Genomic DNA, 57,671 nt, shown 5'->3' with positions numbered 1-57,671 from the left:
CCTGCTCATTGGTTGTCTTCCGCCAGGTCCGGTATTCACGTCCATTGGGTGTAACCATCCGCATTTTCAGCGGGATTTTACTTGCGGTCTGCCAATTCTGGCTGCGAAGTACCGTGTTGAAGTACATCGTTTCGCCTGGCCGGTAGATATCCCGCTGACCGTATGTAAAAGCCTGGAAACCTGATGCATTATCCCGCATACCCTCCACTTCAAACCGGGAAGTTTCTACCTGGGTATCACTCAGCATAAGGTAATTGAAATCGTCTTCCGCACTGGCAGTCAGCAATGCAACCTTTAATCCAGGTGCCTTTTCATTCAGTTTATCTACGTGTGCAACTCCTTTACTGTCAGTTTTAAGAGTGTGTATAGTCTGGTTATTCGAACTGATTAATGTGACTTCAAGGTTGGCGATCGGTTCATTGGATTGGATGGAATTGGCAAACACCCAGATTTCATCCTTTCCCTGCTTGGCGATCAAACCGATGTCAGAAATGGAGACCAGCTTGGTAACGCTCAGGTAAGCTTCGTTCGTGGAACGTACTGTTACGAGATAAACTCCGTGCCGTTTATTTTCGTCTGGCAATGCAATGTTGAGCGCAGTTACTCCCTTGCTTTTGGGTAAATTTTCGGTATCCACATTCTTCATTACCAATACATCGCTCATATTGCCTTCCCCATCATCGGTATACTGGAAAGCACCCGTCTCCTGCCAAGTATCGCCCACTTCATCGTATTCTTTCCAGCGGTTCTGGCGTATGTAGTTGAGGATATTATTGGTATATAGCTTTGAAATGCGCACCTGAACCTGAGGTATGTTTACGATCTGAACACCAATATTTTTCGAGCCTTTGCCTGGCAGGTATAACGCCTTTTTATTAGTAAATGAGACAGCTGCCGGAAGTTTTCCAAAAAACACGTCTCGGGAAGTCTCTTCCTCCAAACTACGTCCAAGTACACCTTTTAAGTTTTTGTTAACCAGCAAAGTGTAAGTCTCAGTTTCACTAAAATCACCTCTTACGATAAACCCATTTGCAGTAGGTTCAAACTGCTTAACCGTGTCAGGATTGATAGAAAACCTTTGGAGATACTCTCTTTATCCAGCTCGTGAGATGTAATGACGCGCGCGTAGCCTGCATTGTTTTCAAAGCCTGTCTGGATATCGATTACCTGAAGGTGCAGCGGGGAAGGCAGGTTGGCATTGGTTACCATCGGCTCTTTACTTACGTGTGTTCCATTCAGGATCTTTACCCCTGAATTGACGGTCAGTTTCACCGGAATCGCATTATTATAAGTCTTCCCTGTGTGGGCGAGCGCTACTGTTACTTCCTGTTCGCTGGAAGAGGGCAGTATCCTGAAATCTGTATTGGTATTGTCAACCGTGACCTGCAACTTCTGTGCTACTTCCTGGCTATTGACAGGATAGTTGAAAACCAGCTTCATGCGGGCTTCCTGCCTGCCGCTTTCCTGCGAAATAGCCCACCAGCTTTCGGTGGCCGACAAGCTCAGCGAAGGTGTGTGAAAATCAAGCGGCTCTTTTGCGACTTCATACTTCTTGTCCTCCTCCACTTTACGCGTAAGCAGGTTTGTCAGCTTTGCTTTGTAAGAAGTGGCTGCGCTAAATCCTGCAACGGGCGAAAACACCAGTTCATTTTCCGCAGTCCATTTGAATTTACCTTTTACAGCAGGTTCAAACTGAATGTATTGCGTTGAATCCCAGTCATTCAGGTCAGCTAGCGGCACCAGATCCTTGTTGAATGTAAAAACAAGGTTTTGAGAAAGGTTGATCTCGTCTCCAAAGTTGGTACCGGCAACCCTCACTTCGTTCAGAGAGGAGCAACTATCAAAAAGTAAGGCAAAGAGAGAAAGAAAAATGAATGAGGACAGGAAGTTTTTTTTCATAAGAGCATATAAAAAAACGGATGATCTTTTATGTAAGAATCACCCGTCTAATTTAACGTATATCGGTTAATCGGCTTGAACTTTCTGGCTCAAATGATTTAAAGGATTGAAATCTTTGGCAACCGGTTTTAAAAGGCTTCCATTACCTCTTCAATGGGCTTTGCACCTTCAAAAAAGGAGAGTAACCGCAGCAAAATTGCCTCAACGACTGCATCCGGACAGGACGCGCCACAGGTGAGCATTATGCGTGCAGGCTGGTGCGCGGTAAGGTAATTTTCAGTAACAATCTCCTCTTTCAAATGCAGGTCGAAATGCCGGATCAGCTGCTTGTCCAGCAGCTTGTTTACCGATTCTATAAAGTAGGTTGGCAGCTTTTGTTCACACAGCTCAACCAGATGTGAAGTATTGGAACTGTTATAGCCTCCGGCTACAATCACCAGGTCTGCGTTCTGCGTCAGCAATGCATAGGTGGCATCCTGGTTATCATTGGTAGCATAGCAAAGTGTATCGCGGGTATTTGCAAAATGCGCTTCCACCTGCTGAGGAAGCAGGTTGTAATGCCGGATCATCACATTTTTTAAGAAATCGGAAATACCCTGCGTGTCGGAAGCGAGCATGGTGGTTTGATTAACCACACCAATGCGCTGCAAATCTTTTTCAGGATTAAAACCTTCCGAGTACTGCCCGTGAAAGTCGGTAAAGAACCCGGCTGCCATTCTTTTGCCCGTCATATATTCAGCCAGGAGCTCGGCCTGGGCCATATTCTCGACGATAACCGTGGGCGCATTTTCTTTACTGTGTGAAAATGTGGCGCGGGTCTCTTCGTGCTTGGGCTTCCCGTGTACCACAATCGTGTAATCCTTCTCACCGATCTGCGCCGCCCGATTCCAGACTTTTTCAACAAACGGGCAAGTCGTATCGTAAACGTAGGAGTTGATGCCCAGCTGTGCCAGCTTTTGCTGATTTTCAACCGTAGTACCAAACGCGGGAACAATCACGATATCCTCGGTAGTAAGCTCTTCCCATGGAATCAGCTGATTTCCTTTGGTATCCATAATGAACTTCACGCCGCGGTCTGTCAGGTCCCGGTTTACATCCGGATTATGGATCATTTCGCTCAGCAGAAAAATCCGCTTGCCAGGATTTTCGGCGATTGCTTTATAGGCAATGTCAATTGCATTCTCTACTCCGTAACAAAACCCGAAGTGACGCGCAATCAGGAATTGTACCGGCCCGAAATCAAGCAGCGTGGGCGAATAGTCTCGTTTCAGCTTGTCATTTTTACGGCGGAATTCCTTGATCGGAGTGATAATCCGGCTCCGGTAAAAATCCGGGATATTGAACGTTTTCATTTACGAATTCGGTAGATTGCAGCTAACAGCCAAAGATACTATACTAAACTTCCTGAAGAACAATCTGCTGTTTATCATTGTTCAAATCTGTTTTTTTTGAAAAAATTATAATGTACGGTGCAACATGCCAGGTGCATTGCTGTCTTTGTTACAGAACGTTCAAAAATTAAACCTTCTGCTTGAAAACACAAATATACCCAGACCGGCATGTCGAACTGGTGGAGCGGTGTAAACTCGGTGAGCGAAAAGCGCAGTACGAGTTATACAAATCGTATTCAAAAGCCATGTTCAACATCTGTATGCGGATACTGAACCATATGGGGGAAGCAGAAGATGCTTTGCAGGAAGCTTTTGTGGACGCATTTACAAATCTGCACCAGTTCCGGCAGCAGTCTACATTCGGTGCCTGGCTCAAACAGATCGTTGTCAACAAGGCGATCAACCACATGCGTAGCAGAAAGGTGAAGTGGGTGGAGATTGAGGAGTACCAGGAGACAATGGAAAGCAGTGAAGATGCGCTGGGCTTTGATGAGCATGAAACGCTGCTGGAAGTGGAGCGGGTGAGAAGTATGGTTCAAAAATTGCCTGACGGTTACCGTGTCGTGCTCAGCCTTTATCTGTTCGAGGGTTATGATCACGAGGAAATCGGCGAGGTACTGGGTATCAGCGAAACAACGTCGCGAACACAATATATGCGTGCAAAAAGGAAGCTGACCGAAATGCTGGTCAGATAGCATTAACAATATTTAACAAGGTATTTACTTAAAAAATACGGATTTGAAAAAATTATTTACCCATGACACGTTAATGAATCTATGAAAAATTCTTCAGATAAAAAGGATCGATTGGAGCGGTTTGTGAGAGATAACAGGGATGGATTTGATACTTTCTTACCGCAGGATTCTTTGTGGAGCCAAATTGAGAGCCAACTTCATCACGAGATTCCGATAGTTCCGGAAAAATCCAAAAAAAAACTTAGGCGATTAAGCAGTCCCTACTTCGACTGGCGCATTGCGGCCGGCGTTTTCCTTGCACTCGGGATAGGGTTCCTTGTTTACCTCAATAACGAATACGGCCTCGCCCGCGACCCGCGTGTGGCATTGAAAGTACCTACTTACGCCCGGGAGCTCAATCAGTACAATGTTGCAATAGATCAGAAAAGGGAGGAGATTATCAAGCTGGCCAAGGACAATCCTGAATTGTACAAGGATTTTGCTTCTGATCTGGAAAGCCTGGAAGTAAGTTACAAAAACTTGCGTTCCAACCTGGCAAATGCCCCTAACCAGGAGGCGCTGCTGGAAGCAATGGTCCAGAATCTCCAATGGCAGGTAGATCTGCTCAACCAACAATTAGATATTTTGCAACGCATTAATCAGGTCAAAAATGACAACGAAAAAGAGAATAACAGCGCTCCTGTTATTTAATATAGCACTGATTTTACCCAACCTGCTCATGGCAGGGCCAGGTATTCCCGAGCAGAACGGGCTCATCGAAAAGCGAAGGAATATCACCAAAGTATTCGATGTAAAAAGTAGTGATATGCTGCTTGTTGAAAACAAATTCGGTCAGGTTAAAGTCAACCTCTGGGCGAAGGACGAGATCAAGGTGGAAATCATTGTAACAGCGAATGCATCTTCCGATGGCCGGGCTTCCGAATATTTAAGCGCAGTCAACATTGACGAAAGAAGACTGAAAAACCAGATCAGCCTCGTTACCCGCATTGATAGGAGCCAGTTTGGAAATAATGGGTGGAACAATCGTAAAGGTGAAAAAAACTACATCCGTATCGACTACACCGTTTACATGCCAAAACAGAATGCACTGATCGTGAAAAATGAATTTGGCGACACAGATATCCCCTCATTTTACGCGCCGCTGACGATAGATTCCAGATACGGAAACTTCGTCGCCAATCATCTGGAAAATACTGATAACATCATTGACGTGCGCTACGGCAGTGCCACAATCGGGAAAATGGATGGTGGCAAACTAGAATTCGAGTACTCCAAGCTGAGCCTCGATCAGGCTAAAAAGATATTGCTGATCAATAAATCGGGCGAGTTGAATATCCGTGATGTGATCAACCTGGACGCAGATATCGACTACTCAGGTGCTAAGATCGGTACGATCCGCGGTACCGGGAAAATCAAGCTGAATTACTCGGGCAACTTCAAAATCGACGAGCTGACCAACTCGGCCCAGAATGTAGATATCCAGGCAGCCTACTCTTCCATTGTACTGCCAGCAGAGGCTAACCAGTTCAATGTGACTGTTTCTTACGGGAATTTCACCTATCCTACGAACAATGTAAACTTTTCAGTCCAGCCTGCTAAAGACCATAAATCCTATACATTGAAGCAGTATCAGGGGAAAATCGGCACCGGGTCTGGTACCAAGATCACAGTTAATTCACGCTACGGCGATGTGAGGCTGAAAGAGTAAACCCTGTTATTCTTCCAGAATTACATTGTAGCTGAAATCCAGCGGATCGAAAGCATTGTAAAGCTTATGGATAAACTCCGGATCATTAATGTAGAAACTCAGCAGATTATCATACCGTTCCTGGGCGATTCCGTTCGGGAACAGTTTGTTTTTGAGCGTCAGCAATTGCTCAATTTCCGACTCGTGGTTACGCTCTTCCGCTCTAACAATGCGTTTTTCGAGTTGCTTTAGCGAATTCAGTAATCGCGTTTGCTCTGCTTTCACAGCGCCCAGCATCGTTTGGTCCACGGCAACCGCTTTTGAAAGAATAGCATCAAAAACCTTATTGAATTCTTCCTTTTCCGCATTCAGATCGAGGACGCGCTCACTGTTCCTTTCGATGAATGTCTTCCGCAGCGCCACTTCGTCAAGAAAAAGATCTTTGTAGCTGATTTTCAGCTTGCGAGCCTTCTTGCTTTGGTAACCGTTGATATATAATGCAAAATTCCTCGGCATCAGCGCCGGAAAAGGTACATTGAAATGATCGAATACACCTTTCAGCTGCATCCAGTAAGGCACCTCTGACGGTCCGCCTATATACGCAAGATTCGGGAGAATGATTTCTTCGTAAACCGGTCTTAATATGACATTCGGACTGAAAAGTTCAGGCCTGTTTGCGGCCAGTTCAAGTATCTCTTCTTCGGAAAAAGACAAGTCGGTGTTCAGCACCTTGAAAGTTTCACCTTCCTTTACAATGCGTTCCCGAAGATGATTGTCCAGATAGAATAAGTTGATTTCCCGCGCATTCAGCGGCGTATGATAGCCCAGTGCATTGAGCTCTGAAGTGGTTTGCGAAACAAGTTTTTCGCAAATGGAAGTAGTTAATTCCTCTTTTACGACCGGCAGAAAACTGCGTTTCAGATCTGCGTGGTCGGCGTCGATACTGATCAGGCCATACTGCCCGAATAACTCGTGCATATAACATCGGACCGCATCGGCCAGCGTGTTATTTTCAAGGTATGCTTTGGCGAAAAGCAGCGGCTTGTCCGGAAGTTGCTTCAATATCACTTCCAGCTCTTTCGGGTTCAGCCGGCCCACTGCGCCTTTGTGTTCGCCCGTCCATTTATGCGTTTGTCCAAACAAATGAAACGAAGCAATTTCCTCAAAATCATGATCCTCCGTCGCCATCCAGTAAACCGGAACGAAGTTATATTCCGGATAAGCCTCCTTGAGCGCACGCGCAAGCTTGATCGCCGTGATGATCTTGTAAATAATGTATAGCGGGCCCGTGAAGATGTTCAGCTGGTGGCCTGTTGTTACGGTAAACGTCTTCTCGTCAAGCAGCAGCGAGAAATCAGGATAGTGAGGTAAGCCTCTGTACTGCATTTCAAGCACGTCTACCAACGTTTTACGCTTGGCAGCATCGAAGCTGCTCTTCTTTGCTATTACCTCCTGAAAATTTTCGAGCGTAGGAAAAGAGCTGTAAAATGCCTCCAAAGAAGGTTTTTGGTCCAGATAATCCAGTAAAAGCGCAGGAAATTGCCCTGTTGTACGCAGATCCACAGTGTGCAGAGTCATGAAAGGTGGCTTTTCAGTAGCTTGAAGAGAATCCAACGTGTTTTACTTTTTGTTCGTCTGTAACCAATCTTTTAACGACAAAATCGCGGAAATTGGTTTCCCAAAGTTGCGCAATTTGAGGAAGAATAAAAAACCTGAGCCTGGGTTATAAAAAGGCCGGACCTTGTGCAGATCCGGCTTCATTTCAAGCGCATTTTTTGAATGGATTGCACCCAAGCTTAATGAGCTATCCGCTTAAAAAACATAGGCATTTTTTGAGATCAGCTCGTCTGCAATCCGCCTGCGCGCATTCTTAAGATTAGATGGTTCTATTTTCGTAAACCGTTTCAATCCCATTAACATGACGCTCAGCTCATCACTCTCAGCAAAGCTCGTAATGGCAGACCTCCCGGCGCTGTTCACTTTTTCAACCGCCCGGTTTAGGTAGATCGCAGCGATATCCCTCTGCAATGCATTCGCTTCTTCACCCAGCAGCTCAATGCTCTTTTCAACACGGAGCAATACCGACTCGGCTACATATATCTCGATCACCATATCAGCCAGGTTCATGATAATCTCCTGCTCTTCCGACAATTTCATCATAAACTTCTGTACGGCCGCTCCCGAAACCATCAGCACTGCCTTTTTAAGGTTTTTCAAAACCTTTTTCTCTTTGGCAAAAAGTGCTTCTTCCTCCTCTGCGCCAAAGTCAGGAATGGACATTATTTCCTTTCCAACCGCCGCTGCCGGACCCATTAAATCGAGCTGGCCTTTCATTGCGCGTTTCAGTAACATATCCACAACCAGCAGCCGGTTGATCTCATTTGTGCCTTCAAAGATCCGGTTGATCCGGCTATCGCGGTAAGCGCGGTCCATCGGCGCATCTGCCGAAAAGCCCATTCCGCCGTAAATCTGCACACCCTCATCTACCACAAAATCAAGTACTTCGGAACCATGTACCTTCATGATTGCACATTCGATCGCAAACTCTTCCAGCGCTTTCAGCTTTGCTTCCGAATCAGCCATTCCTTTCGCTTGAAATGCCTCGATCAGATCATCAATATGCTGACCAACCCGGTACGAAGCTGACTCGGTCGCATACATACTGACCGCCATTTCTGCCAGCTTATGCTTGATCGCGCCGAATTGGGCGATTGAAGTCCCAAATTGCTTCCTTTCGTTGGCATAATTAATAGCCTGCTCAGCTACTCTTTTCGCCCCGCCCAAGGCAGCGGCTGCAAGTTTAATGCGACCAATATTCAGGATGTTAACAGCGATCTTGAAGCCGTTTCCACGCTCGGAAAGCATGTTTTCGACTGGTACCAGACAATCGTTGAAAAATATCTGCCGGGTATCAGATCCTTTTATCCCCATTTTATGCTCGGGCTCATTCATCGTAATACCTTCAGTCGAGCTTTCGATGATAAATGCTGTCAGGTTTTTATCCGTCTGCCCGCTTTCTTCTATTTTGGTAAAAACAATAAAAACGTCCGCAAAACCGCCATTTGTTATCCACATTTTCTGACCGTTGATTGCATAATGCGCCCCGTCAGTTGTCAGTTTCGCTTTTGTTTTGGCAGAATTTGCATCTGAGCCAGAGTCCGGTTCTGTCAGGCAGTAGGCAGCTTTCCATTCACCAGTCGCCAGCTTTGGTAAATACTTCAGCTTCTGCTCTTCATTTCCATAGTACAGGATCGGCAGGGTACCTATTCCAGTATGTGCCGAAAGCGCGACTGAAAAGGAGTTTCCGGCACCAGTCGCTTCGGCCACTAGCATGGAAGTATTGAAGTTCATTCCAAAACCGCCATATTCTTCGGGAACGACCGTACCCAACAGGCCCAGCTCGCCTGCTTTGTCCATCAGCCCCGATATCAGGTCCGGGCTTTTCGCGTGATCTATTTCGTCAAGTATCGGCCACACTTCCTTCGCAAGAAAGTCGCGACAGGTATCAGCGATCATGCGCTGTTCTTCCGTAAATTCCTCAGGAATAAATATTTGGGAGGCCTGTGTTTCCTTTATTAAAAATTCGCCTCCCCTAATAGATGTTTTATTCGCTTCTGCAACGGCCATATCCGGTAGTAATTATAGAACGATGTGAAACAAAGGTATGCTTGCATACTATTGACTATTTCAAATATAAACCATAATCAAGTTACGCGCGCATACTATCCTGAAATTTTAAGTAAAGGCTATATGAATTGGGGTTGCCAGCTATTTCTTGAAGATCCTGAACTGCTTTAAAAGCTCGCCATTGTCAAAAATCCGCACAAAATAGATACCCGATGGTAGACCTACATCAGAAAGATCAATGTAAGCAAGGTTGTCGGCTATGGTCACGAGGTCGGGCGGCAGCGGAATGCGTTTTCCTCCCACCGTAACAATCTCGTACTGTATTCCCTCGGTTACCTGATTTTCGGGCAATTTGATGTTAATGATGTTTTCCGTCGGGTTTGGGTAAAAAGCCCACTCGGCTATGTTCTTGGTGATATTCACCGAATCGCCAGCCGATATACTGAACTGAATGGACTGGGTCACGATCGCAGAATCTTCCTTTGCAGCAGTGACGGTGAGCGTGTACCTGCCAACGTAAGGTGCAAAACCCTGCTCATTTTCATACAATGCATATGGAAAAACGGCGGTGGTTGAAGTCCGTTTGTAAGGTCCGTCCAGCTGGAATTTAACCTGGTCATATTCAAAATTTCCGTAAGCATAAATGTTCAGCAGCGGCGGCAGCGATTCGTATGCAAGCACATCGTCGCCAGCCAGCTTGCGGATAATGCTCTGCTCCACTTTGCTTCCTCCTTTTACAAGCTCAAAACGCAGCTCAGGTGTCTGAACTTTCAGGATCAGCGGTATTTCCACATACGCTCCTCCATTGTCATACGCTCTCACGATCAACCTGTATTCCCCCTCTTCGGTAGGTGTTCCCGAAAATACATTCAATGCAAAATTCAGCCACGAAGGTCTGTTCTGGATCGATATGGAAGATATATAACCATCAGGATCACCGAAAATGTTGGTAGGCAGAATGTAGTTAAAAGGCATATTAACCTGTGCGTACTTTACAGGCAACGTGCTGCTGGCAAATGGCGGCGCATTCAGGAACTGCGGCTCCACGACTTTGATCGTAAAGTAAGTCTCGACAAATGCATTCAGATCATCATAAGCTTTGAAGATGATCCGGTACTCACCCAAAACAGTCGGCGTTCCGCTCAAAACGCCATTGGAAAATTTCAGCCAGGAAGGCAGCTCACTCGCCTCAATCCTTGTGATTTCTCCATCTCTGTCTTCAAATGTATTCTGAGGAATGGTGAAGGTAAATGCCTTATTAACAGCAACCATTTGGTTTGAGAAATTAGCATCTACGGTAGGTGGCTTGTTGGCATTTTCCCTGGTATCCACGCGGATTGTAAAAAACGCTACTGTGGAACCGCCTTCGTCATCGGTACCCGTTACCGTAATCCGGTAATCGCCCAGCTCCGTCGGTCTGCCCGAAAGCTGTCCGTTCTGGAACCGCAGCCAGGGCGGCAAATTACTTACTTCAACCTTCACGATAGTACCGTCCACATCTGAAAATGTATCGATCGGCAGCTTATATGTAAAATCCCTGTTCACGGGAATGATCTGCATCGGGACCGGCCTGAAAACGTAGGGCATATAGTTGGATGCATCCTTCCAGTATTCCGGCGAGAGCAGATCTTCTTCCAGCTTCACAGCCACAGGCTTGGGGTTACCTGCATTGGCATAGGCGCGTTTGGCCCATTCATCAAAAATGACGGCTATCGCACCTTTTTTCTCTACCGCAGCTGATAAACGGTAACTTACACTTTCAGAGTAGTTGATTGCGGCCATCGGCTGGCTCAGCCATTTGGATGCAGCCGGACGTAAAAACGGCTCGGATCGGCTCATCTGCTCCGTCGTCGAAACGACAACTGCTACTACATTCGCGCCGTGTGCATAGTTTTCGTCGATCTGCTTTAAATGGGCACTATTATCAAGATAAGAGCTTACAAACAGCTCATTAGCTATGATGTAATGCGCTGGCATATTGCTTTTTACAACATCCACTGACCATCTGTGGTCAAAAATGGGGCTATCGTTGATTTTAATTCCATCCGCTTTCTCATTCAGGTCCTTAAAGCCCAGTGTGCCGCGTAAAACAGAAGCCGCATCGAAAACAGACCCGTAATCAGAGATGAACTTGATCGTCGGGTCAACTGATTTAATAGCTGCAATCATTTGATCGAAGTACTTCTTCATTACCTCGTGCCGGTAAATGTACCAGTCTTTCCCTGCCCGCTGCCGGAAAGATTCCTCCGGCGCCCAGGCAGTCACCGGCGGATACGGATCTTCAAAAGTTTTGTAGCTCATTCCCCAAAGGAAGTTCAGCCGCTCGATTTTTGTATAATGTGCTTTCAGCCACGCGCGGAAGCCGCTCACCATTGTTTTGGAATAATCATAAACGGCCGTATTCTCTTTTCCGTTAACAATCAGTCCCCCGGGATATTCGCCTTCCTGCGTCGGTGTATTGGTGACGGAAACATACAGAAGTTTATTCTCGGTTTGCAGGTACTTGTATCGGGCTACTGTTTCCTTCACAAAAGCAAGTCCCTTGTTGACAATGGCTTGGTTATCAAAACCGTAAAAAGTATCGAGATAGCCGCCCAGCAGAGGCTGCTCGGAATGACTGAACTGGCTGTCGGAGGGTTCCCAAAAACCCTTGATGCGGGTACTGTGGCGGCCAAGGTGGATACGGAGCGCTACTTTCATGCCCAGGTCTGTTGCTATTTTGATCTGCTCGTCGTATTTCGCCCATTTCGGGGTTTCTGTTGGAGAGCTGTAATAAACCTTGTCCCAGGGAATGGTAATATAAACGGCATTCAGGCCAAATTGCTGTGCAGAACGGATCAGATCGGGCTCAGGGCCACGGTTTTCTGCGTCTGTAAGATTCAGCAACATCAATGCAAGATAACGTTGCGGATCCACCTCTGCCGTTTTTTGGGCAGGCTGCGCTGAGAGTGGTTGCAGGAAAAAAGTCAGGCAGAGCGCCAGGGAAAAAAGCTTATTGAAGAATTGAATTGCGTGCGCAGAATTGAACATGCTAAAAGTTTTTGTCAATTAATTTGATCCACTCATTGTATCCGTTTTCCACATTGAATTGACCTGCCCTTTCAATGCTCCTGGAACTGTCGGTTACAACCTCTCCATTCATTATTTTTCGCATTGCTTCAACCATCTGGCTTACACTCAGATCATTGGTTACCACACCCATACCATCCTGGACGAATTCGGACACACCTCCCGAAGGGAAAGAAACGATAGGTTTACCAAGCAACGCGGCTTCAATCATCACCAGCGGAAAAGGGTCCTGACGAGATGTCAGAAGAAAGCCATTTCCCGTGTTAAGGTAATTATAATAATCTTCTTTTTGTTTACCGACCAGGTGAATTCTGGTCGCTGATCTTGAATTCCTGCACCTTTGTTCGGTATAATATACCATTCCGTCGTCAATTTTGGCTCCAACCCAGATCAGGTGGACACGGGCGTCATTGAGTTGTTCGGCAATGTCGGGCAATAAATCAAAACCTTTGCGCTCCGAAGTCATTCCTGATAATACCCACACAAAGTCTGTCTCCGGAATTCCAAGCTTTTTCCTTAGCTCAGCAGCGCGTTCTGCGCTGCTCTTGACCAGATTACTGTCTATAAATGAATAAAGCAGCCCGATATTCTTACCCCCCGAATCGACCAACGCGTTGCTCGTAGCTTGTGAGCAGCCGATCAGCAGGTCTGAATAGTCGATAATACTTTTAAAATCTGGTCCGCTCAGGTAAGAATAGGTCAGCGGCATTTCATGAAAATGCGTCACCAGCTTGATTGAAAACTCTTTGGCGATCAGTACGGTTTCGGGAATCATCGTCGTATTCACATACCAGAAATCAGCCTTGAAATCGGTAGCCAGCTTGCGTAAATGCCGGTGAATGGGATTGGAGCCCAGGTGAAACGAGATTTTCTGAAGTACATTAAACTTCCGGGGAGCAATAAATCTTGGAATGTCCTCTGGAAAATCGTTCAGCAGCTCGCCTTCTGCGAAACTGACTATGCCGATATCAAACCGGGAACGATCGATTTTTTTCAGGATGTATAACAGCATCATTTCTGATCCTGTTCGTGTTGCATAGGGTGTGAAAAAGAGGATTCGTTTCTTTGTGCTGTTCATGAAGAGGCGGTTAAGAGGTCGATATTCTCGTAAGGCTTTATCTTATACGACCCTTTTTTCAAGAATAAGGTTGCCCAGAAATACTTTAAAAGCACACCTGTTTTTCTGACATAAATGCGCTGGGTCCGCAGTTCGCTAAAAGGATTTCGTCTGCTTTTGATGTTAAATGCAATTTTCCATCCAAATACCACCGGTACCATCAACAAGTAATGCAAGATCAGCAGCACGTATTGAAAAGCGCCGTATTGCTTTCGTACCCAAAGAAAATTAGACACCTGCATTTGCGTGCTGAACCGGTTTATCCACGAAATATTAGTCCTACGGAAAGGGTTATTATTTTCGAGGTGGATGAAAATGCAATCTTTGAAATAGCACAGCTTGCCCAGCTTACTTAGCCGCCCCGACCATTCCACATCTTCGCCGTACATGAAAAAATCGTCGCTAAACCCGCCTGTTTTCTCAAAACCTTCCCTCCGCAAAAAAATGAATGCGCCCACAAGCCAGTCGTATTGGTCCGGGTCCTGGTATTCTGGTTCCGGATAAAGTTTGTTGATCGCCCGCTCGATGGTACCGGCTGGCGGCACAATGAAAAAGGTTTTACGAAACTCGTTGAAGCTCTTGTAAAAAGGCATCGGAGTACCGTCGGGATAGTATTGCAAAGCGCCGCAGGCGATGATATCCTGGCGCTCGTTCATTCTTTGAAAACACCGGCCGATCACATTGTCGGTCACCAGTGTATCCGCATTCAGCAGGAGAAAATATTTGCCGTTTGCAATGGACATTCCTTTATTATTGGCGATCCCAAAGCCGGGATTCGAAGGCAAGTCGATCCAGCGAACCTCAGGAAATGTATCACGAACCAACACCCCGCCTCCGTTTTCCGGGTCATTATCAACAATGATGATCTCAAATGTAACCCCGGAAGTAAATTGATAAATCGACTTTAAACAATTGATTATGAGTTGAGGTGTGCGGTAATTAATAATGATGATGGATACATCCATGAAACGATCTGCAAGTTGGATTGGGCAAAAATAAAGAATCTCCTTCGAACATACCCAAGCTGTTCACGGAGATCCCTAAATAAGTAGCATTAGTTATTTGCCGGATTAATTGAGCCTTTCGAAGATCCCGGCCACTCCCTGGCCCCCACCTACACAGGCTGTTACCATTCCGTATTTCTGGTTGCGACGCTCCATTTCATTAAAAAGCTGCACCGATAGCCGCGCTCCTGTTGAACCCAAAGCGTGCCCCAGCGCGATCGCTCCTCCGTTTGGATTCACGATTTCAGGGTTAATATCCAGCTCCTGGATTACCGCCAGTGACTGGGCTGCAAACGCTTCGTTCAGCTCGATCTGTTCGATATCCTGCAATTTCAAACCTGCTTGTTTCAATGCATTCGGTATAGCTGCTACCGGTCCGATTCCCATAATCCGGGGATCCACGCCAGCAGTCGCGTAGGATAACATTCTCGCAATTGGTTTGAGGTTCAATCTTTTGACCATATTCTCGGACATGACCATCACGAATGCCGCCCCGTCGGAGGTTTGGGAAGAGTTACCCGCAGTCACGGAGCCGCCTGCCGCGAAGACGGGTTTCAATTTATTCAAAGCTTCCAACGTGGTATCCGGCCGCGGACCTTCGTCCTGACTGATTACCGTTTCCCGCGTTTTCTTCTTGCCGGAAGCCGCATCAAAGTATGTTTCCTTCACCGTAACAGGCACGATCCCGTTTGTAAACCAGCCTTCTTTCTGTGCCCGTAAAGCTTTCTGATGCGACTGAAACGAAAATTCATCCTGCCTTTCCCGACTGATTTTGAAGTCGCTCGCTACCTGCTCGGCTGTTAACCCCATGCTCAGGTAGTAGCTGGGATTGGTATGTGCGATTTCGTAGTTCAATGCCGTTTTCCAGCCCATTGTCGGTACCATCGACATCGACTCTGTCCCTCCCGCAATAATGCATTCGGCCATTCCGGCGTGTATCTTGGCAGAAGCAATAGCGATTGCTTCTACCCCGGAGCCGCAATACCGGTTGATGGTGATACCTGAAACATTTTCCGGCAATGCAAGCAGCGCCACATAGCGGCCCATTTGCATTCCCTGTTCCGCCTCCGGCACTGCATTTCCCACAATTACATCGTCGACCTGCGTCGGATCGAGCTGCGGCACTTTTTCGAGCAGATGCCTGATTACTGCCGCACCCAGGTCGTCGGGACGGGTAAATCGGAATCCGCCTTTTGAAGCTTTACCAACTGCACTGCGGTATCCTGCAACAATATATGCGTCCATATTGAAATTCTTAGTTCGATGAAAATGAATAATAGTATGCTGGCATACCATTGTAAAAATAGGAATTATACCTAAAACAACAAACCGCCGGAGTTTGTTTTCCGGCGGTTTGCAAATACCTAGTCTGTACTGATGGATCGTTAAAATTGAGGCGGGAAATCAGTTCCCGTTAATGGTTTTGGCTGCCTGGCTATATCCGGCATGATAATCCATAAAATGATGTAGAACAAAACAACCGGGAAAGTAAATGGAATGAAGACCGCCAGTACAAAAATGAAACGGACAATCGTTACATCAATCTGAAAGTAGTCGGCGAGACCGGATGCAACACCACCAAGCATTTTATTGGTTGTGTTACGATATAATCTGTTATGGTTCATGGCTATGTCGTTTTATTTTCTTTTGATGTTTCAAAGGTACTGTGCATTACCCAGTAGCTGATTTCATTCTTGATAAACGGTGCTTTACAGGTAGAACGGGCTGGAATCAGGGATATAGGATTAGATCTCTATTAGGAAAACGAAAGATGTTGTACAACAGAATTGTCAATGAATTACCTTTGAGCTGGAAATGTTTGCGTGCTGACAATCTGACATTCGTTTTACGGCAGGCTTAATTTTTTCGTTTTGAATGAACGTTATAAAAATATATAATCATGTTTAAAATATTCTCCAAGCTATTTGGCACGAAATCCGAACGGGATCTTAAGGAACTGACCCCGTATGTGGAGAAGGTAAATGCCGAATACGCCCTGTTGGCTTCTTTAACAAATGATGAGCTCAGGTTACAATCCGAAAACCTGAAACAACATATATCCGATCAGCTCAAATCGATCGACGAGCAGATCGCCGGATTGAGACAGCAGGCAAGCGACGAGCCCAATGTAGATAGTAAAGAAGCGATCTTTAAGAGAATAGATGCGCTTGAACTTGACAGGAATAAAGAACTCGAAAAAGTACTCCTGGATATCCTTCCAAAAGCATTTGCGATTGTGAAGGAAACTGCGCGCCGGTTTAAGGAAAACGACAGGCTGGAAGTTACAGCCAACTTTTTCGATCGCGACGTAGCCGCCCGAAAATCGCACGTGTCCATTGAGGGCGACAAAGCATATTGGAATACAACATGGGACGTGATCGGCCAGCCTATCAAATGGAACATGCTGCATTATGATGTTCAGCTGATAGGTGGTGTGGTTTTGCACCAGGGTAAAATCGCTGAGATGGCGACGGGTGAAGGTAAAACTTTGGTTGCAACCCTCCCGGCGTTCCTGAATGCACTTGCCGGACAGGGCGTACATATCGTAACTGTGAACGACTACCTGGCAAAGCGTGATGCAGAGTGGAATGCGCCGCTCTTCGAATTCCACGGAATGCGCGTGGATTGCATCGACCGCCACCAACCCAATACCGAAGCAAGAAGAAATGCTTACAAAGCTGACCTAACTTACGGTACCAACAACGAATTCGGCTTTGACTACCTACGTGACAATATGTCACGCACACCGGAAGAGCTGGTTCAGCGCAAGCACCATTTCGCAATGGTCGATGAGGTTGACTCCGTTTTGATTGACGATGCGCGTACCCCTTTGATTATCAGCGGACCCGTTCCGCGCGGTGACGAGCAGGAATATCTGGAACTGAAACCCCGCGTTTCGAGGATCGTTGAAGCCCAGAAAAGGCTGGCAATGGAATTCCTGAATGATGCTAAAAAGAAGATCGCCGCAGGCGACAAGAAAGAAGGCGGGCTGGCACTTTTCCGTGCACACCGCGGTATGCCGAAATATAAACCGCTTATCAAATACCTGAGTGAGTCGGGGATCAAGGCGTTAATGCAGGAATCAGAATCCATATATCTTGCCGAAAACCAAAAGCTAATGCCGGTAGCCGACGCGCCGCTTTACTTTACGATCGACGAGCGCCACAACAGCATTGAACTGACAGAAAAAGGGATCGACTTCCTGACAGGAGAATCAGAAGAAACCAATTTCTTCATCCTGCCTGATATCGCTGTTGATCTGGACAGAATTGAAAAAGATGCTTCACTCAATGAGCAGGAGCGCATTATCCAGAAAGAAGCATTAATCCGCGATTATTCTGTAAAAACTGCCCGTATCCATACAGTAAACCAACTTTTGAAAGCATTCACACTTTTTGAAAAGGACGTTGAATATGTGATCATCGACGGGAAAGTGAAAATTGTGGATGAGCAAACCGGTCGTATCATGGAAGGCCGTCGCTATTCTGACGGTTTGCACCAGGCGATTGAAGCAAAAGAAAGTGTACGCGTTGAAGATGCCACACAGACTTACGCGACCGTTACATTGCAGAACTACTTCCGGATGTACCACAAACTGGCTGGTATGACGGGTACTGCAGAAACGGAAGCTGGTGAATTCTGGGAAATCTACAAGCTGGATGTGGTATCAATACCAACCAACGTAACAGCTGTACGGAAAGACCAGGAAGATAAAGTTTACCGCTCAGTTCGTGAAAAATACAATGCGGTAACCGACGAGATCGTCGAGCTTGTGGAAGCGGGCCGGCCTGTGCTGGTAGGTACCACCTCAGTAGAAAATTCAGAGATTATCAGCCGGATGCTGACTTTACGTAAAATCCCTCACCAGGTTTTGAACGCAAAGCAACACCAGCGCGAGGCAGAAGTAGTAGCAGAGGCCGGAAAGCCGGGTACTGTTACCATTGCAACAAACATGGCCGGTCGCGGTACGGATATCAAGCTGACCCCGGAAGCTAAAAAGGCTGGTGGTTTGGCAATTATCGGTACGGAAAGACACGAAAGCCGCCGCGTCGACAGACAGCTGCGTGGTCGCTCCGGCCGCCAGGGTGACCCTGGTTCTTCTCAATTCTTTGTTTCCCTGGAAGATAACCTGATGCGCTTGTTCGGTTCAGACCGGATGGCGAAGGTAATGGACCGAATGGGCTTGGAAGAAGGCGAAGTGATCCAAAGTGGAATGATCACCAAATCGATCGAGCGTGCGCAGAAGAAAGTGGAAGAAAACAACTTCGGAATGCGTAAGAGATTGCTGGAGTACGATGATGTAATGAACTATCAGCGTGACGCAATCTATACCCGCCGCCGCAATGCATTGTTCGGGGATCGTCTGGCAGTGGATATCGCAAATACATTATTTGATGTATGCGACGAGCTGATCAGCACTGCCGGCACTTATGCAGAGCTCGAACTGGCTTCTATTACTACCCTGGGAATGGAGCTACCATTCAGCGAAGCCGAATTCAACAGTTTCAAACAGGCTGATCGTGCGCAGAAACTATACGAGGCAGCTGAAAAGCAATACCAGGACAAAAACAATGCAATTGCACAGAAAGCATTGCCGGTATTGCAGTCGATCTATGCAGAAAGAGGCGCTACGGTTTCAGAAATAATGATTCCTTTCAGCGACGGACTTCGTCAGACGGGCGTTGTGGTTGGTTTGAAGAAATCTGTCGAGAACGAGGGCAAAGAAATTACCCGCGAAATGGAGAAAGCAATAGTGCTTTCATTGATCGACCAGGAATGGAAAGAGCATTTGCGGGAAATGGATGATTTGAAACAATCGGTACAAAATGCGGTTTTTGAACAGAAAGATCCTTTGCTGATTTACAAGTTTGAATCCGTTGAGCTTTTCAAACGCTTTCTGAGCAAGGTTAACTTTGATATGATCTCCTTCCTGATGAAGGCAGATATCCCGCAGGAAGAAGCGGTACCGGCAAGTGCAGTGCAGCAAACTGTACGCCGCCCGACGCCACCGCCTGCATTACATACCAATAAGGAAGAAGAATTTGATGTGGACGTGGAAGATCCGAACAAATACGCCCATACCGAATCCACTACCAAGGCGCAGCCTGTACGTGTGGAGCGTGTTGCGGACAGGAACCAGAAGGTATCTGTTCAATACCGGGACGGACGCATTCTTCGTGATGTGAAGTTTAAAAAAGTAGAACAGGAAGTGAAAAACGGCGATTGCGTTGTAATCGAATAACCTGTTTTCATTCCTAACAAAAATACCGGCCCTGCCTCTCGTTTCCGAAAGGCAGGGCTTTTTGCTGCCGTTAAATCAGGATTTATACGATATTTGCAGTTGCTGAAAGCATAAACGAAAACATTCCATTAGCATGAAACTCCATCGGGAAGGCTATACCATTATTCTAATTACAATTATTGTTCTGGTACTGATCAACTTAGGAATTAATTATCTTCTTCCTGATGGATACTGGATTCCAAGGCTGGTATTGATCGGCAGTATATTCGTTTTTCTGCTGGTTGTTCAATTTTTTCGCGTTCCCAAAAGAAACGCCCACAAAAGCGATCGCCAGATCGTAGCGCCTTGCGATGGAAAAGTGGTGGTGATTGAAGAAGTAGTTGAAACTGAATACTTCAACGGACCAAGAAGACAGATCAGCATTTTCATGTCGCCTCTTAACGTGCATATCAACTGGAACCCGGTAAGCGGCATTATCCAGTATTTCAGGTACCACGCCGGACTTTACCTCGTTGCCTGGCACCCAAAATCAAGTACCGACAATGAGCGTACCACTGTGGTAATCAGGACGGTTGAGGGAATCGACGTTTTATTCCGCCAGATAGCAGGCGCAGCAGCCCGCCGCATTCGCTGGTACATCAAGGAAGGCGATAAGGTAGAGCAAAGCACAGAAATGGGCTTTATCAAGTTCGGCTCCCGCGTGGACATATTTGTCCCTCTTGATGCGGAGATCAAAGTGAAGCTGCAGGATAAAACAGTAGGAAGCGTAACTGTGCTCGCTGAATTAAAATAAGCGCCAGCTTAGTATTTGTTCAAAAAACTGAGGAACTGCTCCCGGGTAAACTACTGCCATAAACAGCATTCCGAAAATTGCCCCGTATAAGTGCGCGCTATGGTTTACATAGCTCATTCCCCTTTTTGACTCGTAAACAGAGTACCCGAGATATAACAATCCGAATATAAAGCCTGGCATACAAATGAAGAAGTACAGGCAAATGCTCATCAAAGGAGCGTAAAGAATGGCAGCGAAAAGCACAGCCGATACCCCTCCGGAAGCGCCGAGCGAGTTATATTTAGAGTTGTTGCGGTGTTTCAGGAACGTTGGTATATCTGCTACAATAATGCCAACAATGTACAGGAACAGGTAGTACATCGTTCCGCTCGGCCCGAAAAGCATTGCGAAAAGTCTCTCAATTCCTTCTCCTACAAACCACAAGCTGAGCATGTTGAAGATCAGGTGACCAAAATCTGCATGTACAAAACCGGAGGTGATAAAGCGATAATATTCATTCCGCTGCCGAACGCGGTAAGGATTGAATATCATCTTGTCCATTAAGCTATAATTGTTCAGCGCGTAGTAGCTGATGCCCGAGGTAATGATTACAAGTATGAGGGTTATTGACATAATTCACTGATTTAATAAGCTGTTATTTTTCACGTTCAACCAGCTGCTGGACAAATTGCAGCAGCGATGCTTTCCGGGATTCCTCCACATTCAGGCTCCGAAGGTTGGCCAGGCCTTTTTCAAAATAGGTATTAATCTTCTCTTCGGTAAACTTCCGGATATTGAGCGATTCATAAATTGCTTTTACCGCGCCCACCTTCTCTTCCGGGTCAAACTCGGCGGCAGAAATCCATTGATCAAGCGCTGCTTTGTGTGATCCGGTTGCTTTTGATAAAGCTTCAATCAGTAAGAACGTTTTCTTGTTCGAGATAATATCACCGCCTACCTGTTTACCAAACTTAGAAGGATCTCCATACACATCTAGCAAATCGTCTTTCAGCTGAAAGCCAATTCCCATATTTTCCCCAGCTGAATACAGCAGCTTTACCGACTCTTCATCAGCCCCGCCGATTATCCCGCCTAATTCCAATGCAAAACCGAGCAGCACCGAAGTTTTAAGACGTATCATTTCAAGATATTCCTCCTCCGTTACATTCCAGCGCGTTTCGAAATTCATATCCAGCTGCTGTCCTTCACATACTTCGGCAGCGGTTTGGTTAAATCGCGCCAGTACAAGCCTCAGCTGGTCTTTTGGAATATCAAGCAGCAGATCATACGCCCGGATCAACATCACGTCGCCCGACAAGATCGCCGTATTTGCATTCCATTTTTCATGCACGGTAGGTTTACCGCGACGCAATGGTGCGCGGTCCATGATATCGTCGTGCATTAATGTAAAATTGTGAAATACTTCCACCGCCATCGCTGGCCGGATCGAACGCTCCACATCTTCGGAGTAGATAGATGATGCCAGCAGCGTCAGCAGCGGCCGGAAACGCTTTCCGTGCAGCGACATAATGTAGCTGATCGGCTCGTAAAGCTCAGCTGGGCCGACGCCATAAGTATGCTTTTCAAATTCGGACTGGAGCTTCTGGAGTAGTTGATCGGGGTTAAGCATCGAATGCGGAAATCGCCTGAAAAAGACAGGGCGCAATGTTTGTTATGAACGTTTTTATCAATCTGGAGACTTATGCAAAGTAGGGGATTTTCCTTGTCTTGCCGACAGAATTCGAGGATAAATTCGATTTTTGCCATTGTGGCGCTATTCTGCAACATTATCATAACTTTAAGATTCCATCTCATTCCCATTCGAAAATGCCATTTCATCAGTACTTCAACGGCGATATACTAGCGATCAACGAGCCGGTTTTCCAGACCAATGATCTTGGATTGCTGCGCGGCTACGGACTTTTTGATTATTTCAGGACCTACAATGGTGTACCGTTCCGTTGGGATGATTACTGGCAGCGTTTTGAAAATTCGGCAAGGCTGCTCAAATTGACGCTGCCGGTTACTCAGGAAGAAACAGAGAAAATCCTGGCCGACCTGCATGCGCTGTCGGGCGAGCAGGAAGTTGCGTTTCGTTTTGTGCTCACGGGAGGTTATGCGCCCGACAGTGTGCATGTAGTCCGGCCGAACCTGCTGATCCGCACAGAAGCATTGCCACAGGATAATCCCGCAGGCAGGTTGAAAGGCATCAAAGTGATTCCTTACGAATACGTCCGCGATTTACCCGAAATTAAAACCACCAACTACGTGCACATGGTTTTAATGGCCGACGAGCTAAAAAGGCAGCAAGCCGCCGATCTGCTTTTCTATAAGGACGGGGAAGTAAGCGAGCTGACGCGCAGCAATATTTTTATTTTCAGGGACTCAAAGCTTATTACTTCCAACAGGAACATCCTAAACGGGATCACCCGCAAAGTTGTACTTGAACTCGCTAAGCCGCATTTTGAAGTTGAAGTACGACCCATTTCGTACCAGGAGGTAATCACTGCTGATGAGGTATTTACGACCAGTACCACAAAGTGGGTTATGCCGGTTGTGCAAATTGGCGAGCAGCCCATTGGTGACGGAACCGCCGGTAAGCAGACGCTCTTTTTACAAGGATTGTTTGAAAAGATGGTTTTAAACTGGGGCAAATAAAAAAGGTGACTTTCCGCGCGGAAAGCCACCTGGCACTTGTAATAATTCAACTTATTTAGGCGCAATAGGTGATTCTTTGTTTACGATCGGCCACACGCCCGGACGCGGCACGCTTACGCCTTTCGTCATTCCTTTTGTCATCGCATCCGCTCCGAAATAGTACAGCGGCCAGCCTTTGTAAGTCAATTGCTTTTTACCAAATACTGTGATTGTACCGAATTGTGTTTTATCCAATGCAGATGGAATTTCATCTATACTGGCCACTTCATAGATCGGCCAGGTAGCATCGTGATTCGAGTCATTTGTTGTCCAATTGTTGTTCATTGACGAGTCACGCGCAAATGCATATAACGTGCGTCCCAGGCTGTCTACCAGGAATTGCGATTCAGCAGTACCCTCGGTATAATCCGCTTTATAGGACTTCCCGTCGTTTCCTACCAGCTGTGCATTGGAAAGCATTACGGCATACTTCGTCTTTGCCACATACCAAACGTTATTCACTCCTTCTCCTTTTACTTCTCCTGGCGCGGCGTCGTTGGCGAAATAGTACAGCGGCCAGCCTTTGTAGGTAGTTTGTATAGCGCCGTCAGTGCGGGTAATGTTGGCAAAGTCAGAAGCTTTCAAGCCGGCATCCAATTTCAATGAAGCAAGGTTAGCTACTGAAAAAACCGGCCAGGCTGCGAGGCAAGGGCCTGTGCAAACGGAGGTATTGCCTGCATCTTTGGTGAAAAAGTAAAGGGTCTTGCCATTCTTGTCAGTTAGTACCTTGCCGAGTGAGCCATTTTCTTTTAGCATAATGTCATTTGGCGTGACGGGGGTTTCTTCGCCGTCATCGTCGGAGCAGGAGACTGTCACTGCCAGTAAAGCTCCCAGCAGGAACAGCATTCGGGTGATTGGAAAGATTTTCATCGGAATTAAATTATGATTGTTAGAGATGAATTGGTTTGTCCCGAATACGGTCAAAACCTTCCGATGGTTGCGTAGCCCTGTTTTGGTCCAACGCAACTGCTAACCCACAAAAAAGGCGCAGCCAGATAGCCGCCTGAATTCATTTTTTAATTACATTCAACTCCACCCTTGTGCAGTCAGCGGAATGCGGCTGTCGGATTTCGTATGTATCGAAACGCCTTCACTCTTGTCGGCAATGTACCCGACGAACGTAATCTTCGGATTGTTTTTGATCAGTTCATACGCAGACTGCGACACGGTAAACAACAGCTCATAATCTTCGCCTCCATTCAATGCAGCTGTTACCGGGCTCAGGTTCAGTTCCGAAGCGGCAAGGAATGTTTGTTCGTCAATGGGGAGCCGCTCTTCAAATACCACCGCACCTACACCCGACTGCGCGCAGATATGCAGCAGGTCGGAAGCCAGACCGTCCGAAACGTCTATCATAGAAGTAGGTATTACCCCCGCTTCTTCCAGCTCGTAAATCACGTCCATCCTGGCCTCGGGCCGCAATTGTCTTTGAATAACATAATCATGTCCGTCCAGCTCGGGCTGCATGTCCGGATTGGCAAGAAACACCTGCTTTTCGCGTTCCAGCAGCTGCAAACCAAGGTAAGCGCCTCCCAGGTCGCCGGTTACACATAACAGATCATTGGGTTTGGCTGTATTCCGGTAAACGATTTTGTCCTTTTTTACCTTGCCAAAAACACTAACCGAAATGAGTAATCCCGAGCGTGAAGAAGAAGTATCCCCGCCTACAAGGTCTACATTGAAATCCTTGCATGCTGTTTTGATACCGGCATAAAGTTCATCGACAGCTTCCACAGAAAAGCGGTTGCTGATCGCAATACTCACCGTCACCTGCCGCGGTATCCCGTTCATCGCGGCAATGTCCGATACATTTGTTGCTATAGCCTTGTACCCTAAATGTTTGAGAGGAAAAAAGGTGAGATCGAAATGTACGCCTTCCAGCATTAGATCGGTGCTGATCAATCCATATTCCTCGCCTGTATCGATTACAGCTGCATCGTCGCCAATACCGCGTACAGTATCCGGCAACACAGTTGTTACTCCTTTATTTATTCTCTGAATCAGCCCGAATTCACCCAGGCTGCTGATTTCTGTTCTGCTTTCCATGATACAAAATTAGACAAAAAAAGCGAAGCCGGTTCGGATGAGAACCGGCTTCGCTGCGATATCTTCTACTAAATAAATGCGGTTGACTAAGGATTTGTCAATGTATATTCATTGATCGTGCCTCCCGTTTTTGAGCTGCCTTTCAGACGCGTCAATACAAGCTTCGAATCTTCCAGTGTATTGATTGTAAACTCAATGGTGCCGCCGGTTCCGGTTGGCTGTGGTACCAGGTCTTTCAGGATCAATTTGGTGTTTCCGTCCAGCGCCCAGGTTCCATTGGTAGTGAATCCATCCCAGTCGGTCAGTGTAGCAGTCATTGATCCCGACGAATTGGTCAGAGTCAATCTGAAAGCTGAATATCCCGGAACTGAATTATTGGAACCTCCTCTCGTATAGGCAACTGCGCTTCCATGCTTCACAGATTCGGCAGTCCACGCTTTGGCAATTCTTTCGGAAGCGGGTTTTACTTTCTCCTTACATCCAGCATTTATCAAAGTGACGATCAGAGCGATACACCAAATCAGAGAGTAACTTTTTTTCATATTTGTATTTCCTAAATTTCATAACACAACGCCAAGTTCCTACTTTTTAGTCTTATTATCAAAATATTCAGTGAAGATCATTTTAATTTTTACCCACTGGCTCCGATCGCTAAATTGCACGGTCAAATCATATTTCATGAAAGAATATACGCACGCGCAACTTGCACTCAGGAACGGGCAGGACAAAGAGGAAATCTGGTGTGCGTACAAAGGGATCATTTATGATGTAACCGCTTCCCGCCTGTGGCGTAACGGGCACCATTATGAGCATTGGGCGGGCCAGGACCTTACCAAAGAACTGGGCGACGCGCCGCATACCGACCGCGTTTTCGAGCGTTTTAATGTAATCGGCCGCCTGCAATCCAAAAACTAGACGATTTCCATGAGTACCTATTTAATAGCAGACAGCGGATCCACCAAGACGGATTGGGTAGTTACACGAGACGGTATGCAGGTTGGCGCATTTCAATCTGCTGGTATCAATCCATTTTACCAAACCACCGAACAGATCATTCCTGTCCTGAATGAGCAGGTTATTCCAGCTATTACAACACAAATAGACCGTATCTTCTTTTATGGCGCAGGCTGTGCGGATGAAAAAACGAGCCGGCCTGTTTACGATGCATTGCTGCATTGCATTCCTTCCGCGACGCAAATAGAAGTTGCTTCAGATATGTTAGGTGCCGCGCGTGGCCTGTGCGGCCGGGAGCCGGGACTGGCGTGTATCCTGGGTACCGGCGCCAATAATGCATTTTACGACGGCCAGAAAATCGTGCATTCCATTGGTTCACTCGGCTTTTGGCTCGGAGATGAGGGGAGCGGCTCTTACCTGGGAAAAACTCTGGTGGTACGCTTCCTGCAAAACGAGCTTCCTGCTGACATTCATGAGAGTTTCGCAGCTACTTACCCGGAGATCAACAGGTTGTATGTTTTGGAGAATGCTTACAAAAAACCTTATCCGAACCGGTTCTTTGCCGCTTTTTCCCAATTCATTGCCGAACATATGGCAGATAATTACATGCAGCAGCTGGTAATGGACGCGTTTTCACTTTTTACCCAAAAATACATCCTGAAACATACTGATGCGTCCGATCACCCGGTCCATTTTACTGGCTCTATTGCGTTCTATTACCAGGAAATGCTTCAAAAAGTGCTTGCCTCAAACGGGCTTCAATTCGGGCGTATCCTGAGAACGCCGCTCGATGGGCTGGTTCAATACTATTCCTGAGCCTCCGCAGCCAAAGCGTTAATGAATGTTAAACCTGCACATCCATTGCGCTTCTGTCGTTTCGGCTAAGGTCAATTGCTTTTATTGGCCTTAAATTTGCTATTATCATTCTGCTATGTCGAGACGAACCATTCAATCACTCACCGTTTTTTCTGCGCTCCTAATTATAGGCGTGGTGATCACGCAGATTTTTTGGGTAAAACAGGCGCTCGATCTCCGCCACAGACAGTTTAACCAGAATGCGCACGTCGCTTTACAGGATGTAGCTGCCAAGCTGGCCAAAGTAAATGGGGTAATGCAAACCACCAACCCCGTTGAGCAGCTTTCTCCTGAATATTTCCTTGTTAATACCAATTCCACTACGCAGCCGGATCTGCTTGAAGTTTTTATCAAGGATAGTTTTCAAAAGCACAATCTCATTGCCGACTTTGAAGTAGGTATCTACGATTGTACCACGAACAGAATGCGTTACGGGATGTCATTGAGTACGAAAACCAATGCAAAGCTGCCGGCCACAACGACCAATTTCATCAAAACGGATAAGTATCCCTACTATTTCGGTGTTCGCTTTCCTGAACAGGAAACCTACTTTGCAGGAAGTATCAATCGCGCAATCTGGTCGTCGGTACTGGTGCTGGTGGCGGTTTCGCTGTTTGCTTATGCATTGTTTGTGATTTTGAGACAAAAGCAGTTGTCGGAAGTACAGCGGGATTTTGTCAATAATATGACACACGAGCTGCAAACACCCATTTCTACGATCCGCATTGCCGCTGATGTGCTCAATTCCGATCATATTATCATGCAGCCGCAGCGGCACAAACGCTACGTCCAGATTGTTCAGGACGAGATCCTGCGCTTGCAGGGACAGGTGGAAATGGTACTTTCAATGGCGAAGGCCGAACGGAATGTCTTGACCCTGCAAAAGGAAACTGTCCACGTTAATGAGATGATCCGGTCCATTCTGCTGCCTTTTGAAGGAAAGGTGAAGTTTCAGGACCAAACGGATAATAATGTGATCGAAACCGACCCATTTCACTTTCGCTGTATGATCAATAACCTGATCGACAATGCATTGAAATATTCTGACGATGATCCAGAAGTAAATGTGGCCACTTATAACAGAGGTAAATGCCTGATCATAGAAGTCCGCGACCAGGGTATCGGCATCGCGCCGGAGTATCAGAAAAAAATATTCAACCAGTTTTTCCGCATTCCTTACGGTGATGTACATAATGTAAAAGGATTTGGAATCGGGCTGAGCTATGTAAAACAAATTGTCAGGGCACACCGTTGGAAGCTCGAACTGGAAAGTACATTAGGCAAGGGAAGCACATTCAGAATCTCAATTCCCCAGAAACAACACGCATGAAAAAACGAATCCTGTACGCAGAAGACGATCCGAACCTCGCATTCGCGACCAAAGACAATTTGGAAGAGTATGATTATGAAGTAATTCACGCCTCAGACGGAGCAGAGGCGCTGGACTTCTTCGGCAAAGAACATTTCGATATCTGCGTGCTGGATATCATGCTTCCCAAAATGGACGGTTTCACACTGGCCGAAAAAATCAGGGCTGCTGACAGCCAGGTGCCCATTCTTTTTCTTTCAGCGCGTTCGCTGCAGGAAGACAAAATTAAAGGTTTGCGGCTTGGCGCAGACGATTATGTTACCAAACCATTCAGCATCGAGGAGTTGAGGCTGCGGATCGATGTTTTTTTGCGGCGCAGCAAATCGGAGCAGCCCGCGCCGGTAAAGTCAAATACGAGCAAGGTCGGACAATATGCATTTGATTTTCAAAAACTTACATTAAACCTGAACGGAGCCAGCCAGAATCTCACTTTCCGGGAAGCAGAGGTTTTGAAGTACCTGGCCGAGCGCCCGGACCAGGTAATACGCCGGGATGAACTTTTAAAGGCAATCTGGGGAGACGACGATTATTTCATGGGGCGGAGCCTCGATGTTTTTATATCAAGATTGCGGAAATACCTGTCAGCTGACCCTGAAATCCGCATTGACAATGTACACGGAGTCGGTTTCAGAATGCGGTGGTGAAGTGTTTTTTCAAAATTTCTCTCGCCGAGATTTGTTCAGAATAAATTAATTACACATCTTTGCACCCTCATTTGGAAAAATTGCAAGGTTATGGCTAAGGTTTGTCAAATTACAGGTAAAAGAACTCGCGTTGGAAATAACGTTTCTCACGCTAACAATAAAACAAAACGCAAATTCTTCCCGAATTTGCAGAAGAAACGTTTCTTCCTTCCTTCATCAGGAGAGTGGGTTACGTTGAAAGTAGCAACATCAGCGCTTCGTACCATCAATAAAAACGGTATTGAAGCAACTATACAGAAAGCATACGACAAAGGAACACTTACGTTCTAAGGATTTTACGAATTTATTTTTAAAGGACTTCTTTTTATCGGGAAGTCCTTTTTTCGTGCACTTACCTCAACACATCAAATTGCCTACATGACCGGTTCCGGAAAGATATTCCTTCTGTTAGGCTCCAATCTCGGCGATCGCGCCGGGATTTTGAAGCAGGCAAGACAAATGATCGCAGAAAAAGCGCCGATCGTTGCCGAATCCTCCATTTACGAAACCGAACCCTGGGGACTGACCGACCAGCCTGCATTCCTGAACCAGGTAGTTGAAGTCACATCCACCGATGAACCTGCACTGCTTTTAACGCATTTGCTGCACATTGAGCAGGAACTTGGCCGTGTCCGGAAAGTGCGGTGGGGCGCGAGGCTGATCGATATCGACATGCTGTATTATGGCGATACAATTCTCGAAAACGACACACTTATTTTGCCACACCCCCGCCTTAAAGAACGTAGGTTTACATTAATCCCTCTTTTCGAAATAGCAGCAGAATTTGTGGATCCTAAACTGAAAAAGTCGGTAAGCCAGCTCCTGGAAGAATGTCCCGACAATAGTGAGGTATTAAAATATTCTTGAAATATTTATATCGATGGAATGCACTTTGGTTTTCTTCCATCGACCATTGACTCCATTTTTTAGTTAGTTCATCACTTTTTTCTATCAAAATACCGCCTTTAAACATTGTTTTGTTGCCGGTTAGCTTGCTAAATACAACATTTACCCTTTCAGACCGAGGGGATTTACCTTTTGAGTTGTCAATCTTTTGAATAGAAATAATTCAAAACTCCGAACGAAAATCAATCCATGAAAAACAGAACACTTTACTTATTACTCATGCTGATTGGCACCTGTCTGCAGGTATCCGCGCAAAACCGCCACACGGTAAGCGGCTACGTAAAAGACAAAGCCAATGGAGAAGGGCTGATCGGCGTTTCGGTCTACGTGCGTGAAGCATCTACCGGTGTAGTTACCAATCCGTACGGTTTTTACTCCATTACCCTGCCCGACGGAACTTATACGCTGGTTTTCAGCTACATTGGTTATCAGAAAGTTACCCGGGAAGTGACACTGGATGCGGATAAAACGATCAGCATTGAGATGGAAGACGAGAGTAACCAGTTACAGGAAGTAACTGTCTCCACGCAGCGGGAAGACGAAAACGTTCGCAACATTGAAATGTCGGTAAACAAGGTGGAAATGAAAACCATCCGCAAAATGCCCGCATTACTTGGTGAAGTGGACCTGATCCGCAGCATTCAGCTGCTACCTGGCGTAACTACGGTCGGTGAAGGTGCATCGGGTTTCAATGTGCGCGGTGGTGACGTTTCCCAAAACCTCGTTCTGCTCGACGAAGCGCCTGTTTACAACTCCTCTCACCTTTTCGGATTTTTCTCGGTTTTCAACCCTGATGCGGTGAAAGACGTCAAACTGATCAAAGGTGGGATTCCGGCGCAGTATGGCGGGAGGATCTCGTCTATTCTGGATGTACGGATGAAAGAAGGTAACTCTAAAAAAAGGGAGGTTAATGGCGGAATTGGTACCATTTTCTCGCGACTTACTTACGAACAGCCTTTTGCTAAGGGAAAAGGGTCCTTTATCGTTGCCGGGCGCAGGTCTTACATCGATGTCCTGGCAAAACCTTTCCTGAACTCTGATCTGCGGGATTCCAAGTTCTACTTCTATGACCTGACTGCCAAAGTCAACTATCAGCTGGGCGACAAGGATACCTTTTACGCTTCCGGATATTTTGGTAAAGATGTTTTTGGTGGCGGCGATTTTGGTTTTGGCTGGGGTAATGCCACTGCTACGGGCCGCTGGAACCACATTTTCTCCAACAAGCTCTTCATGAACCTGACGGGCTATTACAGCAATTACGATTATTCGCTCGGACAGAATGTGAATGATCCAAGTGCAAAAGACAGGTTTGACTGGAAATCCAAGATTATCAGCGCCAGCTTTAAGCCGGATTTTACATTTTACATTACACCCAATAACCAGCTGACTTTCGGCGGCCAGTACATTTACTATGATACCCGCCCGGGTCGCGCCGTGGCAGTATCGGAAGGACAGGAAACCGACATCAGCCTCGATCCAAAATATGCCGACGAATCGGCCTTTTATATCGGAAATGAGCAGAAACTTTCCGACCGCATTTCCCTGCAATATGGTATCCGCTACTCCTATTTCCGCAGCCTCGGACCTGGTACTGAGTATCAATATTATACCGACGAAGTTGGAAAACGCAAAGTCCCCGTTTTTCCGGGAACTGATTACAAAAGGGGTGATGTGATCAAAGGTTATGGTAACTGGGAGCCGCGGGCTGCATTGAATATTGGCGTCAGTTCCAATGCATCTATCAAAGCCAGCTACAATCGCATGGCGCAATACCTGCATTTACTTTCCAATACCGCCGCAGCCTCGCCGCTGGATGTGTGGACATTGAGCTCGCCCATCATCCAGCCTGAAAAGGCCGATCAGGTTGCATTGGGCTGGTTCCAGAACTTCAAGGATAATATGTACGAAGCTTCCGTGGAGGTTTACTACAAAAAGCTGTATAACCAGATCGATTACGTTCCGGCATCAGATCTGTTGCTCAACCAGTTTGTTGCAGGAGATCTGCTCTTTGGAAGAGGCCGCGCCTACGGTGCTGAATTTTATCTAAAGAAAAATAAAGGAAAACTGACCGGCTGGGTCAGCTATACATTGTCCCGCACGGAAAGACAGGTACAAAGCATTAACAACAACGACTGGTTCCCCGCCCGTTTTGACAAGCCGCATAATTTCACTTCTGTGGCTATTTACGAAATGAGCAGGCGCCTGTCGCTCTCTGCCAACTTCACGATCACTTCGGGTACACCCGCTACATTCCCGACCAACCGCTGGGAATTCCAGGGCTGGCCGGTAGGTAACAATTATGCCAATACAAGAAATAACAACCGCATTCCCGCATACCACCGGCTCGACCTTGCAGCAACTTTGAAATCGAAGCGGAAGCTGTTTAGAACTGGCGAGGGTGAGTGGGTATTCTCTGTTTATAATGTGTACAATCGCCGAAATCCATTTTCGGTTTATACCCGGGCCAATCAGGATACTCCGCTCAAAACAGAGGCTGTGCGTTATGCAGTTATCGGCAGCTTTATCCCGGCGCTTACCTACAATTTCAAATTTTAACCGGCCATTGAAATGAGACATTTGAAGATATCAATTATAAAACTCAGTGCATTGATCGCGTTCCTGGGTATTTTCCTGACGGGTTGTGAAGATGTGATCAACCTGGAAACGCAAAGCGGGCCACCTCAGCTGGTGGTCGACGGGTGGATTACCAACCAGGCAGGACCACAAACGATCCGGCTGACCTGGTCTGCAAGCTACTTTGACAATAGTCCGGCTAAACCTGTCCTCGACGCAGAAGTAAGTGTAAAAGACGATCAGGGAGCGGTATACCTGTTTGAAGATGTAGCCAACAATGGAAATTATATCTGGCAGAAAACGGGCGACACGCTGGGTCAAATCGGCCGCACTTATACATTAACCATCAAACAGGGAGCAGATACTTACACTTCCACGACGGAGCTGAAACGCGTACCTGCAGTGGATTCCATTGTTTATACCAAGGAAAAGCTGCCATTTGAGCCGGACAAAGGTCCGAAAGAGGGATATGTAGCAGAGTTTTACGCCCGCGACTTTTTGGGAGAAGGTGATACCTACTGGATCAAACCGGTCGTGAAAGGCAAGACTACCGTCGACAAGGCTGTTAATATTTCCATTGCCTACGACGCTGCATTTGGCTCCGGTGCTCCTTCCGACGGATTGATCTTTATTTTGCCACTCCGGCAGTCCATTACAGTCGACTCGCTTTACTCGGCTGGCGACCAGGTGGGCGTTGAGCTGCACAGTATAACCAACGAAGCTTTTGAATTTTTGAAACAAATTCGTGAGCAGGCAAGCAATGGCGGCCTTTTCGCCACTCCGATCGCGAATGTGCGCTCCAACATCACCAATACCAATGCTTCCGGCAGCAAAGCGCTTGGCTTTTTTGGCGCGTCGGCAGTAAGCCGGCTGGAGACTACCATTATTCCTGAAAAAGCTCGTCCGAACGACGATTAAGGGGCCTTTTTGTTCTTGTCAAAAACCGCTGGTGCGCTTATTCGCCAGCGGTTTTTTAGTATATTTCTTTTTTATAAACAGCTATGAACAAGTCACTCCTACTCCTGCTGGCTTTGCTGCCGGCTTTTTCATTTGCACAAAAAAGAGCCCGTGACCTGGGTATCAAAATAGGTGTACTTCCCACGGGCACCATGAACGCGATCACAGATGTAGCTGGCGTGAAGGTGGGCCAGGTTACACTTACCGAAGGAGCGGATATCCGTACCGGCGTGACTGCCATTATCCCGCATGAAGGCAATCTGTTTCAGCAGAAAGTACAGGCTGCTATGTATATCGGAAATGGATTTGGTAAAATGACAGGCTATTCTCAGGTAGATGAGCTGGGTACCATGGAGTCACCAATTGTACTAACCAATACATTAAGCGTACCCACAGCCGCTGACGCTATCATTGACTGGACACTCGGGCAAAAAGGCAACGAGAATGTAAGGTCGGTTAACCCGGTTGTGGGTGAGACCAATGACAGTTTTTTAAATGATATCCGCGGCCGGCATGTACGTAAAGAGCACGTTCTGAATGCATTGGCACAGGCCGAGAATGGTCCCGTGCAGGAGGGAAATGTTGGCGCAGGTACCGGCACCGTTTGCTTCAACTGGAAAGGCGGGATTGGTACAGCATCGCGCAAGCTGCCTCCAAAGCTCGGCGGGTACACGGTTGGTGTATTGGTACAAACCAATTTCGGCGGGGTATTGAAGGTAAACGGAGTTCCTGTGGGTGAAGAACTGGGCCAGTATGCTTTTAAAGATGTGCTGGATAAATCGTCCGACGGCTCCTGCATGATGGTGCTGGCAACTGACGCGCCGCTTGATGCGCGCAATCTGAAAAGACTGGCCAAAAGAGCATTCATGGGACTGGCGCAAACAGGCGGCATCGCATCGAATGGAAGCGGTGACTTTGTGATTGCATTCTCCACTGCCAATATCGTGCTGCACGATGCACCAGAGCGAACTGCTCCTACTACTTTCCTGATCAATGATGCCACTTCTCCATTGTTCCTGGCAGCGATCGAGTCAACTGAGGAGGCGATCATTAACTCACTTTTAATGGCCAGAACTTCCGAAGGAACGCAGGGACACAAAGTGGAAGAGCTACCCAAAGACAAGCTGCTAGATATAATGCGTAAATACGGTCGCCTGAAATAATATCTTCTTGCCTATTTAAAACTAAGCAGGTAACCGGTCAGATCTGCCAGATCCTGTTCCTTCAATCCTAGTGTAACGGGTTCCGGCATCAGGGAATTCGGCATCTTTTCCCGGCTTTTAATTTGGTTTGCTTTGATCGAATGCTGCTTCCCGGCTGCATCTTTGATTACTACATTAGCGCCATCACTTATTAAAAAGCCAAAATGTGTTTCTCCGCTTTTGGTGACAATGGTATAGCTTTCATAGCCGAAAACCATGCTCGCTGAGGGATTGATAATGGCATCCAGCAAGCCGCCCTTGTCGAACTTTGTATGTACAAGCGTAAGATCAGGCCCTATATCCGCTCCATTCTGGCTGTGCTTGTGGCAGGCTGTGCAATAGGATTCAAAAACTTTCTTCCCCTGCGCCAAATCAGGCTTCATTCTGGCTATGAAGTCTGTTTTCAGTACCTTCCCATTTCTTGGAAAAAACTGGCTCGCCACTACGCGCACATTCACGTCTTGATTTTTAAAGATGATCTCGCTGACAGACTTCGCGATTGTATCCTGCAACTGCCCCTGCACGCGCATATCAACCAGGATATTACCACCGTCTACATTCGACGCCATGAACTTCGCAGCTTCCACTCTGGCAGCCAGTGTTTGCGTTTTGTCACTTACTATCTTCTTCTTTTCGAGCATTTGCCGGTAAGCAGGCGTTATTTGCTGCGCAGTAGCTTCCTCCCAGTCCAGCAGCTCGGCCCATTCGTTTGTTTTACGGAAGTTTAGCCACCAGGAAGCATGCGTAGCTACATCCGGTAAGGTGGATTTAGCCAAGGCTACCATTGCTTCTGCTGCTTTTTTGTCTTTAATAAAACCAAGTGCGGTTAATGCTTTTTTCCGCTCAGGCTGCGACACTTTCGGGGAGCTGGCTCTGACTTTCAGATCATTGATTGCATTTACAGGATGTAAACGCCAGGTCAGGTTAGCACGCTGAGCGTTCCAGTACTTCGGATCTGCCTTAAACATTTCCCTCACACCCGCATATACCTCTTTTTCCTTTCCCTCAGAGGCAGTACCAATTGCTTCCAGCATCCACGGGTCTTTGCCATCATAGTTTTTGATCAAATTTCGGAGCGGCTTGTACGCTTGTTCGTAAGGCAGGTCACGCAATGCAATGGCCACTTCCCTGCGCACAGCCGCATCAGGATCATTTGACATTTGTTCCAGAAAACCGTCTGATTTACCAATAGAGCGCAGCGCCCGGAAAGCGGTAAGTCTGTGCGCAGCATTGTCGGACCTGGTGAGCTTATCCACTTCTGCCGCTCCTTTTTCACCCAGCTGCGAAAGCAGCCAGATCGCCCGCGCCTGGTGAAATGGATTATCAGTAGTCAACAATTGCTTCACTTCGCCAATAGCCTGCTCGCCTTTTGCTTTCAGACCTTCAAATCCCAGCAGCCGCACATTCACCGCCGGACTTTTCAATGCTTCAATCAGGCCAGAGGTTGTTTTAAGGTCAATTTTTGGCGTGGTTAACTTCTTCCCTTTTGGTGTAATGCGGTAAATGCGCCCGTAACCGGCTTTGTCCTTCATTGCATGCCCACCTACCACCGGATCGTACCAATCGGCAATGTAAAGTGCGCCGTCGGGACCAACCGCTATGTCCGACGGTCGGAACCATTTTCGGGTATCCTTATCTGTTTCATACCACTCATATCGCTCGCTCGCTTGTGGAAATGAGCTGATCAGATCGCGCCGGTCGAGCTTAAAACCTGCGCCGGTTTGTTCGGGTTTGTACGCAAAAATGACATTCCGGCCGGCTTCGCAGCTCAGTAAAGTCCCGCGATACTCTTTCCCAAGCGCGTCACCTTCGTAAAACACAATCCCCGTAGGCGAGCCCGCGCCAGTATTGTCGCCTGCGGGCATTACGCCCGGGTCTTCCTGGTGCCAGTGTGTTGTGAAAATATCCTGTCCCGGCCGCCGGTCTGCCTGCCAGTACCTTGTTCCGTCAGCCGAGAAGTAACCCGCATTTCCATTCTCCTGCAAAAACGAAACACGGCATGTAATTACCTGATCGTCATTGTCATTCTGCCACATATTCCCGTAACTGTCCAGACAAACCTCGAAGCTGTTCCTGAAATTGTGACCTAAAACTTTGAGTCCTGTTCCGTCTGGATTAATGCGCAAAGCAAGTCCGCCGACCCAAATGCGACCATCGTCAGACTTCTGGTTACCTTGGTTTGACTTGTTATATGGGGTACCTCCGGTATAAAGACTGCCACTGCGCAAAGTCCAGCCGCTTTTATCTTTTACATGGTGCGGCCCTGCATTTCCGGTATTGAAATAATATCTTCCGTCGGGTCCGGCTACGAGGGAATGTAAAGAATGATCATGGTCAAAACCGCCAAATCCTGTGAGCAGCACTTCGCGGCTGTCGGGCTTATCGTCACCGTCTGAATCCGTGTAAATGATCAGATTCGGGGCGCAGGATACGATCGTTTTGTTACCGATCACTGCAATGCCCAGCGGCGAGGTAAGCAATGTATCTTCTACGAATACCTTTGAAGTTTCAGCCTTCCCATCTCCGTCTTTGTCTTCCAGGATCATCACGCGGTCGCCCTTCTGTTTGTGGCTTAACCGCTCTGCGGGTTTTGTATTAAAATCCCTGTAATTAACAGCTTCTGTAATCCATATCCTGCCTTTTGCATCGATATCCATATTGGTAGGATTGTAAAACATCGGTGCTTCTGCCCAGAGCGTCGCTTCCAGGTCATCGGGCACGTACAGTTTGGAGGTATCTGCCGGCTGGAAAAGAACGGAACCCGATTTTTCAGGCTTGTTCAGTTGATTTTTGTTTTTATTTAAACCAACAAAAACTATGATACTGAAAAGCAACAGCATACCACGTTGCGAGAGGAGATATATGACGTTCATATTACTTAAATGAAAACAGGCTTTCGAGATATTTTCTATTGTGCTCATAGCAGGTTATCAGGTCTGCACCCGGCGGTGTCGCTCCTTCAATCTGCATCCAGCCGGCATAACCGATTTTGTTTAATGCGGCCGCGATCTTTGCCCAGTCCAGCGGACCTTCTCCGAGGCGCTGTCCATTCTCTTTCATGTGGATTTCGCAGATCATTTCTTTGCCCAGCATCGGCATTTCCTTAAAAATATCGTGACCTGCGTCGACAGCATTCCTGAAATCGTAGTATACTTTAACAGCCGGAGAGCCTACCGCGTTAATGATATCCAGATGCTCCTGCGCACTCAGATAGGATTCAATACCAAGTACAATTCCCTGCTTTTCAGCGTGCGGCGCTACTTTCTTCAACCGTTCGATCACCGCCTTTTTACCTTTTTCATCGTTGCGCAAATCGCCCTCTGAAAAGAATGCAAGCAATATTACTTTCACGTTGAGCTTCTTAGCTGCATCTACACTGTTCCAAACCCATTCTTCGGTACGCGGCTCCGATTTGTAAGGAACCCGGTTCAACTCTCCGATTGCCAGGCTGGATGCTTTGATTCCTGTACGCCGGGAAGCTTCCTGAATGGATTGTAAAGTGGCGGGAACAGAAAGCCCGGCCGGGTCTTTGGACGTATTATAACTTACCTGTATCCCCTGCAAGCCGATTTGTTTTGCCCTGTCAAATGCCTCCGGGTTCAATGCTTTTCCCACCGACCAGTCGCACGCGCCCAGCTGAAACCGGGGTTTAACCGGAATGCGCCAGTCGGAGCCGGCCGCCAGACACATAAGCGCCGACTTCCGTAACAGCTCGCGGCGGCTGAGGTGCATATCTTCAAACATGGATCTGCAAGATTTAGGAATACATTCTTTTATCTTCAAAATGTACCTGCAAATGGATTCTACTTGTCAGATAGTCAGCCTGCTACTTATAAAATGCGTCTTCAAAATGGCGGATCTCGGTTTCTCCATTCGCCATAACCAGCACCGAAACAATATCGAACCGGACATCAAAGTGCCAGTCTTTTTCAAAAATATAATGTTCGGCCGCACGCAACACAAGTCTGGCTTTGGCCGGATTCACGAATTCCTCGGGCATTCCGTAGCCGGTTCCGGTCCTGGTTTTGACTTCAACAAAAATGAGCATCTTGTCTTTCTGCACGATCAGATCAATTTCCTGGTGCCGGTTACGGTAATTTTTCTCTATGATCTCAAAGCCTTTTCCGGTCAGGAATGCGGCGGCTTTTGCTTCTCCCCAAAAACCTGTGTCGTTGTGTGTTGCCATTGTTTAATGTGATTTTCAGAACATTTACATTGGGAAAAAGGTTATACTAGTTGTATTATGACGCAGAATTTCAGAATTGGTCACACCTGCGGCTGTAAAAATGTAAGTAATGGATACCCTCATTAATAAAGTGGTCGGCTTTAAAGACCTTGGGCTGATCGACTATCAGGAAGCCTGGGATTTTCAGGAGAAAGTGTTTGCGGAAACCCTGGCAATTAAAACGCAAAACCGTTCGTTAAGCGACGCTGAGAAGGTGTTGACACCCAACTTCCTGTTTTTTTGCCAGCACCCGCATGTATATACGCTGGGAAAAAGCGGCAAACCGGAGCATTTGCTTTTACCGGAAGAAGGTCTGATTGAAAAACAAGCCAAATATTACCGCATTAACCGGGGAGGCGACATTACTTATCACGGACCAGGCCAGCTGGTAGGATACCCGATCCTGGATCTCGACAATTTCTTCACAGATATCCATTTGTATATGCGGACGCTGGAAGAAGCGATCATTTTAACACTAGCAGATTATGGATTAGCTGCCGGCAGGATTAAAGGATTGACCGGTGTGTGGCTTGATTTTGAAGAACAGGTTAATCCCAGAAAAATATGTGCATTGGGTGTAAAAGCCAGCCGCTGGGTTACTATGCACGGATTTGCATTGAATGTAAATACGGATCTTGCCTATTTTGGAAATATTGTCCCTTGCGGTATTGAAGATAAGGCAGTTACGTCCATGTCACAAGAGCTCGGACGCGAGCTTGATTTAAACGAAGTTTCAGATAAATTGAAAAACTATTTGGCTGCATTATTCCAAATGGAATTACAGGAAGCATTATAATGAAGAAAGATATCATATTTCACCCGGTAAAGGGTATACAGGTTGCGATTGTTAAAAACTTGAATGAATTGCAGCAGGAAGAGTGGAACGTAATTGTTATTAACAGGAACGAACAGCCGATTACGAATGTGTTCGTAACTTCAAAAGGATACAGTAACAGCGAGTCTGGAACTAACTCTGACCAGAAAACATCGACGCTGCGGCACTTCTTTCCCGAGATTGCGCCGTCGGAGCACGCGGTCGTAGAACCGATCATGCCCGACGTGTTTCACCTGAATAATGAATTCTGGGTCAGCTACTTTATCGGAAATCAGATCTACGATAAAAAGTTTATATTCGTGCCAGACAGCATTATAGATGCTAACCTGACGAACATAGAACCGCTGGGTTTGCAGGGGGTGCTGCACGAGTAGACATAGATAAATTCCACTTACGATCACCACACTATGACAGAAGACTTCAAAAAGCGTATCAAGAATTTCCTCCTTCTTGATATTGAAACTGTTTCATCGCATGCATCCTACGACCAGCTCCCGGAACGAATGCAGAAGCTTTGGGACAAAAAAGCGACAGGTATCAAACGCGGAGACGAATCCATTACAAATGCCGCTTGCTTTTATGATCGCGGCGCCATTTATGCCGAGTTTGGCAAAATAGTCTGCATTGCTTTTGGTGCATTCTATTTTAACGAAAACGAAGAGCTGGCATTCAAAGTGAGCAGCTTTTCGGGCGATGATGAGGCTGCATTGCTCCGGCAGTTTAAGGCACTTATCGAAAAATATCCCGCAGACCAGCTGGTACTTTGTGCACACAATGGCAAGGAATTTGATTTCCCGTTTCTCTGCCGCAGGATGCTGATCTATTGCATTGAAATCCCCAGAGCTTTACAGATTTCCGGCAAAAAACCCTGGGAAATCCTGCATCAGGATACAATGGATCTGTGGAAGTTTGGTGACTATAAAAGCTATACTTCACTGGATCTGCTGGCAGCGGTGTTCAATGTGCCGGGCAGTAAAAACGAGATGAGCGGCGATCAGGTCACGAAGGTATACTATGAAGAAGGCGATCTGGCCAAAATTTCGCGATATTGCAGAGAGGACGTGGTCGTACTTGCACAATTATACCTCAGATTACATTGTTTTCAATCCGTTCGGGAAGAGAACATTACCAGAGTCGAATGAGGCTCCGCCAGGTGGCCAGAGTGGCCGCCGGCTATTTAATTTAAAGAATAAATGAAAGAAAAAAAGACCAAGGACAGGACAAGAGAGAAGAAGGAGCCGAAAGCTCCTCATCATATTGTTTCCTATATAGATAATTTGAAGGCGGATATTGCCGCCTTTTTCGATCTGAACAACGATCAGGCATTCCGCCCGTTTGATGTTCACGATCATTTTGGAGTGCAGGACAAAAAAGTAAGGGTACTGTTCAATGAGATCCTGCACGAACTCGAACAAGCCGGTACGCTGGTTTATCACAAAGACGGCACTTATACCGCAGGCCCCAATAAACCAGCGGCCAGCAAAGGTCTGACAGGCCGCGTTGACAGGGTTAATAAGTCTTTCGCATTTGTAATTGTGGAAGGGCGCGAGGATGATATTTATGTCGAATTAGAGCTGCTGAATGGCGCCTGGGACGGTGATACCGTTTCTGTTCAAACCTTAAGCAAAAACAGCAGGAACTCAGGTAGAGGAGACTCTGGCAAAGGCAGGGTGGAAGGCCGCGTAACCGAGATTGTAAAGCGCAACAATGCTGAGATTGTAGGGATTATCGAAATCAACCAGCGATTTGCAGTTGTTCAACCCGATAATAAAAAACTTTTTGACCCGATTTTTATTGAACCCGGCGAGACCAAAGACGCCAACAACGGGGATAAGGTAATTGTAAAAGTAAAAGAATGGCCCACGCGCAGAAGTCAGGCTGAGGGCGAGCTGGTGCAGGTACTGGGTAAAGCGGGAGATAACGACGTAGAAATGCACGCAATCCTGGCTGAATTTGGCTTGCCTTATCACTTCCCTGAGATAGTGGAAACAGAGGCAAACAAGATCCCTGATACGATCTCGGAAAAAGAGATTGCAAAGCGGAGAGATATCCGCGATTGGCTTACATTCACCATTGACCCTGTCGATGCCAAAGATTTTGATGACGCATTGTCTGTCAGGTACCTGGAAGATGATGTTGTGGAGGTGGGCGTTCACATTGCTGATGTTTCCCATTATGTTTTGCCAAATACAGAGCTTGAAAAAGAGGCTTACCGGCGCGCTACTTCTGTGTACCTCGTAGACAGGACTGTACCCATGCTTCCTGAAAAGCTCTCCAACAACCTTTGTTCCCTCCGGCCTAACGAGGATAAGCTGGCATTTTCAGCCATTTTTGAAATCAGTCCGAAAGGGAAATTATTAAAAGAATGGTTTGGAAGAACCGTGATCCATTCTGATAAAAGATACAGCTATGAAGAGGCACAGGCAGTCCTGGATTCAGGGGAGGGCGATTTTCCAAAAGAGCTGACCACTTTGAACAATCTTGCCAAGATATTCAGAGCAGAGCGTTTCAAAAAAGGGGCGATTAACTTTGAAACCAGTGAGGTCCGGTTTAAGCTGGATGAAAATGGAAAGCCGCTGGGCATTTACAAGAAAGAACGCCACGACTCCAATAAGCTGATTGAAGAATTCATGCTGCTGGCCAACAAGCGGGTGGCTGAGTATGTGTATTCCCTTTCAAAAGGCGAGGAGAAGAACACAATGGTGTACCGGATACACGAGGCGCCTGATGTGGAGCGGCTGAAAACCTTTGGCACTTTCGTCGCCAAGCTGGGCTACAAGCTGAATGTGGAGGAAGAAAACAAGATCGCAAAATCAATGAATGCAATGCTGGCCAAAGTGGAAGGCCGGCCTGAGCAGAACCTGATTGAATCGCTGGCGGTACGAACAATGGCTAAAGCGAGATATAGTACCCAAGACGACGGCCACTTTGGTCTGGCATTCACAAGGTATTCGCACTTCACGTCGCCTATACGCCGGTACCCCGACGTAATGGCGCACAGGCTGTTGCAGCACTACCTGAATGGCGGTTCTAATGTTGACAAGGAGGCTTATGAAGAAGCAGCTAAACACTCTTCCGAGCGCGAGCGATTAGCTGCCGAAGCTGAACGTGCTTCCATCAAATACAAGCAGGTGGAATATATGAGCTCGATGGATCCTGACCAGGAATTCGACGGGATTATTACCGGCGTAACAGAATTCGGGATCTTCGTTGAGATCACAGAGACCGCTTCCGAGGGACTGATCAGAATGACAGACCTGGGGGACGATTTCTATGAACTTGATAAAGAAAACTACCGCATTGTAGGCCAGCGTACCAAGAAGATCTATGCTTTCGGGGATAAGGTGAAAGTAAAGGTGAAAGATACGAACCTGGCTCGTAGGAGCATGGACCTTTACCTTGCGGGAACCGTTCCGTCCCCAAGCCGAGAGAGGGGTAGCAGTGACCGGGGCCAGCGCGGCGGCCGGTCGAGTCGCGGAGAAACCCGCCCACCCCGTTCTTCCAGAGGTAACAGAGGCAACAAAGGCTCGACCAGTGTTGACCCGGGCAGGGCTAAAAAACGGCGGAGGTAATGTGACGCAATTTCCATTTGAACGTCTTATAAAGAAAGATCAAATCAAATGGACATTGTATATAAGCAAGAATCTTACAACATAATAGGAAAGTGCATGGAAGTTCATAAGGAACTTGGCCATGGATTTCTCGAGATAGTCTATAAAGACGCGCTTGAATTGCTGTTTCGACAAGACGACATTTTCTTTGAGCGTGAAAAGGAATACCCGGTTTACTTCCGTGGTATTTTGCTGCGTCATAAGTTTTGGGCTGACTTTGTAGTTTACGACAAGATTATTCTTGAACTAAAATGTGTGTCCGCACTCACAGACGAGCATGTCGCGCAAACTCTCAATTACCTGAAAGTATCGGGGAACAAGCTTGGCTTGCTCGTTAATTTTGGCAGAGGTAAATTAGAATATCGCAGACTACTGCTTTGATTTATTGCCACGAATGCACGAAACAAACACGAACACTTCGTGAAAATTCGTGCATTCGTGGCATAACAATTTGAACGATGAAAAACTATCTATTACTCTTTTTACTGCTTTCCACTTCCATCTTCGCCCAAAAACCTGCTTCCAAAGAGGACTGGCAGCCGCTGTTTAATGGAAAGGACCTTACTGGCTGGGACATTAAGATTGCCGGGCATAAGGTCAACGATAACTATAAAAACACCTTTATCGTCGAGGATAACATGATTCGGGTCAACTATAAAGAGTATGACCGGTTTACTACCGAGTACGGACATATGTATTACAACAAGCCATTTTCGCATTATAAGATCCGGCTGCAGTATCGTTTTACCGGAAACCAGGTACCGGGCGGCGCTTCGTGGAATGTAAGGAACAGCGGTATTATGCTGCATTCACAACCTGCTGCCAGTCTCGGCCTCGATCAGGATTTCCCTATATCACTCGAAATGCAGTATCTGGGCGGACTTAATGCCGGGGAACGGACAACAGGTAACCTGTGTACACCCGGGACAATCGTGGATATCAATGGAAAACTTGACGAAGCGCATTGCATTAACTCTTCATCCAAGACTTACAATGGCGACCAATGGGTTACCGCTGAGGCGATCGTGCTGGGCGACTCCATTGTTTATCATTTGATAGAAGGCGACACAGTGCTGGTTTTCACGAATCCACGCGTGGGCGGCGGATATGTAGGCAAGAACCACACATTTAAAGATGGAAAAGTTGGTAATGAAGCTGACTGGCTCAAAAAAGACGGTACTAAGCTCGGCAGCGGATACATTGCATTGCAAGCCGAAAGCCACCCCATTGATTTCAGGAATATTGAGCTGCTCAATCTCAAAGGATGTATGAACCCGAAAGCGACCAATTATAAATCGTACTACGTGGAGCCGGACGAGAAGTCCTGTACGTTTAATAAGTAATGCGATTCCGTTGAACAAGAGTGACCCAGCAATAGCATGGTTTTAAGTATATTTAAAATCACCGTATTCTAAATCTTGTTCCAATATGAGCATTCTTGACCGGGTCTTACGCAAGGCCGAAACGCTGAAAGATCAGTATTTCCCATTAAGGAAATTTGACGAAGCTACTCTACCCTGGATCGACAGGCCTGGCGCGAACATCGCGGAGTTCCTGAAGAAAAATCCGCCTCGTTTTGATGTGCCTTACGATATGGCGGAAAAGCTTGCAGCCTGGGAGAAAAATGGCTACGCTGTATTGGAAAACGTAATCCCGGAATCGCTGATTGACAAATTCTGGGGTGATTTTCAGGAGCTGGTACAAAATCCGGACAAGTACGACTTATCTGTTCGCATTGATCGCGACGAGTTCAAACCTAATCAGGAGCGGAATATTAAGGATTTCCCGAAGGAAGCTTTGCTTGGGAAATATGTAAAGATCAACGATTTTCATAATTCATCGGTGGCAGGGAAGAATCTCATGACACATCCCTCCATTGTTGCATTTCTGGAAGCCATTTTCAATCAGCAGGTGGTTGTCATGCAAAGCCTGATATTTATGTATGGAAGTCAGCAGCCTACACACCAGGATTTTCCATGGGTCACCGCCAAGATCCCAAGCCACCTGGCGGCAGCGTGGATCGCATTGGAAGATATCAAAATCGACTCAGGCCCCTTATACTATTACATCGGATCTCACAAAATGCCGAAATTTGATTTTGGATCCGGAATTTTATTCAAACCGAATTCAACCAAAACGCCGCTCGAATTTGCTGATTATCTTGATAAAACCTGTACAGATCTTCAATATCCAAAAGAAACCCTGCTGATTAAAAAAGGTGATGTGCTTATCTGGCACGCTGCATTGGCCCATGGCGGTTCTATGATCTCCAATCCGGAACAAACCAGGAAATCGTTTGTTTGCCACTACTCCACCGCCGAGGCGCTTCCGTATCACAGGAACTTCACTACCAGTTCGCCGGTCGTACAAACCTACAATGGTGTGAATATTTACAATAATCCGATCTTCCCCCAATCGGAGGACATCCTGAAGTAATTAATCGCAATTCCGCTTCCGGTTTTTTATATTTTTGCAAAGAATGGACGTTAGTATACCGTCCATTTTCGTTTTTAACCCCGAAGCATTTTTATGCTCCCCAAAAGTACAATTCTCCGGATCCTTTTGCTGATCGCTGCCCTGGCTGGAATCAACTGGCTTGGTTCGCTCTTTTTCGTCAGGCTGGATCTGACCGAGGACAAGCGGTACAGCATTTCCGAAGCTACCAGAGCGCTGCTGGGCAGTCTTGATAAGGATATTGTTGTAAATGTGTACCTCTCAGGCGATTTTCCCGCCGGATTCGAGCGGCTTGAAAGTGCCACAAGGGAAACGCTCGAGGAGTTTAAAACCTACTCTAACGGACATTTGAGCGTCAACTACTCCGACCCAACTGAGGCAACGAGTGAAGAACAGCGGCAAAAGCAATTCATAAGCCTGGTGGACAGGGGACTGACACCCACCAACGTATTTGCCAACGAGGACGGGAAACGGACAGAGAAAATCATTTTTCCGGGTGCCATTGTTCAGGCAGATACCTTGTCGGTCCCGGTGCAGTTGCTGAAAGGAAACAAGACGAGCTCTCCGGAGGAACAGCTTAACCAATCTTACGAAGGCGTAGAGTTCGAACTCGCATCTGCTATTCGCCTCCTGGCTAATCCCGAGCGTAAAAAAGTGGGACTGGTTGTCAGTCACACCAAAATCTCCCCCGCGCGGCTGAGCGACCTGATCGCCACAATCCAGCAGAATTACGATCTGTTTCTCGACATGAACAATCCCGAATCCTACGAAGGATTGGATGCATTGATTGTAATGAAACCAGATAGCGCGTTTTCGGACGATGAAAAATACAAGCTTGACCAATATGTGGTTTCAGGCGGTAGTGTGATGTTTTTCGTAGATGGTGCCAAAGTAGATAGTGTGAGCCTGGACGGAAACTATGCCCAGCCTCTGGATCTGAATTTAAACGATCTGTTTTTCAAATGGGGTGCCCGAATTAATACCAATCTCGTTAAAGATCTGAAATGCGCTGAAATCCTCCTGAATGTAGGTAACCGCGGCGATGAACCGGAAATCCGGCCAATGCCCTGGCGCTTTTATCCATTGATCAACAATTTTGGCGCACATACGGTTACCCGCAACCTTAATGCCATTTACACGCGGTTTCTCAGCAGCATAGACACTGTCGGCGGCGCTGCGTCGGTGCGGAAAATCCCGCTGTTATTGACCTCGCCATACACGCAGGTGCTGAACACTCCCGCATTGGTGGGCTATAACGAAGCCCGCAAAGATCCTGATGCCGCTGAATACCGCGGAGGTGAAAAGCTGGCGGCAGTATTACTGGAAGGATCATTTAACTCGCTTTTCCAGAATCGCATTCTGCCGGGCGATCCGCGGGCTGCTAAATTTAAGGCCGAGGGTAATGGCGGTAAAGTCATTATTTGTTCAGACGGCGACCTGATCGTCAACGATTTTGATTACAAAAGAAATGCTCCGCTCCCGCTCGGCTATGACAGGGTGACGAAGCAAACATTTGGCAATAAAGACTTTGTGATGAATGCGCTGGATTACCTGACAGATGCAAACGGACTGATCAGTGCGCGTAATAAAGAGATCTCTATCAGGGCATTGGACAAGATTCAAATCCAGGAAAAAAGGAAGTTCTGGCAAGGTATCAACCTGTTGCTGCCCATTGTCGTTATCGGAATTTTTGGCGCGCTGCGATACTATCTCCGGAGCCGAAAATTCGCCTGAGATTAAGGTAGTTCGTCGGCAATTTTTTATATTTTTGTTCCCTACAAAATGATTTCCTGGCCTCTGCCGATCATATATCATTAACATTTAAACACTTACGTCACGAATTATGAAGTTTGTCGTTTCGTCATCAGTTCTCTTAAAACAGCTTTCAGCTATAAACGGTGTCGTTTCAACGAACCCAATAGTCCCCATTCTGGAAAATTTCCTTTTGTCGCTGGAAGGCAATACGCTGACAGTTACAGCTTCTGACCTCCAAACGGTGATGATCACTGAGATTGAGGTTGAATCTGCCGAAAAAGGAGCAATCGCTATACCTGCCAAATTGTTGCTGGATACGCTACGCGGATTGCCTGAGCAGCCCATCACCTTGCAGGTGAATGGAGAAACCTTCGGGACGGAGATCATTTCCGACAACGGACGCTATAAATTATCCGGAGAGAATCCGATCGATTTCCCAAAAACACCTGCTGTAAATCGCGGCCAGGCTGTTGAATTTTCATCTTCTGCGCTGGGATCGGCCATAGCAAACACGCTTTTCGCAACCAGTACAGATGACCTTCGTCCTGCTATGACAGGGGTTTTTGTACAAATGGGTACAGAAAGCGCGACTTTCGTGGCGACTGATGGTCACCGTCTCGTGCGCTACCGCCGGACAGACATCAAGTCTGATATCGATACCTCGATGATCATCCAGCGGAAAGCACTAAACCTGCTGAAATCCTGTCTGCCTTCGGATGATGTACCTGTAAAAGCAGAATTTACTTCATCGAATGCATTTTTCAGCTTTGGTAATATTCGTATGATCTGCCGTTTGATCGACGAGCGCTTCCCGGATTATGAGAATGCAATCCCGACCAATAACCAAAATACATTAACGATTAACAGAATGGAGATTCTGAGTTCGTTGAGACGTATTTCAATTTACTCCAACCGGACTACACACCAGGTTCGTCTAAAAATGTCTTTGAATGATCTTGTGATATCCGCAGAGGATCTAGATTATTCAAACGAGGCAAATGAACGTTTGATGTGCGAGTACAATGGGGATGATATGGAAATTGGATTTAATGCTAAATTCCTGATTGAAGTTTTAGGAAATCTTTCAAGCAAGACGATCACGTTTGAGCTATCAGCTCCTAACCGTGCAGGCTTGATTATCCCGGTGGATCAGGGAGAGAATGAAGATATCCTCATGCTGGTTATGCCAGTTATGCTTAATACGTACGTTTAGTATTTGCGAATATATCATAGTAAAAAGGTCAGCTTCAACGCTGGCCTTTTTTATTTCACATTAATCATCAAGAACTTACGAGCCGCATTCACTTAGTTACGAAAAAAATCGTAGCTAGGCCTTGCTTCTACGATTTTTTTCGTAGACATTTGATACGAAGATTATCGTAATCAATTAGCTATGTATATCAAACCCACCGAATCGGAGCTCGAAATTTTGAATTACTTGTGGCAAGCGGGCCCAAGTACTGTCCGGGCTGTACACGATGCCCTTTCCGCAACCAAAGATGTTGGCTATACCACAACCCTTAAACTCATGCAGATCATGCACGACAAGGGTTTGCTGTATCGCACGGAACAAGGCCGCTCTCACATTTATGTCGCCTTACTGGGCAAAGAAGAAACCCAACAGAATCTGGTTGGAAAATTAGTGGAAACCGTATTCCAGGGTTCTGCGGCACAAATGGTCATGCAGGCTTTGGGAAACCACACTACGTCGAAAGAAGAGTTAGATGAAATTCGTGAGTTATTAAATAACCTTGAAAACAATCGTTAGCCATGAATGCAATTTCGACCTTTTTCTCCTCCCCTATTGTGCCCGCTTTCGGGTGGACACTTGTTCACTCAGTTTGGCAGGGAACCGCCTTATTATTGATCGCCCTTGCTACGTTCTTTGTATTCCGTAGTAAGTCCGCGAATGTACGGTACTTGTCAGGGATCAGTTTTCTCCTTTCACAGGTAGTGGCATCCGTTGCGACGTTTGCATATTACTACCGAGAGTTCGCTGCATTGGCGTCTATCAAAACCTCAGCAGCCATTTCGGCGCCTTCTTCAGAATTTAATGTTGTGGGACAATCTGCTTACCAATTACCATTTTCTCTAAAAATGCAGTTCTGGCTAAGCGCCCATTTGAATGAACTGGTAATCTGCTGGCTCATAGGTGCTGGTTTGTTGTTAATGCGGTTTTTAGGCGGCTGGCTTTTTACGGAGCGGCTTCGCATGAGTGCAGCCATTGTATCTGATCGTGAATGGAGGGCGAGATTAGGTGTAATTTTAGCCAAGATGAATATCTCGAAGTCAGTTGAATTTAAGGAAACTGCCCGCATTCTCACGCCTATGGTCATTGGTGCGCTAAGTCCGGTAATCCTTATCCCGATCGGATTTCTGACTGGCTTCTCAACTTCGCAAGTAGAAGCTATACTTGCTCATGAGCTAGCACACATTAAGCGCAATGATTATCTCGTCAATATGCTGCAATCCGTTGTGGAAGTTGTGTTCTTTTTCCATCCTGCAATATGGTGGCTGTCCGACAGGGTGCGTGCCGAGCGCGAACATTGCTGTGATGATATTGCATTAGCTGTTTGTGGAGACAAAATGTCGCTGGCGCATGCACTGGTAAAAGTAGCTGAATGGCAATCTGCACCAAGAATGGCGATGGCATTTGCATCGAAAAGACCTTTACTGCTCAACCGCGTACAAAGGGTACTGGGAATTTCACCTAAGAAGTCGGGCGGGCTGGGCACCTTACCTCTGATTCTATTCGCAGTTAGTTTGGTTGTCGCAGTATCGTTTTATTCGGTTGCTCAGAATTTACAGAAGCAGCAGCAGGAAAAGAAAGCGGTTAAAAAGACGGTTAAGAAAAAAGCAAAAAAACCGATGCTAGTAGAAGTGTCGGGCGAGATCATCGAGATACCTGATGAAGAAATTCCGGAAGATATTGCTCAGCACATTGAAAGCGTATTGAACGAATCGGCACTGTCGCATGGAAATGATGATTCCACTCAGTTTAGAATGGCTGAGATGAACCGTAAGATGCGGGCTTTACAAAGCGAAATGGAGCCGCTCCAACGCAGAATGGAGGAAATTAACCTCGAAATCGAAAAACAAAACTTTGAAGTGGAGCGGGTAAACCGCGAAATGGAGAAGATCGAATGGAAGAAAGAGCGTGCAATGGACAGCCGGTCGGAACTAATGGAAAAACGCTCCGAGCTCCTGAATAGAAATAACAATACCAATAAGTTGAAGTTGAGCGAGGCTGACCTCGACAAACAATTGTCTGAATTTGAACAGCAGATCAAAGTACAGGAACAGCAGATCGCCACACTTAACTCCCAGATTTCAGCAGCACGCAAAGAAACTTTCGCCGCAGAAGAACCCCTCCGAAAATTTGAGTCTGAAATGGAGGATTTAAATGTAAAAATAGATGGTCTCTCAGCGCAAATGGGCTTATCCACTTTGGGCATGCACAACTTCCATATTTCACCTAAAGTACCTCTTCCACCCGCTCCGCCAGCAGCACCTGCCAAAGCTGCAAGGCCAGCAAGAGTTCCAGCCCCCGCAGCTCCTCCGGCGCCACCGGTTCCGCCTGCAAAAAGGGCATCAAATCAGCGGTAACTATTATTCGACTTCGATAATAACATCGTCAGTCATCGGACGGGTGACGCAGGTGAGGATAAAGCCAGCATCTCTTTCTCCCTGCGTCAGTCCTTCATCCTCGTCCATTTGAACCTTCCCTGAAACGCAACGCCCCATACAGGCCGTACACATGCCGGCCTGACAGGAATAAGGCAGGTCAATATCCATATTCAATGCAGCCTCCAACACCGTTTCATGCGCCTGAACAGGTACTTTATACTCCGTACCTTCATAGAAAAGGGTTACTTCGCGCATTTGGTGGGTATCATCTTCGGCTACTATCACCTCACCCGGCTGCGTTGACGCGGCAGTGATAAAGCTTTCACGTCTTACCTTCTGGTCCGGCACGCCCAAAATAGCCAGTGCGCGCCTGGCTTCGTCAATCATATCATCCGGTCCGCACAAAAAGTATTCGGCTTCCTTACTTTTAAGATCCCCCAGTTGTCCGACTATTTTTAAAATATGAGTTTTGTTCAAACGGCCAGTCTCCCCGGCCCACATTTCGCTCGGCTGACTTAATGTATGCACTACCTGAAAACGCGCACCATACTTTTCCTTTAAAACCTCGATTTTGTTTTTGAAAATAATGGAGTCCTCATTTCTGCTGCCATAAACCAGAAAGACCTCGCTTTCCTGCTCAACGATGAGGATAGACTTCAGAATAGAAAACAAGGGCGTAATGCCACTTCCCGCACCTATAAAAACAACCTGCCTGACCTGATCATCTTCCTGTTTTGGAAAAAATGATCCCATAGGTTCCACAGCTTCCAATATGTCACCTTCTTTGATGGTATCAAGGAGTAAATTGGATGCATAACCACCTGGGATACGTTTTATTGTAACTGCCAAAGAAACGTCCGTATAAGGTGAGCTCGACATTGAATACGATCTCCGCACCTTTGTACCATCCTCAGCTGGCAACAAAAAAGTCAGGAACTGTCCCGGTCGATAAGCGATAACCTCATTTAGCGGGTGCCAGAAGTGGATTGTTGAAGCCTCTTCTGTTTCTTTTTCAACTTCTTTGACTTTTAAAAAATAGTGTTTGCTCATTGGGACTGGGGATTGGCTTTTAGCTGTTAGCTATCGGCGATTTTGTAAGTGGCTACTTGCTTGCTTTTGGTTTGTATTAAATGCAAAAGCCTCACAGGTAACACCTATGAGGCCTTTTTCATTTCTTTAATCTCTACTTTAAAGTAGCAACAGCGTCTTTAATGCGCTGAACTGCCTCGGTCAGAGCTTCATCAGCTGCGGCTGTGGAGATACGGATGCAGTTGGGTGCACCAAATCCTGAGCCTGCCACAGTTGAAACATAAGAGTTGTTCAACAACCAGTTACAGAAATCGTCTGAATTGTTAATTGTAGTTTCACCATCAGATTTGCCGAAGTAATAGCTCACATCAGGGAATGCGTAGAATGCGCCCTGAGGTACATTTACCTTGAAACCAGGAATTTCTTTCAACAAACCTATTACCAGGTCTCTGCGGCGATGGTAAGCTTTTGCCATTTCAATAGAAGGCTCCATAGGACCGTTGAATGCTGCGGTCGCTGCTTTCTGTGCAATTGAGTTAGTACCTGAGGTAACTTGTCCCTGCAGCTTCTCCACTCCGTCTGCAATCCATTTCGCAGCTGCAATAAAGCCGATTCTCCAACCTGTCATCGCATAACCTTTAGCTACTCCATTGACAGTGATAACCCGGTCCTTCAGTGAAGGAATGGATCCCATGCTGAAATGACCTTCCTCTGTAAAGTTGATATATTCATAGATTTCGTCTGCCAGTATGTACACACCTTCGTGTTTCTCAAGTACTGCGCCGATTTCTCTCAGTTCGGATTCTGTGTAAACCGCTCCCGTCGGATTGTTGGGAGAAGCGTACATCACGATCTTCGTTTTTGGCGTGATTGCCGCTTCCAGCTGCTGCGCGGTTACCTTGAAATCATTCTCGAAAGCACCGTCCAATACAACGGACTTTCCTTCTGCCAGCTTCACCATTTCGGAGTAGCTCACCCAGTAAGGCGCAAAAATGACTACTTCGTCACCTGGATTTACTAAAACCTGGATTACGTTCGCCAATGAATGTTTGGCGCCTGTTGAAACCACGATATTTTCAGGCTTCCAATCTATCTTGTTATCTCTCAACAACTTGTCAGCGATTGCCTTGCGCAGGTCAGGATAACCTGCAACGGGAGAATAGCCATGAAAACCGTCATCGATGGCCTTCTTGGCAGCTTCGCAGATGTGCTCAGGCGTCTTAAAGTCTGGCTCACCTACACTTAGACTGATTACTCTGTGGCCTTTGGAGGCAAGCTCCCGGGCCATTTTGGTCATCGCCAGCGTCGAAGATTCTTCGAGGGCGTTGATGCGGTCGGCTAACATGCGTGTTTCCAACCGGGTTTGCTCTGCTACTGCGGACATTGCAACAAGGAATTGAGTTAAAGAAGGTACTGCTATCTGTATCAACAAATTGCCCGCAAAGGTACGGCTTTTTTAGAAGTTGTGCCGTTTTAAGCAAACAAAGATTTTTTAAAATTTTACCGTTACCATTTCAATGATTGTACGTCTTAGTTAATAATCAGCTAATCTTTTATCCTAAAAAATACATTTATGGAAACTGAGATCACAATAGAGGAATTAAGATTTCTTGCCAATATTCCACGGGAACTTGAAACTACATTCCTGCGGGTAGCCAACGGATTGCATCTGAAAGCAAAGCATCCTAAGGAAAGAGTGTTTATAATGCTGGTGAGAATGCTTCAAAATCCCAAGAAATATGCATACTCCAAAAGCAAGCTGACTAATCTGGCCAAAACTGTTTTTGATCTAAAGAAAAATGGTGCCGATATCACGCTGACAGAAGATGGGCAAGAGCTTCTCGTCAATGAAGAAGCTGTGCTCACACCGCAGCAGAGTGAGGGTAAGTCCGGAAATCAGTTCGGATTAAGGGAAGACAAGCTGCATTATGCGGTTTTTGGACGGGAACATATCGAAGAAGGCGCATTGCAGCAAATGGAAACGGCGGTTAGTCTGCCTATATCGGTTAGTGGTGCATTAATGCCGGATGCGCACCAGGGTTACGGTCTGCCGATCGGCGGCGTGCTTGCGACAGAAGCAGACAAAGTGATTCCCTATGCGGTGGGAGTGGATATTGCGTGCAGGATGTGTATGTCAATTTTTGATATCCGTCCCGACTACCTTAAACGTGAGCCGCACTTACTTAAAAAGATACTGACCGAAAACACAAAGTTCGGAATGGGCGGCGAGACGGGCAGGAAGTTTGACGATAGCGTAATGGATAAGCCTGAATGGAATGCCACCAAAGTAATCCGCGACTTAAAAGACAAAGCTTACAGACAACTGGGCAGTTCAGGCACAGGAAACCATTTTGTTGAATGGGGTATTACCGAGATTTTGGCCGATGATCCATTGCTCGGGTTGCCTAAAGGTACTTATCTCTCACTTCTATCCCACTCGGGTTCAAGGGGATTTGGCGGGCATATAGCTAACTATTATTCAAAGCTGGCCATGCAGAAAACCATCCTGCCGAAGCAGGCAGCACACCTGGCCTGGCTCGATCTGAATACGGATGAGGGACAGGCATACTGGATCGGAATGAACCTTGCAGGCGATTACGCATCTGCAAACCACCACGAAATCCATAATAAAATTGCGAAGCAGCTTGGTGAAACGCCACTCAAAATGATTGAAAACCACCACAATTTTGCCTGGAAAGAAACGCTGGCAGATGGAAGAGAGGTGATCGTGCATCGGAAAGGAGCCACACCGGCCGGCACTGACGAACTCGGCATTATCCCTGGCTCCATGAGCCAGCCGGGTTATGTGATAAGGGGAAAAGGAAATGCGGAATCAATCAATTCTGCCTCGCACGGAGCGGGAAGGCTTATGTCCCGCAGCAAGGCATTTACAAGCACAACGAGAAGTCAGATGAACCAGATACTGGAAGATGCCGGCATTCAGCTGATCGGCGGCGACCTGGATGAATCGCCGATGGTTTATAAGAATATTGAAGATGTGATATCTGCTCAAACTGACCTGGTATCAGTGCTGGCGAGATTTTCCCCGAAAATAGTCAGAATGGCAGATGCAAACAGGAAGGAAGGGCGGGAAGATTAATCTTTGGTAAGTCTTCTTCTTTCAACAAAAATATGGATCAGGAAGAGGGAAACGAGGAATAGTTTGGCGGGGATCATCAGGCAGGCAGGTAAGGTTTACTCAAAAATAGCAGTTAGCCGACATCCGGTCAATAGGTAATTTTCAGATTTGATTTTACGGTAAGAGACATTTGAAAAAAGCACTGTATTTAATGCAAAAACGCCGCTCCTTTTCAGGAGCGGCGTTTTGTGCCGAAGGCGGGACTCGAACCCGCATGGGGCAACCCCCACACGCCTCTGAAACGTGCGTGTCTACCAGTTTCACCACTTCGGCATTGAAATTGGGTTGGCAAAAATATAAAAGACTTGAGACTTTCCAAGTCTCAAACTTAAATTTTCACACTCTCGTACAAGGCAGGAATGTGAACATTCTTAAAACCTGCTTTTTGCAGTTTCAATTTGAAGGCAACCTGCGTTTCGTATTCTCCATGAACGAGGAAAATCTTTTGTACGCGCCCGGGAGTCTGGCAAGAGAGAAAATCAAGCATTTCGTTGTAATCGCCGTGACCGGAAAATGAATCCATGCTCTCTACGCGGCAGCGTACGTCCAGGTGTTCACCAAAAATATTCACCTGCTTGTCACCCCGCTTCAATGCGCCAGCAAGGGTGTTTGCAGAAGCATAACCTACCAGTAAGATCGTTGCATTGCGGTCGCCGATGTTGTTTTTAATATGGTGCTTGATCCGCCCGGCCTCAGCCATTCCCGAAGCACTGATGATAATGCAGGGTTCCTTTTTATCATTTAACGCAATGGAATCTTCCACATCTGAAATGTAATGCAGATACGGGAACGCAAATGCATCTCCGTCCTTCTCAATGTAGGCGAGTATTTCAGGGTTAAAACATTCATCGTGCTCCTTCATGATCGCAGTGGCGCGGATTGCCAGCGGACTATCAATATATACGGGAATATGCGGGAGCTGACCGGAGCTGTATAGTTGGTCCAAAGCATAAATTAACTCCTGAGTGCGGTCAATAGCAAAGGCAGGTATGATCAGCTTTCCATTTTTATCCACACAGGTTTCTTTAACAATGCGCAGCAAATGCGACTTCATATCCACTTCCTTCTCGTGAAGCCTGTCGCCATAAGTTGACTCGCAAATGATGAAATCTGCCTGCGGAAACACGTCTGGTCTCTTTAAAATACGGTCATCAGGCCTGCCGATATCTCCCGTGAATGTCAATTGCTTTGAAGTACCTCCGTCCGGGATCGTCAGGTGAACAGCCGCGCTACCCAGCAAATGTGCCGCATCGGTAAGCAGAACGGCAACTTCATGATCCGGACCCACATGGAAAGTTTGTCCGTACTTCACTGTTTTAAACAAACTCAATGCATGCGCGGCATCCTCAGCATTATACAGCTCTTCAAGCAGCGGCCTGCCCTGATTCTGGCGGCGTTTATTAATCCTTTCGAGGTCTTTTTCCTGAATGTAGGCACTGTCCATCAGCATCACGCGGCAAAGATCCGCCGTTGCCGGTGTACAATATATCTCTCCCTTAAATCCCTTTCTGACCAGTCTTGGTATTAACCCGGAATGGTCAATGTGGGCGTGAGACAGGATCAGATAGCCGATCTCTGCGGGCTTGAAGCCAAAACTCTGATTGAATTCGTCGGTTTGTATCCCTTGAAAGAGACCGCAGTCGAGCAATATCCTTGTTCCTTTTTCGGTAGTGATCAGGTGCTTGCTTCCGGTTACGGTTTGTGCTGCCCCAAAGAACTGAATGAGCATAGAAAGATTTTTAGTTAGTTGAGTGGTGTGTACCGCATTTTACGCCAATACATAAAGGCAATCCAGGTTCCGCCCTATTCCGTCATAGTCGAGACCATAACCGACTACAAACTTGTTCTCGATTTCAAAACCGGTGTAGCGCATGGAAACGGGAGTTTTCAATGCTTCCGGTTTATGGAGCAAAGTGGCAATTTCGACCGATCTGGGCGAAAGCGCGTGTACCTTTTTTACAAGTCCTGACATCGTCAGTCCCGTATCAACAATATCTTCAATAATGATAACATCGCGGTCTCTGAGATTCTGGTCCAAACCCATTATCTCTTTCACTTCGCCCGTTGACTCAGTTTTAGAATAGGAAGAGAAGCGGATAAATGTAATTTCGCACGACAATCCAACCCTTTTAACCAGCTCACTTGCAAACAGGAATGCACCGTTCAATACAACGAGGAATACAGGACAATGGTCTTCATAATCCTTGGTGATCAGCGCGGCCAGTTCGGAAATGCGGCCTTCGATCGTCT

47 protein-coding genes, 1 tRNA gene and 1 pseudogene (2 of these 49 cut by a window edge) are annotated in these 57,671 nt (G+C 46.7%); 27 read left to right on the top strand and 22 right to left on the bottom strand.

Annotated features, from left to right (window positions below; translation table 11 throughout):
• Together AC1XTG_RS13830 and AC1XTG_RS13825 are read right to left on the bottom strand one after the other, a co-directional pair.
• Nucleotides 1–1,899: pseudogene (locus AC1XTG_RS13830) on the bottom strand (alpha-2-macroglobulin family protein); it reaches 3,554 nt to the left of the window's first position.
• Between the two features lie 128 nt (nt 1,900–2,027).
• A complete protein-coding gene (locus AC1XTG_RS13825; protein ID WP_484842391.1) occupies nt 2,028–3,251 on the bottom strand; it encodes a 4-hydroxy-3-methylbut-2-enyl diphosphate reductase in 1,224 nt (407 codons plus the stop codon).
• A gap of 179 nt (nt 3,252–3,430) precedes the next feature.
• Here AC1XTG_RS13825 and AC1XTG_RS13820 point away from each other — a divergent pair, with 179 nt between their 5' ends.
• The 3 genes from AC1XTG_RS13820 (at nt 3,431) to AC1XTG_RS13810 (ending at nt 5,693) form a co-directional block, all read left to right on the top strand.
• Nucleotides 3,431–3,985 (top strand): RNA polymerase sigma factor, encoded by a 555-nt coding sequence (locus tag AC1XTG_RS13820; protein ID WP_056290832.1) that lies wholly within the window; start codon nt 3,431–3,433, stop codon nt 3,983–3,985.
• 81 nt (nt 3,986–4,066) lie between these two features.
• Nucleotides 4,067–4,675 (top strand): hypothetical protein, encoded by a 609-nt coding sequence (locus AC1XTG_RS13815; protein ID WP_056290830.1) that lies wholly within the window; start codon nt 4,067–4,069, stop codon nt 4,673–4,675.
• Nucleotides 4,635–5,693 carry a hypothetical protein gene (locus tag AC1XTG_RS13810; RefSeq protein ID WP_484842390.1) on the top strand — a complete coding sequence of 353 codons (1,059 nt, stop codon included), beginning with the start codon at nt 4,635–4,637 and terminating at the stop codon, nt 5,691–5,693. Before AC1XTG_RS13815 ends, AC1XTG_RS13810 begins: the two co-directional genes overlap by 41 nt.
• Nucleotides 5,694–5,699: 6 nt before the next feature.
• Here AC1XTG_RS13810 and bshC read toward each other — a convergent pair whose 3' ends face one another.
• The 7 genes from bshC to AC1XTG_RS13775 all read right to left on the bottom strand — a co-directional run bounded on the left by bshC (nt 5,700) and on the right by AC1XTG_RS13775 (nt 16,114).
• Nucleotides 5,700–7,250: a bacillithiol biosynthesis cysteine-adding enzyme BshC gene (gene bshC, locus AC1XTG_RS13805; protein ID WP_484842389.1), complete on the bottom strand. Its 1,551-nt coding sequence runs from the start codon at nt 7,248–7,250 to the stop codon at nt 5,700–5,702.
• A gap of 234 nt (nt 7,251–7,484) precedes the next feature.
• Nucleotides 7,485–9,299 carry an acyl-CoA dehydrogenase family protein gene (locus AC1XTG_RS13800; RefSeq protein ID WP_484842388.1) on the bottom strand — a complete coding sequence of 605 codons (1,815 nt, stop codon included), beginning with the start codon at nt 9,297–9,299 and terminating at the stop codon, nt 7,485–7,487.
• Nucleotides 9,300–9,440: 141 nt separating this feature from the next.
• Nucleotides 9,441–12,329: a putative Ig domain-containing protein gene (locus tag AC1XTG_RS13795; protein WP_484842387.1), complete on the bottom strand. Its 2,889-nt coding sequence runs from the start codon at nt 12,327–12,329 to the stop codon at nt 9,441–9,443.
• 1 nt (nt 12,330) lies between these two features.
• On the bottom strand, nt 12,331–13,446 hold the full coding sequence (locus AC1XTG_RS13790) for a glycosyltransferase (protein WP_484842386.1): 1,116 nt from the start codon (nt 13,444–13,446) through the stop codon (nt 12,331–12,333).
• Nucleotides 13,443–14,450 carry a glycosyltransferase family 2 protein gene (locus AC1XTG_RS13785; RefSeq protein ID WP_484842385.1) on the bottom strand — a complete coding sequence of 336 codons (1,008 nt, stop codon included), beginning with the start codon at nt 14,448–14,450 and terminating at the stop codon, nt 13,443–13,445. Before AC1XTG_RS13785 ends, AC1XTG_RS13790 begins: the two co-directional genes overlap by 4 nt.
• Before the next feature lie 105 nt (nt 14,451–14,555).
• Nucleotides 14,556–15,734 carry an acetyl-CoA C-acyltransferase gene (locus AC1XTG_RS13780; protein WP_484842384.1) on the bottom strand — a complete coding sequence of 393 codons (1,179 nt, stop codon included), beginning with the start codon at nt 15,732–15,734 and terminating at the stop codon, nt 14,556–14,558.
• A 140-nt stretch (nt 15,735–15,874) separates the two neighbouring features.
• Complete coding sequence (locus tag AC1XTG_RS13775; protein ID WP_484842383.1) at nt 15,875–16,114, bottom strand: PspC domain-containing protein; 240 nt, start codon at nt 16,112–16,114, stop codon at nt 15,875–15,877.
• Nucleotides 16,115–16,389: 275 nt separating this feature from the next.
• On the opposite strand from AC1XTG_RS13775, the gene secA reads away from it, so the two are divergent.
• Both secA and AC1XTG_RS13765 read left to right on the top strand, forming a co-directional pair.
• On the top strand, nt 16,390–19,731 hold the full coding sequence (gene secA / locus AC1XTG_RS13770) for a preprotein translocase subunit SecA (protein WP_484842382.1): 3,342 nt from the start codon (nt 16,390–16,392) through the stop codon (nt 19,729–19,731).
• A 133-nt stretch (nt 19,732–19,864) separates the two neighbouring features.
• Nucleotides 19,865–20,524 (top strand): phosphatidylserine decarboxylase family protein, encoded by a 660-nt coding sequence (locus AC1XTG_RS13765; RefSeq protein WP_056290800.1) that lies wholly within the window; start codon nt 19,865–19,867, stop codon nt 20,522–20,524.
• On the opposite strand, the gene AC1XTG_RS13760 is transcribed toward AC1XTG_RS13765, so the two are convergent.
• Both AC1XTG_RS13760 and AC1XTG_RS13755 read right to left on the bottom strand, forming a co-directional pair.
• A complete protein-coding gene (locus AC1XTG_RS13760) occupies nt 20,516–21,136 on the bottom strand; it encodes a rhomboid family intramembrane serine protease (RefSeq protein ID WP_056290795.1) in 621 nt (206 codons plus the stop codon). The two genes, AC1XTG_RS13765 and AC1XTG_RS13760, sit on opposite strands and share 9 nt — an antisense overlap.
• 22 nt (nt 21,137–21,158) lie before the next feature.
• The gene (locus tag AC1XTG_RS13755; RefSeq protein ID WP_484842381.1) at nt 21,159–22,133 is read right to left on the bottom strand and encodes a polyprenyl synthetase family protein; all 975 of its coding nucleotides are present in this window, start codon (nt 22,131–22,133) and stop codon (nt 21,159–21,161) included.
• A gap of 197 nt (nt 22,134–22,330) precedes the next feature.
• Here AC1XTG_RS13755 and AC1XTG_RS13750 point away from each other — a divergent pair, with 197 nt between their 5' ends.
• A complete protein-coding gene (locus AC1XTG_RS13750) occupies nt 22,331–23,161 on the top strand; it encodes an aminotransferase class IV (RefSeq protein WP_484842380.1) in 831 nt (276 codons plus the stop codon).
• A gap of 51 nt (nt 23,162–23,212) precedes the next feature.
• On the opposite strand, the gene AC1XTG_RS13745 is transcribed toward AC1XTG_RS13750, so the two are convergent.
• The 3 genes from AC1XTG_RS13745 to AC1XTG_RS13735 form a co-directional block, all read right to left on the bottom strand.
• Nucleotides 23,213–24,070 carry a hypothetical protein gene (locus tag AC1XTG_RS13745; RefSeq protein ID WP_484842379.1) on the bottom strand — a complete coding sequence of 286 codons (858 nt, stop codon included), beginning with the start codon at nt 24,068–24,070 and terminating at the stop codon, nt 23,213–23,215.
• 156 nt (nt 24,071–24,226) lie between these two features.
• The gene (thiL, locus tag AC1XTG_RS13740; protein ID WP_484842378.1) at nt 24,227–25,246 is read right to left on the bottom strand and encodes a thiamine-phosphate kinase; all 1,020 of its coding nucleotides are present in this window, start codon (nt 25,244–25,246) and stop codon (nt 24,227–24,229) included.
• Nucleotides 25,247–25,332: 86 nt separating this feature from the next.
• Entirely contained in the window at nt 25,333–25,788 is a 456-nt protein-coding gene (locus tag AC1XTG_RS13735) for a hypothetical protein (protein ID WP_056290781.1), read from the bottom strand.
• 136 nt (nt 25,789–25,924) lie between these two features.
• Here AC1XTG_RS13735 and AC1XTG_RS13730 point away from each other — a divergent pair, with 136 nt between their 5' ends.
• The 9 genes from AC1XTG_RS13730 to AC1XTG_RS13690 all read left to right on the top strand — a co-directional run bounded on the left by AC1XTG_RS13730 (nt 25,925) and on the right by AC1XTG_RS13690 (nt 34,707).
• Nucleotides 25,925–26,161 (top strand): cytochrome b5 domain-containing protein, encoded by a 237-nt coding sequence (locus tag AC1XTG_RS13730; protein WP_056290780.1) that lies wholly within the window; start codon nt 25,925–25,927, stop codon nt 26,159–26,161.
• 9 nt (nt 26,162–26,170) lie between these two features.
• Entirely contained in the window at nt 26,171–27,016 is an 846-nt protein-coding gene (locus tag AC1XTG_RS13725) for an N-acetylglucosamine kinase (RefSeq protein ID WP_484842377.1), read from the top strand.
• A 115-nt stretch (nt 27,017–27,131) separates the two neighbouring features.
• A complete protein-coding gene (locus AC1XTG_RS13720; RefSeq protein ID WP_484842376.1) occupies nt 27,132–28,385 on the top strand; it encodes a sensor histidine kinase in 1,254 nt (417 codons plus the stop codon).
• Nucleotides 28,382–29,068 (top strand): response regulator transcription factor, encoded by a 687-nt coding sequence (locus tag AC1XTG_RS13715; RefSeq protein WP_484842375.1) that lies wholly within the window; start codon nt 28,382–28,384, stop codon nt 29,066–29,068. The genes AC1XTG_RS13720 and AC1XTG_RS13715 overlap by 4 nt, the downstream gene beginning before the upstream one ends.
• Before the next feature lie 90 nt (nt 29,069–29,158).
• Nucleotides 29,159–29,398, top strand: a complete 240-nt coding sequence (gene rpmB, locus AC1XTG_RS13710) for a 50S ribosomal protein L28 (RefSeq protein ID WP_031528537.1) — start codon at nt 29,159–29,161, stop codon at nt 29,396–29,398.
• A gap of 87 nt (nt 29,399–29,485) precedes the next feature.
• Nucleotides 29,486–29,974: a 2-amino-4-hydroxy-6-hydroxymethyldihydropteridine diphosphokinase gene (folK, locus tag AC1XTG_RS13705; protein WP_484842374.1), complete on the top strand. Its 489-nt coding sequence runs from the start codon at nt 29,486–29,488 to the stop codon at nt 29,972–29,974.
• Nucleotides 29,975–30,202: 228 nt separating this feature from the next.
• Nucleotides 30,203–32,569 (top strand): TonB-dependent receptor, encoded by a 2,367-nt coding sequence (locus AC1XTG_RS13700; protein WP_484842373.1) that lies wholly within the window; start codon nt 30,203–30,205, stop codon nt 32,567–32,569.
• Between the two features lie 12 nt (nt 32,570–32,581).
• Entirely contained in the window at nt 32,582–33,505 is a 924-nt protein-coding gene (locus AC1XTG_RS13695) for a DUF4249 domain-containing protein (RefSeq protein ID WP_484842372.1), read from the top strand.
• Between the two features lie 83 nt (nt 33,506–33,588).
• Nucleotides 33,589–34,707, top strand: coding sequence for a DmpA family aminopeptidase (locus AC1XTG_RS13690; RefSeq protein ID WP_484842371.1), 1,119 nt, complete (start codon nt 33,589–33,591; stop codon nt 34,705–34,707).
• Nucleotides 34,708–34,718: 11 nt separating this feature from the next.
• Here AC1XTG_RS13690 and AC1XTG_RS13685 read toward each other — a convergent pair whose 3' ends face one another.
• The 3 genes from AC1XTG_RS13685 to AC1XTG_RS13675 all read right to left on the bottom strand — a co-directional run bounded on the left by AC1XTG_RS13685 (nt 34,719) and on the right by AC1XTG_RS13675 (nt 38,932).
• Nucleotides 34,719–37,667, bottom strand: coding sequence for a PVC-type heme-binding CxxCH protein (locus AC1XTG_RS13685; protein WP_484842370.1), 2,949 nt, complete (start codon nt 37,665–37,667; stop codon nt 34,719–34,721).
• On the bottom strand, nt 37,621–38,490 hold the full coding sequence (locus tag AC1XTG_RS13680; protein ID WP_484842369.1) for a sugar phosphate isomerase/epimerase family protein: 870 nt from the start codon (nt 38,488–38,490) through the stop codon (nt 37,621–37,623). Before AC1XTG_RS13680 ends, AC1XTG_RS13685 begins: the two co-directional genes overlap by 47 nt.
• 82 nt (nt 38,491–38,572) lie before the next feature.
• Nucleotides 38,573–38,932 carry a YraN family protein gene (locus tag AC1XTG_RS13675; RefSeq protein WP_484842368.1) on the bottom strand — a complete coding sequence of 120 codons (360 nt, stop codon included), beginning with the start codon at nt 38,930–38,932 and terminating at the stop codon, nt 38,573–38,575.
• Nucleotides 38,933–39,041: 109 nt separating this feature from the next.
• Here AC1XTG_RS13675 and lipB point away from each other — a divergent pair, with 109 nt between their 5' ends.
• The 11 genes from lipB to AC1XTG_RS13620 all read left to right on the top strand — a co-directional run bounded on the left by lipB (nt 39,042) and on the right by AC1XTG_RS13620 (nt 51,232).
• On the top strand, nt 39,042–39,767 hold the full coding sequence (gene lipB / locus AC1XTG_RS13670) for a lipoyl(octanoyl) transferase LipB (RefSeq protein WP_056290754.1): 726 nt from the start codon (nt 39,042–39,044) through the stop codon (nt 39,765–39,767).
• A complete protein-coding gene (locus tag AC1XTG_RS13665; protein WP_484842367.1) occupies nt 39,767–40,180 on the top strand; it encodes a hypothetical protein in 414 nt (137 codons plus the stop codon). Before lipB ends, AC1XTG_RS13665 begins: the two co-directional genes overlap by 1 nt.
• A 33-nt stretch (nt 40,181–40,213) precedes the next feature.
• On the top strand, nt 40,214–40,948 hold the full coding sequence (locus AC1XTG_RS13660; RefSeq protein WP_484842366.1) for a 3'-5' exonuclease: 735 nt from the start codon (nt 40,214–40,216) through the stop codon (nt 40,946–40,948).
• A 51-nt stretch (nt 40,949–40,999) separates the two neighbouring features.
• A complete protein-coding gene (rnr, locus tag AC1XTG_RS13655; RefSeq protein ID WP_484842365.1) occupies nt 41,000–43,378 on the top strand; it encodes a ribonuclease R in 2,379 nt (792 codons plus the stop codon).
• A 48-nt stretch (nt 43,379–43,426) separates the two neighbouring features.
• Nucleotides 43,427–43,798 carry a GxxExxY protein gene (locus AC1XTG_RS13650; protein ID WP_484842364.1) on the top strand — a complete coding sequence of 124 codons (372 nt, stop codon included), beginning with the start codon at nt 43,427–43,429 and terminating at the stop codon, nt 43,796–43,798.
• 77 nt (nt 43,799–43,875) lie between these two features.
• A complete protein-coding gene (locus AC1XTG_RS13645; RefSeq protein WP_056290738.1) occupies nt 43,876–44,760 on the top strand; it encodes a 3-keto-disaccharide hydrolase in 885 nt (294 codons plus the stop codon).
• Between the two features lie 85 nt (nt 44,761–44,845).
• Nucleotides 44,846–45,853 carry a phytanoyl-CoA dioxygenase family protein gene (locus AC1XTG_RS13640; protein WP_484842363.1) on the top strand — a complete coding sequence of 336 codons (1,008 nt, stop codon included), beginning with the start codon at nt 44,846–44,848 and terminating at the stop codon, nt 45,851–45,853.
• A 93-nt stretch (nt 45,854–45,946) separates the two neighbouring features.
• A complete protein-coding gene (gldG, locus tag AC1XTG_RS13635; RefSeq protein ID WP_056290732.1) occupies nt 45,947–47,605 on the top strand; it encodes a gliding motility-associated ABC transporter substrate-binding protein GldG in 1,659 nt (552 codons plus the stop codon).
• A gap of 109 nt (nt 47,606–47,714) precedes the next feature.
• Nucleotides 47,715–48,839, top strand: a complete 1,125-nt coding sequence (gene dnaN, locus AC1XTG_RS13630) for a DNA polymerase III subunit beta (protein WP_056290729.1) — start codon at nt 47,715–47,717, stop codon at nt 48,837–48,839.
• 180 nt (nt 48,840–49,019) lie between these two features.
• On the top strand, nt 49,020–49,394 hold the full coding sequence (locus AC1XTG_RS13625) for a BlaI/MecI/CopY family transcriptional regulator (protein ID WP_031528554.1): 375 nt from the start codon (nt 49,020–49,022) through the stop codon (nt 49,392–49,394).
• A gap of 2 nt (nt 49,395–49,396) precedes the next feature.
• The gene (locus tag AC1XTG_RS13620; RefSeq protein ID WP_484842362.1) at nt 49,397–51,232 is read left to right on the top strand and encodes a M56 family metallopeptidase; all 1,836 of its coding nucleotides are present in this window, start codon (nt 49,397–49,399) and stop codon (nt 51,230–51,232) included.
• Nucleotides 51,233–51,235: 3 nt separating this feature from the next.
• On the opposite strand, the gene AC1XTG_RS13615 is transcribed toward AC1XTG_RS13620, so the two are convergent.
• Nucleotides 51,236–52,303, bottom strand: a complete 1,068-nt coding sequence (locus AC1XTG_RS13615; RefSeq protein ID WP_484842361.1) for a 2Fe-2S iron-sulfur cluster-binding protein — start codon at nt 52,301–52,303, stop codon at nt 51,236–51,238.
• Nucleotides 52,304–52,436: 133 nt separating this feature from the next.
• Nucleotides 52,437–53,666 carry a pyridoxal phosphate-dependent aminotransferase gene (locus tag AC1XTG_RS13610; RefSeq protein ID WP_484842360.1) on the bottom strand — a complete coding sequence of 410 codons (1,230 nt, stop codon included), beginning with the start codon at nt 53,664–53,666 and terminating at the stop codon, nt 52,437–52,439.
• Nucleotides 53,667–53,855: 189 nt separating this feature from the next.
• Between AC1XTG_RS13610 and AC1XTG_RS13605 the strand changes: the two genes are divergently transcribed.
• Entirely contained in the window at nt 53,856–55,382 is a 1,527-nt protein-coding gene (locus AC1XTG_RS13605) for an RtcB family protein (RefSeq protein WP_484842359.1), read from the top strand.
• A gap of 228 nt (nt 55,383–55,610) precedes the next feature.
• Here the strand turns inward: AC1XTG_RS13605 and AC1XTG_RS13600 are convergent.
• From AC1XTG_RS13600 to hpt, 3 genes are all read right to left on the bottom strand, one after another.
• Nucleotides 55,611–55,694: transfer RNA gene (locus AC1XTG_RS13600), tRNA-Leu, on the bottom strand.
• Between the two features lie 55 nt (nt 55,695–55,749).
• Nucleotides 55,750–57,150, bottom strand: coding sequence for an MBL fold metallo-hydrolase RNA specificity domain-containing protein (locus AC1XTG_RS13595; protein WP_056290708.1), 1,401 nt, complete (start codon nt 57,148–57,150; stop codon nt 55,750–55,752).
• Nucleotides 57,151–57,189: 39 nt separating this feature from the next.
• On the bottom strand, nt 57,190–57,671 hold the 3' portion of the coding sequence (gene hpt / locus AC1XTG_RS13590) for a hypoxanthine phosphoribosyltransferase (protein WP_484842358.1). Its footprint extends 46 nt past the window's final position; the window shows 482 of its 528 coding nt (coding positions 47–528); the start codon falls outside the window, past its right edge; its stop codon occupies nt 57,190–57,192.

Source organism: Dyadobacter sp. HNCC25DJ183 (genome assembly GCF_056895175.1).
Note: the sequence above shows the minus strand (reverse complement) of the source record. Positions and strands in the feature narration are given on the sequence as shown.

Coding starts and splice junctions, on each gene's coding strand:
- AC1XTG_RS13810 (WP_484842390.1), top strand. CDS start 4,635: ATGACAACGAAAAAGAGAATAACAGCGCTCCTGTTATTTAATATAGCA.
- gldG (WP_056290732.1), top strand. CDS start 45,947: ATGCTCCCCAAAAGTACAATTCTCCGGATCCTTTTGCTGATCGCTGCC.
- AC1XTG_RS13675 (WP_484842368.1), bottom strand. CDS start 38,932: ATGGCAACACACAACGACACAGGTTTTTGGGGAGAAGCAAAAGCCGCC.
- AC1XTG_RS13790 (WP_484842386.1), bottom strand. CDS start 13,446: ATGAACAGCACAAAGAAACGAATCCTCTTTTTCACACCCTATGCAACA.
- AC1XTG_RS13730 (WP_056290780.1), top strand. CDS start 25,925: ATGAAAGAATATACGCACGCGCAACTTGCACTCAGGAACGGGCAGGAC.
- folK (WP_484842374.1), top strand. CDS start 29,486: ATGACCGGTTCCGGAAAGATATTCCTTCTGTTAGGCTCCAATCTCGGC.
- secA (WP_484842382.1), top strand. CDS start 16,390: ATGTTTAAAATATTCTCCAAGCTATTTGGCACGAAATCCGAACGGGAT.
- AC1XTG_RS13815 (WP_056290830.1), top strand. CDS start 4,067: ATGAAAAATTCTTCAGATAAAAAGGATCGATTGGAGCGGTTTGTGAGA.
- rpmB (WP_031528537.1), top strand. CDS start 29,159: ATGGCTAAGGTTTGTCAAATTACAGGTAAAAGAACTCGCGTTGGAAAT.
- AC1XTG_RS13825 (WP_484842391.1), bottom strand. CDS start 3,251: ATGAAAACGTTCAATATCCCGGATTTTTACCGGAGCCGGATTATCACT.
- AC1XTG_RS13615 (WP_484842361.1), bottom strand. CDS start 52,303: ATGAGCAAACACTATTTTTTAAAAGTCAAAGAAGTTGAAAAAGAAACA.
- lipB (WP_056290754.1), top strand. CDS start 39,042: ATGGATACCCTCATTAATAAAGTGGTCGGCTTTAAAGACCTTGGGCTG.
- AC1XTG_RS13780 (WP_484842384.1), bottom strand. CDS start 15,734: ATGGACGCATATATTGTTGCAGGATACCGCAGTGCAGTTGGTAAAGCT.
- AC1XTG_RS13650 (WP_484842364.1), top strand. CDS start 43,427: ATGGACATTGTATATAAGCAAGAATCTTACAACATAATAGGAAAGTGC.
- AC1XTG_RS13700 (WP_484842373.1), top strand. CDS start 30,203: ATGAAAAACAGAACACTTTACTTATTACTCATGCTGATTGGCACCTGT.
- thiL (WP_484842378.1), bottom strand. CDS start 25,246: ATGGAAAGCAGAACAGAAATCAGCAGCCTGGGTGAATTCGGGCTGATT.
- AC1XTG_RS13645 (WP_056290738.1), top strand. CDS start 43,876: ATGAAAAACTATCTATTACTCTTTTTACTGCTTTCCACTTCCATCTTC.
- AC1XTG_RS13785 (WP_484842385.1), bottom strand. CDS start 14,450: ATGGATGTATCCATCATCATTATTAATTACCGCACACCTCAACTCATA.
- AC1XTG_RS13750 (WP_484842380.1), top strand. CDS start 22,331: ATGCCATTTCATCAGTACTTCAACGGCGATATACTAGCGATCAACGAG.
- AC1XTG_RS13765 (WP_056290800.1), top strand. CDS start 19,865: ATGAAACTCCATCGGGAAGGCTATACCATTATTCTAATTACAATTATT.
- AC1XTG_RS13690 (WP_484842371.1), top strand. CDS start 33,589: ATGAACAAGTCACTCCTACTCCTGCTGGCTTTGCTGCCGGCTTTTTCA.
- AC1XTG_RS13665 (WP_484842367.1), top strand. CDS start 39,767: ATGAAGAAAGATATCATATTTCACCCGGTAAAGGGTATACAGGTTGCG.
- AC1XTG_RS13680 (WP_484842369.1), bottom strand. CDS start 38,490: ATGTTTGAAGATATGCACCTCAGCCGCCGCGAGCTGTTACGGAAGTCG.
- AC1XTG_RS13625 (WP_031528554.1), top strand. CDS start 49,020: ATGTATATCAAACCCACCGAATCGGAGCTCGAAATTTTGAATTACTTG.
- AC1XTG_RS13595 (WP_056290708.1), bottom strand. CDS start 57,150: ATGCTCATTCAGTTCTTTGGGGCAGCACAAACCGTAACCGGAAGCAAG.
- AC1XTG_RS13800 (WP_484842388.1), bottom strand. CDS start 9,299: ATGGCCGTTGCAGAAGCGAATAAAACATCTATTAGGGGAGGCGAATTT.
- AC1XTG_RS13605 (WP_484842359.1), top strand. CDS start 53,856: ATGGAAACTGAGATCACAATAGAGGAATTAAGATTTCTTGCCAATATT.
- AC1XTG_RS13715 (WP_484842375.1), top strand. CDS start 28,382: ATGAAAAAACGAATCCTGTACGCAGAAGACGATCCGAACCTCGCATTC.
- AC1XTG_RS13610 (WP_484842360.1), bottom strand. CDS start 53,666: ATGTCCGCAGTAGCAGAGCAAACCCGGTTGGAAACACGCATGTTAGCC.
- AC1XTG_RS13640 (WP_484842363.1), top strand. CDS start 44,846: ATGAGCATTCTTGACCGGGTCTTACGCAAGGCCGAAACGCTGAAAGAT.
- dnaN (WP_056290729.1), top strand. CDS start 47,715: ATGAAGTTTGTCGTTTCGTCATCAGTTCTCTTAAAACAGCTTTCAGCT.
- AC1XTG_RS13755 (WP_484842381.1), bottom strand. CDS start 22,133: ATGCTTAACCCCGATCAACTACTCCAGAAGCTCCAGTCCGAATTTGAA.
- AC1XTG_RS13720 (WP_484842376.1), top strand. CDS start 27,132: ATGTCGAGACGAACCATTCAATCACTCACCGTTTTTTCTGCGCTCCTA.
- AC1XTG_RS13725 (WP_484842377.1), top strand. CDS start 26,171: ATGAGTACCTATTTAATAGCAGACAGCGGATCCACCAAGACGGATTGG.
- AC1XTG_RS13685 (WP_484842370.1), bottom strand. CDS start 37,667: ATGAGCACAATAGAAAATATCTCGAAAGCCTGTTTTCATTTAAGTAAT.
- AC1XTG_RS13735 (WP_056290781.1), bottom strand. CDS start 25,788: ATGAAAAAAAGTTACTCTCTGATTTGGTGTATCGCTCTGATCGTCACT.
- AC1XTG_RS13695 (WP_484842372.1), top strand. CDS start 32,582: ATGAGACATTTGAAGATATCAATTATAAAACTCAGTGCATTGATCGCG.
- AC1XTG_RS13745 (WP_484842379.1), bottom strand. CDS start 24,070: ATGAAAATCTTTCCAATCACCCGAATGCTGTTCCTGCTGGGAGCTTTA.
- rnr (WP_484842365.1), top strand. CDS start 41,000: ATGAAAGAAAAAAAGACCAAGGACAGGACAAGAGAGAAGAAGGAGCCG.
- bshC (WP_484842389.1), bottom strand. CDS start 7,250: ATGACTCTGCACACTGTGGATCTGCGTACAACAGGGCAATTTCCTGCG.
- AC1XTG_RS13620 (WP_484842362.1), top strand. CDS start 49,397: ATGAATGCAATTTCGACCTTTTTCTCCTCCCCTATTGTGCCCGCTTTC.
- AC1XTG_RS13775 (WP_484842383.1), bottom strand. CDS start 16,114: ATGAACCATAACAGATTATATCGTAACACAACCAATAAAATGCTTGGT.
- AC1XTG_RS13795 (WP_484842387.1), bottom strand. CDS start 12,329: ATGTTCAATTCTGCGCACGCAATTCAATTCTTCAATAAGCTTTTTTCC.
- AC1XTG_RS13760 (WP_056290795.1), bottom strand. CDS start 21,136: ATGTCAATAACCCTCATACTTGTAATCATTACCTCGGGCATCAGCTAC.
- AC1XTG_RS13660 (WP_484842366.1), top strand. CDS start 40,214: ATGACAGAAGACTTCAAAAAGCGTATCAAGAATTTCCTCCTTCTTGAT.